General features: G+C 68.0%; 71 protein-coding genes and 1 tRNA gene (2 of these 72 cut by a window edge). 16 read left to right on the forward strand and 56 right to left on the reverse strand.

The window, feature by feature from the left end; genetic code table 11:
* Together J2X46_RS13260 and J2X46_RS13265 are read right to left on the reverse strand one after the other, a co-directional pair.
* Window positions 1-364, reverse strand: partial view of a GNAT family N-acetyltransferase gene (locus tag J2X46_RS13260; RefSeq protein ID WP_310251275.1) — the 5' portion only. The gene continues 197 nt to the left of window position 1, outside the view; only the first 364 of its 561 coding nucleotides appear in the window; the start codon lies at window positions 362-364; the stop codon falls past the left edge of the window.
* Between the two features lie 10 nt (window positions 365-374).
* On the reverse strand, window positions 375-956 hold the full coding sequence (locus tag J2X46_RS13265; protein ID WP_310251277.1) for a DUF3043 domain-containing protein: 582 nt from the start codon (window positions 954-956) through the stop codon (window positions 375-377).
* Window positions 957-1122: 166 nt separating this feature from the next.
* Here J2X46_RS13265 and J2X46_RS13270 point away from each other — a divergent pair, with 166 nt between their 5' ends.
* Genes J2X46_RS13270 through J2X46_RS13290 form a run of 5 tightly spaced genes read left to right on the forward strand, consistent with a single transcriptional unit; the run spans window position 1123 to window position 4865 of the window.
* A complete protein-coding gene (locus tag J2X46_RS13270) occupies window positions 1123-1929 on the forward strand; it encodes a PspA/IM30 family protein (RefSeq protein WP_310251279.1) in 807 nt (268 codons plus the stop codon).
* Window positions 1926-2204: a PspA-associated protein PspAA gene (locus J2X46_RS13275; protein WP_310251281.1), complete on the forward strand. Its 279-nt coding sequence runs from the start codon at window positions 1926-1928 to the stop codon at window positions 2202-2204. Before J2X46_RS13270 ends, J2X46_RS13275 begins: the two co-directional genes overlap by 4 nt.
* A gap of 13 nt (window positions 2205-2217) precedes the next feature.
* Complete coding sequence (gene htpX / locus J2X46_RS13280; RefSeq protein WP_310251283.1) at window positions 2218-3117, forward strand: zinc metalloprotease HtpX; 900 nt, start codon at window positions 2218-2220, stop codon at window positions 3115-3117.
* Between the two features lie 12 nt (window positions 3118-3129).
* Entirely contained in the window at window positions 3130-3702 is a 573-nt protein-coding gene (locus tag J2X46_RS13285) for a PspA-associated protein PspAB (RefSeq protein WP_310251285.1), read from the forward strand.
* Window positions 3699-4865 (forward strand): GAF domain-containing sensor histidine kinase, encoded by a 1167-nt coding sequence (locus tag J2X46_RS13290; protein WP_310251288.1) that lies wholly within the window; start codon window positions 3699-3701, stop codon window positions 4863-4865. Before J2X46_RS13285 ends, J2X46_RS13290 begins: the two co-directional genes overlap by 4 nt.
* Before the next feature lie 16 nt (window positions 4866-4881).
* Here the strand turns inward: J2X46_RS13290 and J2X46_RS13295 are convergent, their stop codons facing one another.
* Window positions 4882-6060 carry a winged helix DNA-binding domain-containing protein gene (locus J2X46_RS13295; RefSeq protein ID WP_310251290.1) on the reverse strand — a complete coding sequence of 393 codons (1179 nt, stop codon included), beginning with the start codon at window positions 6058-6060 and terminating at the stop codon, window positions 4882-4884.
* Between the two features lie 13 nt (window positions 6061-6073).
* Window positions 6074-7258, reverse strand: a complete 1185-nt coding sequence (gene nadA / locus J2X46_RS13300) for a quinolinate synthase NadA (RefSeq protein WP_310251292.1) — start codon at window positions 7256-7258, stop codon at window positions 6074-6076.
* Window positions 7259-7410: 152 nt separating this feature from the next.
* Here nadA and J2X46_RS13305 point away from each other — a divergent pair, with 152 nt between their 5' ends.
* Window positions 7411-8652, forward strand: a complete 1242-nt coding sequence (locus tag J2X46_RS13305; protein WP_310251294.1) for a sugar phosphate nucleotidyltransferase — start codon at window positions 7411-7413, stop codon at window positions 8650-8652.
* A 4-nt stretch (window positions 8653-8656) separates the two neighbouring features.
* Here J2X46_RS13305 and J2X46_RS13310 read toward each other — a convergent pair whose 3' ends face one another.
* Together J2X46_RS13310 and J2X46_RS13315 are read right to left on the reverse strand one after the other, a co-directional pair.
* Entirely contained in the window at window positions 8657-9520 is an 864-nt protein-coding gene (locus J2X46_RS13310) for a GNAT family N-acetyltransferase (RefSeq protein WP_310251296.1), read from the reverse strand.
* A 20-nt stretch (window positions 9521-9540) separates the two neighbouring features.
* The gene (locus J2X46_RS13315) at window positions 9541-9960 is read right to left on the reverse strand and encodes an SRPBCC domain-containing protein (RefSeq protein ID WP_310251298.1); all 420 of its coding nucleotides are present in this window, start codon (window positions 9958-9960) and stop codon (window positions 9541-9543) included.
* 42 nt (window positions 9961-10002) lie between these two features.
* Here J2X46_RS13315 and J2X46_RS13320 point away from each other — a divergent pair, with 42 nt between their 5' ends.
* The 3 genes from J2X46_RS13320 (at window position 10003) to erpA (ending at window position 12756) form a co-directional block, all read left to right on the forward strand.
* A complete protein-coding gene (locus J2X46_RS13320; RefSeq protein WP_310251300.1) occupies window positions 10003-11085 on the forward strand; it encodes a glycerate kinase in 1083 nt (360 codons plus the stop codon).
* 201 nt (window positions 11086-11286) lie between these two features.
* Window positions 11287-12246 carry a hypothetical protein gene (locus tag J2X46_RS13325; protein ID WP_310251302.1) on the forward strand — a complete coding sequence of 320 codons (960 nt, stop codon included), beginning with the start codon at window positions 11287-11289 and terminating at the stop codon, window positions 12244-12246.
* Window positions 12247-12396: 150 nt separating this feature from the next.
* Window positions 12397-12756 carry an iron-sulfur cluster insertion protein ErpA gene (gene erpA, locus J2X46_RS13330; protein WP_129400819.1) on the forward strand — a complete coding sequence of 120 codons (360 nt, stop codon included), beginning with the start codon at window positions 12397-12399 and terminating at the stop codon, window positions 12754-12756.
* Between the two features lie 166 nt (window positions 12757-12922).
* On the opposite strand, the gene J2X46_RS13335 is transcribed toward erpA, so the two are convergent.
* Window positions 12923-13177, reverse strand: coding sequence for a hypothetical protein (locus J2X46_RS13335; protein WP_310251305.1), 255 nt, complete (start codon window positions 13175-13177; stop codon window positions 12923-12925).
* Between the two features lie 188 nt (window positions 13178-13365).
* Between J2X46_RS13335 and J2X46_RS13340 the strand changes: the two genes are divergently transcribed.
* The 3 genes from J2X46_RS13340 to J2X46_RS13345 all read left to right on the forward strand — a co-directional run bounded on the left by J2X46_RS13340 (window position 13366) and on the right by J2X46_RS13345 (window position 14559).
* The gene (locus J2X46_RS13340) at window positions 13366-14166 is read left to right on the forward strand and encodes a site-specific integrase (RefSeq protein WP_310251307.1); all 801 of its coding nucleotides are present in this window, start codon (window positions 13366-13368) and stop codon (window positions 14164-14166) included.
* The gene (locus tag J2X46_RS24105) at window positions 14159-14524 is read left to right on the forward strand and encodes an endonuclease domain-containing protein (RefSeq protein ID WP_397214310.1); all 366 of its coding nucleotides are present in this window, start codon (window positions 14159-14161) and stop codon (window positions 14522-14524) included. Before J2X46_RS13340 ends, J2X46_RS24105 begins: the two co-directional genes overlap by 8 nt.
* Window positions 14491-14559 (forward strand) — tRNA-Ile (locus J2X46_RS13345). The genes J2X46_RS24105 and J2X46_RS13345 overlap by 34 nt, the downstream gene beginning before the upstream one ends.
* A gap of 196 nt (window positions 14560-14755) precedes the next feature.
* Here the strand turns inward: J2X46_RS13345 and J2X46_RS13350 are convergent.
* The 3 genes from J2X46_RS13350 to J2X46_RS13360 form a co-directional block, all read right to left on the reverse strand.
* A complete protein-coding gene (locus J2X46_RS13350; protein WP_310251309.1) occupies window positions 14756-16663 on the reverse strand; it encodes a hypothetical protein in 1908 nt (635 codons plus the stop codon).
* A 297-nt stretch (window positions 16664-16960) separates the two neighbouring features.
* Window positions 16961-17266, reverse strand: a complete 306-nt coding sequence (locus tag J2X46_RS13355; protein WP_310251311.1) for a hypothetical protein — start codon at window positions 17264-17266, stop codon at window positions 16961-16963.
* Entirely contained in the window at window positions 17263-18177 is a 915-nt protein-coding gene (locus tag J2X46_RS13360; protein ID WP_310251313.1) for a hypothetical protein, read from the reverse strand. The genes J2X46_RS13355 and J2X46_RS13360 overlap by 4 nt, the downstream gene beginning before the upstream one ends.
* A 256-nt stretch (window positions 18178-18433) precedes the next feature.
* Between J2X46_RS13360 and J2X46_RS13365 the strand changes: the two genes are divergently transcribed.
* On the forward strand, window positions 18434-18643 hold the full coding sequence (locus J2X46_RS13365; protein ID WP_310251315.1) for a hypothetical protein: 210 nt from the start codon (window positions 18434-18436) through the stop codon (window positions 18641-18643).
* A gap of 354 nt (window positions 18644-18997) precedes the next feature.
* On the opposite strand, the gene J2X46_RS13370 is transcribed toward J2X46_RS13365, so the two are convergent.
* From J2X46_RS13370 to J2X46_RS13380, 3 genes are all read right to left on the reverse strand, one after another.
* The gene (locus J2X46_RS13370; protein WP_310251316.1) at window positions 18998-19387 is read right to left on the reverse strand and encodes a hypothetical protein; all 390 of its coding nucleotides are present in this window, start codon (window positions 19385-19387) and stop codon (window positions 18998-19000) included.
* Between the two features lies 1 nt (window position 19388).
* A complete protein-coding gene (locus tag J2X46_RS13375) occupies window positions 19389-19619 on the reverse strand; it encodes a holin (protein ID WP_310251318.1) in 231 nt (76 codons plus the stop codon).
* A gap of 97 nt (window positions 19620-19716) precedes the next feature.
* A complete protein-coding gene (locus tag J2X46_RS13380) occupies window positions 19717-19845 on the reverse strand; it encodes a hypothetical protein (RefSeq protein WP_310251320.1) in 129 nt (42 codons plus the stop codon).
* 65 nt (window positions 19846-19910) lie between these two features.
* Here J2X46_RS13380 and J2X46_RS13385 point away from each other — a divergent pair, with 65 nt between their 5' ends.
* Window positions 19911-20114 carry a transposase family protein gene (locus J2X46_RS13385; RefSeq protein ID WP_310251322.1) on the forward strand — a complete coding sequence of 68 codons (204 nt, stop codon included), beginning with the start codon at window positions 19911-19913 and terminating at the stop codon, window positions 20112-20114.
* A 97-nt stretch (window positions 20115-20211) separates the two neighbouring features.
* Complete coding sequence (locus J2X46_RS13390) at window positions 20212-20514, forward strand: DUF6221 family protein (protein WP_310251324.1); 303 nt, start codon at window positions 20212-20214, stop codon at window positions 20512-20514.
* 136 nt (window positions 20515-20650) lie between these two features.
* Here the strand turns inward: J2X46_RS13390 and J2X46_RS13395 are convergent, their stop codons facing one another.
* The 5 genes from J2X46_RS13395 to J2X46_RS13415 form a co-directional block, all read right to left on the reverse strand.
* Window positions 20651-21415: a hypothetical protein gene (locus tag J2X46_RS13395; RefSeq protein WP_310251325.1), complete on the reverse strand. Its 765-nt coding sequence runs from the start codon at window positions 21413-21415 to the stop codon at window positions 20651-20653.
* Entirely contained in the window at window positions 21361-21918 is a 558-nt protein-coding gene (locus J2X46_RS13400; RefSeq protein ID WP_310251327.1) for a hypothetical protein, read from the reverse strand. The genes J2X46_RS13395 and J2X46_RS13400 overlap by 55 nt, the downstream gene beginning before the upstream one ends.
* 253 nt (window positions 21919-22171) lie before the next feature.
* The gene (locus J2X46_RS13405; RefSeq protein WP_310251329.1) at window positions 22172-22462 is read right to left on the reverse strand and encodes a hypothetical protein; all 291 of its coding nucleotides are present in this window, start codon (window positions 22460-22462) and stop codon (window positions 22172-22174) included.
* Window positions 22459-22812 carry a hypothetical protein gene (locus J2X46_RS13410; RefSeq protein ID WP_310251331.1) on the reverse strand — a complete coding sequence of 118 codons (354 nt, stop codon included), beginning with the start codon at window positions 22810-22812 and terminating at the stop codon, window positions 22459-22461. Before J2X46_RS13410 ends, J2X46_RS13405 begins: the two co-directional genes overlap by 4 nt.
* Before the next feature lie 104 nt (window positions 22813-22916).
* Complete coding sequence (locus J2X46_RS13415; protein ID WP_310251333.1) at window positions 22917-23114, reverse strand: hypothetical protein; 198 nt, start codon at window positions 23112-23114, stop codon at window positions 22917-22919.
* A 203-nt stretch (window positions 23115-23317) separates the two neighbouring features.
* Here J2X46_RS13415 and J2X46_RS13420 point away from each other — a divergent pair, with 203 nt between their 5' ends.
* A complete protein-coding gene (locus J2X46_RS13420) occupies window positions 23318-23665 on the forward strand; it encodes a hypothetical protein (RefSeq protein ID WP_310251334.1) in 348 nt (115 codons plus the stop codon).
* Here J2X46_RS13420 and J2X46_RS13425 read toward each other — a convergent pair.
* The 38 genes from J2X46_RS13425 to J2X46_RS13610 form a co-directional block, all read right to left on the reverse strand.
* Complete coding sequence (locus tag J2X46_RS13425; protein WP_310251336.1) at window positions 23659-24057, reverse strand: hypothetical protein; 399 nt, start codon at window positions 24055-24057, stop codon at window positions 23659-23661. The two genes, J2X46_RS13420 and J2X46_RS13425, sit on opposite strands and share 7 nt — an antisense overlap.
* 225 nt (window positions 24058-24282) lie before the next feature.
* Complete coding sequence (locus tag J2X46_RS13430; RefSeq protein ID WP_310251337.1) at window positions 24283-25320, reverse strand: hypothetical protein; 1038 nt, start codon at window positions 25318-25320, stop codon at window positions 24283-24285.
* Window positions 25320-27101, reverse strand: coding sequence for a hypothetical protein (locus tag J2X46_RS13435; protein ID WP_310251338.1), 1782 nt, complete (start codon window positions 27099-27101; stop codon window positions 25320-25322). The genes J2X46_RS13430 and J2X46_RS13435 overlap by 1 nt, the downstream gene beginning before the upstream one ends.
* The gene (locus tag J2X46_RS13440) at window positions 27098-30352 is read right to left on the reverse strand and encodes a hypothetical protein (RefSeq protein ID WP_310251339.1); all 3255 of its coding nucleotides are present in this window, start codon (window positions 30350-30352) and stop codon (window positions 27098-27100) included. Before J2X46_RS13440 ends, J2X46_RS13435 begins: the two co-directional genes overlap by 4 nt.
* A gap of 219 nt (window positions 30353-30571) precedes the next feature.
* Window positions 30572-30832 carry a hypothetical protein gene (locus J2X46_RS13445; RefSeq protein WP_310251340.1) on the reverse strand — a complete coding sequence of 87 codons (261 nt, stop codon included), beginning with the start codon at window positions 30830-30832 and terminating at the stop codon, window positions 30572-30574.
* A 179-nt stretch (window positions 30833-31011) separates the two neighbouring features.
* Entirely contained in the window at window positions 31012-31605 is a 594-nt protein-coding gene (locus J2X46_RS13450; protein WP_310251341.1) for a hypothetical protein, read from the reverse strand.
* 88 nt (window positions 31606-31693) lie between these two features.
* Window positions 31694-32227, reverse strand: coding sequence for a hypothetical protein (locus J2X46_RS13455; RefSeq protein ID WP_310251343.1), 534 nt, complete (start codon window positions 32225-32227; stop codon window positions 31694-31696).
* Window positions 32227-32544, reverse strand: coding sequence for a hypothetical protein (locus tag J2X46_RS13460; protein WP_310251344.1), 318 nt, complete (start codon window positions 32542-32544; stop codon window positions 32227-32229). The genes J2X46_RS13455 and J2X46_RS13460 overlap by 1 nt, the downstream gene beginning before the upstream one ends.
* Before the next feature lie 9 nt (window positions 32545-32553).
* Entirely contained in the window at window positions 32554-32931 is a 378-nt protein-coding gene (locus J2X46_RS13465; RefSeq protein WP_310251347.1) for a hypothetical protein, read from the reverse strand.
* Window positions 32928-33338 carry a hypothetical protein gene (locus tag J2X46_RS13470; RefSeq protein ID WP_310251349.1) on the reverse strand — a complete coding sequence of 137 codons (411 nt, stop codon included), beginning with the start codon at window positions 33336-33338 and terminating at the stop codon, window positions 32928-32930. Before J2X46_RS13470 ends, J2X46_RS13465 begins: the two co-directional genes overlap by 4 nt.
* Complete coding sequence (locus J2X46_RS13475) at window positions 33335-33811, reverse strand: DUF6093 family protein (protein ID WP_310251351.1); 477 nt, start codon at window positions 33809-33811, stop codon at window positions 33335-33337. The genes J2X46_RS13470 and J2X46_RS13475 overlap by 4 nt, the downstream gene beginning before the upstream one ends.
* Window positions 33727-34089: a hypothetical protein gene (locus J2X46_RS13480; protein WP_310251353.1), complete on the reverse strand. Its 363-nt coding sequence runs from the start codon at window positions 34087-34089 to the stop codon at window positions 33727-33729. Before J2X46_RS13480 ends, J2X46_RS13475 begins: the two co-directional genes overlap by 85 nt.
* A 27-nt stretch (window positions 34090-34116) precedes the next feature.
* Window positions 34117-34458: a hypothetical protein gene (locus J2X46_RS13485; protein WP_310251355.1), complete on the reverse strand. Its 342-nt coding sequence runs from the start codon at window positions 34456-34458 to the stop codon at window positions 34117-34119.
* A gap of 26 nt (window positions 34459-34484) precedes the next feature.
* Complete coding sequence (locus J2X46_RS13490; RefSeq protein WP_310251357.1) at window positions 34485-34679, reverse strand: hypothetical protein; 195 nt, start codon at window positions 34677-34679, stop codon at window positions 34485-34487.
* A gap of 23 nt (window positions 34680-34702) precedes the next feature.
* Complete coding sequence (locus tag J2X46_RS13495; RefSeq protein ID WP_310251358.1) at window positions 34703-35641, reverse strand: major capsid protein; 939 nt, start codon at window positions 35639-35641, stop codon at window positions 34703-34705.
* A gap of 49 nt (window positions 35642-35690) precedes the next feature.
* Entirely contained in the window at window positions 35691-36368 is a 678-nt protein-coding gene (locus J2X46_RS13500) for a hypothetical protein (protein WP_310251360.1), read from the reverse strand.
* 74 nt (window positions 36369-36442) lie between these two features.
* Window positions 36443-37210 carry a hypothetical protein gene (locus J2X46_RS13505; protein WP_310251361.1) on the reverse strand — a complete coding sequence of 256 codons (768 nt, stop codon included), beginning with the start codon at window positions 37208-37210 and terminating at the stop codon, window positions 36443-36445.
* The gene (locus J2X46_RS13510; protein ID WP_310251362.1) at window positions 37182-38666 is read right to left on the reverse strand and encodes a phage portal protein; all 1485 of its coding nucleotides are present in this window, start codon (window positions 38664-38666) and stop codon (window positions 37182-37184) included. Before J2X46_RS13510 ends, J2X46_RS13505 begins: the two co-directional genes overlap by 29 nt.
* Before the next feature lie 11 nt (window positions 38667-38677).
* Window positions 38678-40402, reverse strand: coding sequence for a terminase TerL endonuclease subunit (locus J2X46_RS13515; RefSeq protein WP_310251364.1), 1725 nt, complete (start codon window positions 40400-40402; stop codon window positions 38678-38680).
* Complete coding sequence (locus tag J2X46_RS13520) at window positions 40380-40847, reverse strand: P27 family phage terminase small subunit (RefSeq protein ID WP_310252067.1); 468 nt, start codon at window positions 40845-40847, stop codon at window positions 40380-40382. The genes J2X46_RS13515 and J2X46_RS13520 overlap by 23 nt, the downstream gene beginning before the upstream one ends.
* A 397-nt stretch (window positions 40848-41244) precedes the next feature.
* Entirely contained in the window at window positions 41245-41394 is a 150-nt protein-coding gene (locus J2X46_RS13525; RefSeq protein ID WP_310251366.1) for a hypothetical protein, read from the reverse strand.
* Complete coding sequence (locus J2X46_RS13530) at window positions 41384-41614, reverse strand: hypothetical protein (protein WP_310251367.1); 231 nt, start codon at window positions 41612-41614, stop codon at window positions 41384-41386. The genes J2X46_RS13525 and J2X46_RS13530 overlap by 11 nt, the downstream gene beginning before the upstream one ends.
* Window positions 41615-41624: 10 nt before the next feature.
* Window positions 41625-41837: a hypothetical protein gene (locus J2X46_RS13535; protein ID WP_310251369.1), complete on the reverse strand. Its 213-nt coding sequence runs from the start codon at window positions 41835-41837 to the stop codon at window positions 41625-41627.
* A gap of 294 nt (window positions 41838-42131) precedes the next feature.
* Window positions 42132-42992, reverse strand: coding sequence for a hypothetical protein (locus J2X46_RS13540; RefSeq protein ID WP_310251371.1), 861 nt, complete (start codon window positions 42990-42992; stop codon window positions 42132-42134).
* The gene (locus J2X46_RS13545) at window positions 42989-43372 is read right to left on the reverse strand and encodes a hypothetical protein (RefSeq protein WP_310251373.1); all 384 of its coding nucleotides are present in this window, start codon (window positions 43370-43372) and stop codon (window positions 42989-42991) included. Before J2X46_RS13545 ends, J2X46_RS13540 begins: the two co-directional genes overlap by 4 nt.
* Window positions 43369-43503, reverse strand: a complete 135-nt coding sequence (locus J2X46_RS13550; RefSeq protein WP_310251375.1) for a hypothetical protein — start codon at window positions 43501-43503, stop codon at window positions 43369-43371. The genes J2X46_RS13545 and J2X46_RS13550 overlap by 4 nt, the downstream gene beginning before the upstream one ends.
* Window positions 43503-44141 carry a hypothetical protein gene (locus tag J2X46_RS13555; RefSeq protein ID WP_310251377.1) on the reverse strand — a complete coding sequence of 213 codons (639 nt, stop codon included), beginning with the start codon at window positions 44139-44141 and terminating at the stop codon, window positions 43503-43505. The genes J2X46_RS13550 and J2X46_RS13555 overlap by 1 nt, the downstream gene beginning before the upstream one ends.
* Before the next feature lies 1 nt (window position 44142).
* Entirely contained in the window at window positions 44143-44439 is a 297-nt protein-coding gene (locus J2X46_RS13560; RefSeq protein WP_310251378.1) for a hypothetical protein, read from the reverse strand.
* 232 nt (window positions 44440-44671) lie between these two features.
* Window positions 44672-44986, reverse strand: a complete 315-nt coding sequence (locus tag J2X46_RS13565; protein ID WP_310251379.1) for a hypothetical protein — start codon at window positions 44984-44986, stop codon at window positions 44672-44674.
* 133 nt (window positions 44987-45119) lie between these two features.
* The gene (locus tag J2X46_RS13570; protein WP_310251381.1) at window positions 45120-45563 is read right to left on the reverse strand and encodes a transposase; all 444 of its coding nucleotides are present in this window, start codon (window positions 45561-45563) and stop codon (window positions 45120-45122) included.
* An 85-nt stretch (window positions 45564-45648) separates the two neighbouring features.
* Window positions 45649-45813, reverse strand: coding sequence for a hypothetical protein (locus tag J2X46_RS13575; RefSeq protein ID WP_310251383.1), 165 nt, complete (start codon window positions 45811-45813; stop codon window positions 45649-45651).
* Window positions 45814-46117: 304 nt separating this feature from the next.
* Window positions 46118-46483, reverse strand: a complete 366-nt coding sequence (locus tag J2X46_RS13580) for an HNH endonuclease signature motif containing protein (protein ID WP_310251385.1) — start codon at window positions 46481-46483, stop codon at window positions 46118-46120.
* 112 nt (window positions 46484-46595) lie between these two features.
* Window positions 46596-47375: a hypothetical protein gene (locus tag J2X46_RS13585; protein ID WP_310251387.1), complete on the reverse strand. Its 780-nt coding sequence runs from the start codon at window positions 47373-47375 to the stop codon at window positions 46596-46598.
* 157 nt (window positions 47376-47532) lie between these two features.
* Entirely contained in the window at window positions 47533-47856 is a 324-nt protein-coding gene (locus J2X46_RS13590) for a hypothetical protein (protein ID WP_310251389.1), read from the reverse strand.
* Window positions 47853-48836, reverse strand: a complete 984-nt coding sequence (locus J2X46_RS13595; RefSeq protein WP_310251391.1) for a site-specific DNA-methyltransferase — start codon at window positions 48834-48836, stop codon at window positions 47853-47855. Before J2X46_RS13595 ends, J2X46_RS13590 begins: the two co-directional genes overlap by 4 nt.
* Complete coding sequence (locus tag J2X46_RS13600; RefSeq protein WP_310251392.1) at window positions 48829-48978, reverse strand: hypothetical protein; 150 nt, start codon at window positions 48976-48978, stop codon at window positions 48829-48831. Before J2X46_RS13600 ends, J2X46_RS13595 begins: the two co-directional genes overlap by 8 nt.
* The gene (locus J2X46_RS13605; protein ID WP_310251394.1) at window positions 48975-49127 is read right to left on the reverse strand and encodes a hypothetical protein; all 153 of its coding nucleotides are present in this window, start codon (window positions 49125-49127) and stop codon (window positions 48975-48977) included. Before J2X46_RS13605 ends, J2X46_RS13600 begins: the two co-directional genes overlap by 4 nt.
* A 143-nt stretch (window positions 49128-49270) precedes the next feature.
* A protein-coding gene (locus J2X46_RS13610; protein WP_310251396.1) for a hypothetical protein crosses the window boundary here: on the reverse strand, window positions 49271-49367 show its 3' portion. It continues 38 nt past the right edge of the window; the window shows 97 of its 135 coding nt (coding positions 39-135); its start codon lies beyond the right edge, outside the window; its stop codon occupies window positions 49271-49273.

Genomic DNA, 49367 nt, shown 5'->3' on the forward strand with positions numbered 1-49367 from the left:
GCAGCCGCGAGCCGTGCCCCTTGGCGCGCTCCTGCGGGTCGAGGGTCACCTCCGCCAGCTCGCCGTCGGAGACCGGGTCGCAGTCGGGGTCGACGGCGGGCGAGGTGAGCGCGAAGCCCACGACCCGGTTGCGCTCGAGCGCGACCAGCACCCGGTTGCGGGCGTCGGCAGGCTTCGCGAGCGCCTGCCGCCACTGGGCGGCGACCGGCTCGGGGTCGGTGGGCAGGACCTCGGTGGGCACCAGCCCGGCGTAGAGCTCGGGCCAGGCCCGCACCTGCACCGCCGCGATCGCGTCGGCGTCGTCGGCCCACGCAACGCGCACGGACACGTCGGCGGTCGGGCCGCCGGAGTGGTCGTGGCTCATCGAGCGGCGCTCATCGGTAGGTCTCGGGGAGCTTCTGGCCGATCTTGACCTGGGCCTTGGGCAGCCGCAGGAACTTCATCTGCAGCGAGCGCATGGCGGCGTACATCGTCACGCCCTTCATCGACTCCCCCGGGAAGCGACGCGCGATCTCGCGCCGGAGCCGCAGGCGCAGCATCACGATGTCGAAGATGATCACCAGGATCGTGGTGAACAGGACGGTGTTGCCGAGATTCATCGCCGTGCGGTTGCCGGAGTAGCCCAGGATCATCGAGACGATCAGCAAGGGCACCATCAGCTCGATGAAGCTGAAGCGGGCGTCGACGTAGTCGCGAATGAACCGGCGGACCGGTCCGCGGTCCCGGGTGGGGAGGTAGCGGTCGTCGCCGGTCTTCATCGCCTGGCGCATCTTCGACGCGGTGTCGCCGCGCGCGGAGCGCTGGGCAGCCATCTGCTCCTTGCGGGTCCGCGGCACCTTGGCCCGGGCCCGCGCGGCCGCCTCCGCCTCCTTGCGGCTCGGGGTGGGACGGCCCTTGCCGCCCACCTTGTCGGTGGACGCAGGGGTCTCGGGCTCGGAGCTGGAACGACCAAACAACGCGTGCTGCCTTCACATGGATCGGATGCTGGGCCCAGCCTATCGCCGACCGCCACGCTCGCCGCGCCCGCGGCGGTGCCCTACCTCCGGTTGGGGTTTGGTCCTAGGGTTGGGGCCAACGATCCAGCAACGCCACGGCCATGACCAAGAGAGGGTCTGCACCCCGATGAGTCTCATGAAGCGCATCAGCCTGATCTTCCGCTCCAAGGCCAACAAGGCCCTGGACCGGGCGGAAGACCCCCGGGAGACCCTCGACTACAGCTACCAGCGGCAGCTCGAGCTCCTCTCGAAGGTACGCCGCGGCGTCGCCGACGTCGCCACCAGCCGCAAGCGCGTCGAGCTGCAGGTCAACCAGCTCGAGCAGCAGGCGGCCAAGCTCCAGACGCAGGCCGAGAAGGCCATCGGCGCGGGCCGCGAGGACCTCGCCCGCGAGGCGCTGACGCGCAAGTCGGGCCTCGCCTCCCAGATCACCAGCCTCAAGGAGCAGCAGTCCACGCTCCAGGGCGAGGAGGAGAAGCTGGTCCTGGCGCAGCAGCGGCTGCAGGCCAAGGTCGAGGCCTTCCGCACCCGCAAGGAGACGATCAAGGCGACCTACACCGCCGCCGAGGCCCAGACCCGCATCGGAGAGGCCATGTCCGGCATCGGCGAGGAGATGGGTGACGTCGGCCTCGCGATCCAGCGCGCGGAGGACAAGACCGCCCAGATGCAGGCCCGCGGCCAGGCCATCGACGAGCTGATCGCCTCCGGCGCCCTCGACGACGCCTCCCAGCTCAACGCCGGCGACGACATCTCCCGCGAGCTCGACGCGCTGTCGTCCAACTCCGACGTCGAGGCCGAGCTGGCCCGCCTCAAGGGCCTCAACGCCCCGCAGTCCGCTCCCGCCATCGAAGCCGGCGACGGCGGCGACATCCTCGAGGCCGAGCCCGAGGAGCAGGCCATCCAGCGCGAGGTCAACGAGGGCGGCCCGGCATGATCGTCCGGATCCTCGGCGAGGGGCAGTACGACCTCGACGACCACGCGCTCGACGCCCTCAACGGGCTCGACAACCAGATCGAGAACGCGATCGAGGCCGGCGACGAGGAGATGTTCCGCACCGCGCTGCAGGGCCTGCTCTCCGCCGTGCGCGCGAGCGGCACGCACCACGACCCGGACTCCCTCGACGAGTCCGACCTGATCCTGCCGCCGCCGGACGCCACGATCGACGAGGTCCGCGAGCTCTTGGGCGACGACGGCCTCATCCCCGGCTGAGGCAGGCCCCACGGTGGCCTCCTCGCGCTTCATCAAGGACACCGGGCTCACCGCCCGGATGACCCTGACCATGTTCCTGCTCGGCGGACTGTTCGTGGCGCTCGTGGTCGCGCTGATGTACGCCTTCCGGGGCTACTCGGTGCTGATCGCGGTCATCGCGATCGGCATGGCCTTCTGGCAGTGGTGGAGCTCCGACAAGGTGGCCATGCGCGCGATGCGCGCCCGTGAGGTGTCGCCGGAGGAGGCGCCTGAGTTGCACGGCATGATCGACCGGCTCTGCGCCCTGGCCGACATGCCCAAGCCGCGGGTGGGTGTCGCCGACATGTCGGTCGCCAACGCCTTCGCGACCGGACGCTCCCCGGACCGGGCGGTGGTCTGCGTGACGACCGGCATCCTCCAGACGCTCGACGCCGAGGAGCTCGAGGCCGTGCTGGCCCACGAGCTGAGCCACGTCGCCCACCGCGACGTGCTCGTGATGACCGTCGCCTCGTCGGCCGGCATCGCCGCCGGCCTGCTGATGCGCTTCGCGCAGTTCGGCGGCATGGGCGGTCGGCGCAACAACAACAGCGCGTTCCCCGCGATCCTCGTGGGCGTGCTGGTCAGCCTGGTGGTGTACGCCGTCAGCTTCCTGCTGCTGCGCCTGCTCTCGCGCTACCGCGAGCTGTGCGCCGACCGGTCCGGCGCCTACCTGACCATGAAGCCGGCCGCGCTGGCCTCTGCGCTGCAGAAGATCAGCGGCGAGGCAGCTGCCACGCCGCAGCGCGACCTGCGCGCCAACGCCGCCAGCGCCCTCTGCATCGTGCCCGCCCTCCGCGGCGGACTGAGCGGCCTGATGGCCACCCACCCACCCCTGCAGCAGCGGCTCGAGCAGCTGGCCCGGATCCAGACCGAGCTCAGCCGACCGGCGGGCTGAGGAGGACCGTCGATGGGTCTCTGGGAGACAGTGCGAGCGCGGACGCAGCCCAAGCGCAACAACCTCGATGCACTCTTCCACGTCCCCAGTGCCGCGATCACCCTCCAGACGGCCCTCGGCTTCGAGCCCACCGGGTCCGGCTCGGTCTGCTACCGCTCCGCTGTCGGGGCGGCCTTCGCCCAGACGCAGGACGACGTGGTGGCGCTGATCCGCGACGACACCGAGGCGCCCGAGGTCAGCGTCAGCCAGGACGACTTCGGCTTCACCTGGCTCGTCGTCGCCGGCGACAAGGACGACATGTCGGGCCTGTGCACCGACCTGCACGCCGTCAACACCACCCTCGAGCTCAACGGCTTCGAGGGCGGCCTGCTGTGCTCGATGGTGCCGTTCCGCAACGCCGCGGGGCAGACCTTCGGGCTGACCTACCTCTACAAGCAGGGCACGTTCTACCCGTTCGCGCCCACGGGCGAGCAGTCGCGTGACACGCTGCTCGAGCTGTCCGTGCGCGACCTCCTCGACAAGGAGCTGCCGATGGAGCCCGACACCCAACGCTGGCTCGCCGTCTGGAAGGCACCGGGGCTGTGAGCACCGGTGCGGAGCGCGACCGCGCCCTGGCGACGTACGACGTCATCGGCGGGCCGCCGCGCCGCGAGCTCACCGCGCTCGTCGACCTCGCCGCGCAGGTCGCCGGCGTGCCGTTCGCGACGGTCAACCTGCTGAGCAGCCGGCACCAGCACCAGGTCGCCACCGCCGGCTTCCAGGGCGGGACCACGCCGTGCGACGACGCGATGTGCCGGCAGGTGGTCGAGTCCGGGCAGCCGATCATGCTCGACGACGCCAGCCTGGACCCCCGCTTCGCCGACAACCCGTGGACGACCGGCGAGATCGCCGACGTGAAGTACTACGGCTCGCACCCGCTGCGCACGCCCGACGGCGTGGTCATCGGCACGCTGTGCGTCTTCGACAGCGAGGCCCACCAGGTCACCGACGAGGCCGCGCGGGGGCTGTCCCTGCTCGCCGACCGGGTGGTCGACGTCCTCGAGCTGGAGCTGGCTTCCCGACGGCTCAGCGAGGTCAACGCGCGCCTCAGCACCTCCAACGAGCGGCTGGCCAACTTCGCCGGCCAGGTCAGCCACGACCTGAAGAACCCACTGACCTCCATCTCGCTCTCCCTCGAGGCGCTCGAGATGGAGGTCACCGACGACTACCAGGTCGACACCGTGGCGCGCGCCCGACGGGGCGTCGAGCGGATGACCGACATGATCGGCAACCTGCTCGACTTCGCCGCCCAGGGCGAGGCTCCCGGCGACGAGCTCGTCGACCTCGCGACGGAGATCGAGCTCGCGCTCGACGACCTCGCGGGCCGCATCGACCGTTCGCTCGTCCGGGTCGAGCCGCTGCCCACGGTGCGGGGCGACGCCTCCCAGCTGCGCTCGGTGCTGATGAACCTCATCGACAACGCCGCGAAGTTCACGCTCGTGGGCGAGCAGCCCGAGGTGGAGGTCGCCAGCGTGAGCGCTGACGGGTTCCACCGCATCGAGGTGCGCGATCGAGGCCGAGGGATACCTGAGGAGAAGACCGAGCGGGTCTTCGCGCCGCTGGCCCGCCTCGACAAGACGGTCGAGGGCTCGGGCATCGGCCTGGCCACCTGCCGCCGAATCATCGAGGCGCACGGCGGAACCATGGGCGTGGACCCGCGCGACGGCGGCGGCTCGGTCTTCTGGTTCCGGCTGCCTGCCGTCTCCTAACTGTCGCGGGCCCTCGCTAGGGCAGCTTCGCCTGCTTCATCTGCCGCGAGGCGTAGACGTTTCCGATGACGGTGCCGTCGAGCCACTCGGTCAACCGGCGGGCCTCGTGGTCGAGGGCGTCTCGGCCGTCGGGCGGCACGTCCTCGAGGAGCGAGAGGCGCACGACGCCCTCGTCGTCCTGCACCCAGCAGCCGACGATGCGGCCGTCCCACCAGGCGGTGGTGCCGGCGTTGCCGTTGGTGTCGAAGAGGTACGGCACGTGGGCGGGGTCGAGGTAGAAGTCGCGCGACTTCCAGCCCATCACCGTCGGGTCGAGCGTCGGCAGCAGCGCCGCCCAGGGGTCGACGGGCCCCTCGTCAGCATCCTCGGGCAGCAGCCACCCGGTGGCCCCGCCGTCGAGGGTGACCTCCACGGCGGCGACGTCGGCCAGCGCGCGGGTGACCGCGGTCTTGGTGGACCCGAGCCACCACTGGATGTCGGCCGCGGTGCCGGGTCCGAAGGTGGCCAGCCAGGAGCGGACGAGGGCGGCGTACCCCTCCGCGTCGCCGAGCGGCTCGGGCACGGTGCCCAGCCAGTCCGCGGCGGTGGTCCAGGTCGGCTTGTTCAGCCTCCAGTGCCCGGCGTTGCGGCCGCGCAGCGTCCGGCCCTCGAGCCCGAGGTGGGTGAGCACCCACGGCGCCACCGAGACCGGCCGGTCCCACGTCTTGTCGGTGTCACCGCCGATCATCCCGGCGAGCTCGGGCACCTCGGCGCGGAGCTCGGACGTGGTGGCCGGGCCTACGGCGAGGCGGGCGAGCACCGCCTCGCGGGCCGCGTCGAGCCAGGCCTCGCCGTCGGGCGCGATGCCGGCGCCGGCGATGGCCTTGGCGATCCGCTTGCGCTCCGAGGTCGCGACCCGCGCCGACGCGCTGCCCCACGCCGCGGGGAGCAGGTCGCGCGGGAAGACGAACAGGGTGCGCCGCATGGCGAGCTGCTTGACGACCTGACGGGCGTCGTAGAGCTCCGCGTCGACGTCCTCGGGGGTGACGCCCTCCGACCGTGCGGCGACCGCGAGGTGGACGGTGGCCGCCTCCGTCGCGTGCAGGACCGTCATCGCGCGGGTGACGGCCGTCGTGCTGTCGAGGCGGTGCGCCGGCGCCAGCGCGTGGCGTACGGCGATGCGGCTGCGCCGCTCCGAGTCGCTGACGTGCCGCACCTGCGCGCCCGGCTCAGTCGCGGTGGGACTTGCCGGGCAGGTCGAGCATCCGCTGGAGGGCCAGGAGCGCGTCGGCCTCGGTCTCGGGGTCGACGGTGATCTGGTTGACGACCTCGCCGGCGACGAGGTTCTCCATCGCCCAGACCAGGTGGGGCAGGTCGATGCGGTTCATCGTCGAGCAGTAGCAGACGTTGCGGTCGAGGAAGACGATCGTCTTGTCGGGGTGGGCGTCGGCCAGGCGCTTGACGAGGTTGAGCTCGGTGCCGATGGCCCACACCGTGCCGGGCTCGGCGGCCTCGATGGTCTTGATGATGAACTCGGTCGAGCCGACCAGGTCGGCCTTGAGCACGACCTCGTGCTTGCACTCGGGGTGGACCAGCACGTTGATGCCGGGGTGCTTGGCGCGCAGCTCGTCGACGACGTCCTCGGAGAAGCGGCCGTGCACCGAGCAGTGGCCCTTCCACAGGATCATCCGGGCCTTCTGGAGCTCGTCGGCGGTGAGGCCGCCGCTGGGCTGGAGCGGGTCCCACACGACGCACTCGTCGAGGGAGATGCCCATCTGGAGCACGGCGGTGTTGCGGCCGAGGTGCTGGTCGGGGAGGAAGAGGATCTTCGCGCCTCCCTCGACGTCGGGCTTCTGGGCGAAGGCCCAGTCGAGCGCGACGTCGGCGTTGGAGGAGGTGCACACGACGCCGCCGTTGCGGCCGCAGAACGCCTTGATGTCGGCGCTGGAGTTCATGTAGGTCACCGGCACGACGCTGTCCTGGATGCCGGCGTCGGCCATCGCGTCCCAGGCGTCCTCGACCTGGCGCAGCCGGGCCATGTCGGCCATCGAGCAGCCGGCGGCGAGGTCGGGCAGCACGACCTGCTGGGCGGGCGAGGTGAGGATGTCGGCCGACTCGGCCATGAAGTGCACGCCGCAGAAGACGATGAACTCCGCGTCGGGCCGGGCGGCCGCGTCGCGGGCGAGCTTGAAGGAGTCGCCGGTGACGTCGGCGAACTGGATGACCTCGTCGCGCTGGTAGTGGTGGCCGAGCACGAACACGCGGTCGCCGAGCGCCGCCTTGGCGGCCTGCGCGCGGGCGACGAGGTCGGGGTCGGACGCTGCCGGGAGGTCACCGGGGCACTCCACGCCACGCTCGGCGTCGAGGTCGCGGCCCTTGCCGAGCGGGAGGAGCGGCAGGTCGACGAGACTCATGCGCCCATCCTAGGAGAGCCCCGCACGATGGATTTCCACGCGTCCGGGCGGAAGTTCATCCGGCGCTGAGCGTGGGCGGCCCGATCCAGCCCTGAAGTTCCACTCGCACGGGTGGAAGTTCATCGGGGCCGGCTCGTGGGAGGGTGGCCCACATGCCACGACGCGGTGAGGTGCTCGCCCTGGTCCAGGCGGGTGGGCAGGGCTCCCGCATGGACGTGCTGACGCGCGAGCGCGCCAAGCCCGCCCTGCCCTACGGCGGTGTGCACAGGCTGATCGACTTCGCGCTCTCCGGGCTCGTGCACGCCGACCTGTCCGACGTGTGGGTGTCGCTGGAGTACCAGGTGACCTCGATCGACGAGTACCTCTCCGGCGGGCGGCCGTGGAGCCTGGACCGCAACCGCGGCGGCTTCCGCCGGATCGTGCCGCAGACCGGCACGGGCCCGGCGACCGAGAGCGGCTTCGCGCACGGCAACGGCGACCTGCTGCTGCGGATGTCGGCCGACCTCGAGTCGTTCGGCGCGAGGACGCTCGTGGTCTGCAGCGCGGACCACGTCTTCAACATGGACCTCGCTCCCGTGATCGAGGAGCACGTGGCTGCCGGGCGGTCGGCGACCGTCCTCACGAGCGAGGTCACCAAGAAGGACGCGTCGGACAACGTGGTGGTCGTCGCCCGGCGCGACGGCACGGTGACTGCGATCGAACACAAGCCGTCCCGGCCGTCGGTCGGCACGGTCGCGACCGAGATCTTCCTCTACGACACGGCCGTGCTCGTGGAGACGCTGCACGACCTGCGCGCGGAGCTCGCGGGGGAGCAGGACGACGAGGACGCCGCCGAGGGCGACAGCGGCATCGGCGACTTCGGCGAGCACCTGCTCCCGCGGCTGGTCGAGGACGGCTTGGTCGTCGCCGTCCCGCTGACCGGCTACTGGCGCGACGTCGGCCAGCCCGGGCTCTACCTCCAGTCCCACCGCGACCTCCTGGCCGGCAAGGTCGACGTGTTCGACCACCCCGACCGGCCCGTGATCTCGCACTGGCCCGACCGCCCCGCCGCCCGCGTGCGGGCCGCGGGGGAGTGCCACGACTCGCTGCTCTCGCCGGGCGTCGACGTGAGCGGGCTCGTCGTCGGCAGCGTCCTCGGCCCCGGCGTCGTGGTCGAGAAGGGTGCCGAGGTCCACGACAGCGTGGTGATGGAGGACTGCGTGATCCGCGCGGGCGCCGTCGTGCGCACGACCGTCCTCGACGAGCGGTGCGAGGTCGACGCGGGGGCCCGGGTGGGCGGTGAGCCCTCCGGGCGGCTCGCCCGCGACGAGGACGTCGTACTGGTCGGGCGGGACTCGCGGGTCGGCGGCGAGGTGGCCTCGGGTGCCCGCCTCGAGCCCGGCTCGGACGCCTGAGCGGCTACAGCAGCGAGCCGTGGTGGATGTAGGGCGCGGGCGGCTTCATCCGGCGAAGGCAGAGGTAGCCGCTCTGGTAGACCGCCATCCGCGCCGCCAGCCCGACGTCGAGCGCCCACGCGTTGGCCGCGGTCACGTGGTGGACGGAGACCTGCTCGCCGGGTGCTGACGACGCCAGCGCCTCCCAGAGCAGCGACGAGGCGGTACGACGGTTGGTGGCCGCGACGAGCGGCGGGGTGCCGTCACTGTCGACGTAGGCGTAGCCCGAGCCCGTCGTGTGGTCGACCACGACGAGGCGGAACTGGTCGAGCAGCAGCTCGTGGTCGGAGAGGTGCGCGGCGCCGCGGGTCTGCCGGTCGATCGAGTTCATCAGGTCGATGTCGGCGGCCGTGCCCTCGCGGACCCGTTCGACGACGGGGATCGCGCTGCGGTCGACCACGCCCGTCAGCATCATCTGGGGGTGCAGGTCGAAGCCGGCGAGCCGGTAGCGGCGTACGGCACCGGGGTCGGCGCTCGAGGCGAACATGCCGCGCAGGCAGCCGCGCCCGTGGTGGAGCGCCGAGGCCATCAGCTGGGTGCCGATGCCCTGCCCCTGGTGCTGGGGGAGCACGGCGAACGACGCGAGGACCCACATCAGCTCGCGGACGCGGGAGACCGCTCCACCGACCACCTCGCCGTCGACCTCGGCCACCCAGCAGCCGCCCGCGTCGGTGCTCAGCGCGGCACGGGTGCGGGCGATCCACGCGCCGTTGCGACCAGGCGGACGTCGTACCGGATCCGGCCAGGCGCGCTGGTAGGTGCGGGCGTCGACCTCGTAGTAGCTGGTGGCCGTGATGTCGCCGAACGCCTCGAGGTCGTCGTCCCGCATCGGGCGGACGAGGGCGGACGTCACGAGACGTGCGCGGCGTACCGGGCGAGCAGGTCGTCCCAGTGGGTGTACTTCGCGCGGACCTGCTCCGAGCCGTCGGCCCAGCCGCCGTGCTCGAGGCGGACGCGCGTGCCGGTGCCCTCGTCGGTGAAGCGCACGTCGAGCTGCGTGGGCTCCTCCTGCGCGTGGCCGAGCCAGAAGTCCATGACGAGGTGGCCCAGCGGGTCCCAGGTCGTGACCTTGCCCCAGGTGTAGCGCTGGTCGTCGTCGTGGACGGTCTCGACGGGGCCGTTCGGGTCGATCGCGATGCTGCTGAAGGTCGGCGGGTCCGGGCTGAGCATCGGGTCCCACCACTCGCCCATCTGGGCGGTGAACCCGACGAACGCCAGTGCGGGCTTCACCGGGACCGTGATGTCCGCGACGATCGGTTCGAGGGTCATGCGAGAAGCATGCCCGATGGGGCCGCTGCAAGGATGGCCGCCATGCGCGTGCTGATCGCCCCGGACAAGTTCGCCGGGACCCTGACGGCCGTGGAGGCCGCCGACGCCATCGCCGAGGGCTGGCGGCGCCACGCCCCGGACGACGAGCTCGACCTCGCGCCGATGGCCGACGGCGGGCCTGGCTTCGTCGACGTCCTCCACGCCGCGATGGGTGGGTCGCTGGAGGCTGTGACGGTCTCCGGCCCGCACGGAGGGCCCGCGCCGGCCGTGGTGCTGCGCGTGGGGGAGACGGCGTACGTCGAGAGCGCGCAGGCGGCGGGGCTGCACCTCGTCTCCGGTGATCCCGAGACGGCGTCGAGCCGCGGGGTCGGCGAGCTCGTGCTCGCCGCGGTCGCCGGCGGCGCTCGCACGGTGGTCGTCGGGCTCGGCGGTTCGGGGACCAACGACGGCGGCGCGGGTGTCCTCGCGGCCCTGGGCGCGACGTCCGACGGTGTGCTCGACGGAGGTGCGGCGCCCCTGGCCGCGGTCTCCTCGGTCGACCTCTCCGCCGCCCGCGCCCGGCTGGCAGGCGTCACGCTGGTCGCGGCGAGCGACGTCGACAACCCGCTGACCGGGCTCTTCGGGGCGACGAAAACCTTCGGGCCCCAGAAGGGCATCGGCGAGGACCGGATCGCCGAGGTCGACGGCTGGCTGGAGGCCTTCGCGGTCGCCACGGATCGTCGTACGTCGCTGGAGAAGGGCGCCGGCGCCGCTGGCGGCATCGGCTACGCCCTGCTCACCCTCGGCGCGACCCGCGAGCCGGGCATCGACCTGGTGACCTCCGCGGTCTCGCTGGCCTCCCGGGCCCGGGCCGCCGACCTCGTGGTGACCGGCGAGGGCGCCTTCGACTTCTCCAGCCGGGCCGGCAAGGTGCCCTACGGCGTCGCCAACGTCGCCGCCGAGGCCCTCCGCCCCTGCATCGCCCTCGCCGGCCAGGTGCTCGTCGGGTCGCGCGAGATGCGCGCCCTCGGCATCGAGTCGGCGTACTCCCTCGTCGAGCTCGTGGGCGAGGACCGCGCCCTCGGCGCCCCCGCCGACGCCCTCGCCGACCTCGCCGCCCGCGTCGCCCGCACCTGGTCCCGCTGATCTGGGCTTGCCGCCACCTTCGGGCCGCCGCTGTTGAGGGTGGCGGCAGATGGCAGATCTTCGTGTCGGCGACACGGGATGTGCCGCCACCTTCGGACGCCGGTGACCACCCAACGTCCACAGGACGCCCGGTCCTGACGTTCTCCCCAGCCTGGCGGGAGAGGTGTCGCGAGTGAAGCCGGACCGGCCCATGCTCGCAGGATGCAAGATCTCCCAGCCGTTCGCGGCCACCGGCGCGGCACCGCCTGGACTCCGGTGACATACGGCGTGCACCGGCCGGTGACGTGCCAGAGCGAGGCCGAGCACCCTCCGTTCTGGGACGACGACGACCTGGCCGGATGGCAGCTCCTGATGACCGACCACGGATGCTTCACCGGACTGACCGCGCTCGAGGTGCTCGGTGTCGCGCTGCCACCGCTGCCCGATCGATGTCCGGTCTTCATGGCGCTGGGCAAGGACGATCCGCGACCGATGCGTGATGGTGTGCACACCAGCCGTCACATCCGCCCGGTCGCGTACACGGTGGAGCGCGGACTGCGCGTGGCAGTGGCGCCGGAGGCCATCGTGGCGGCAGCCCGATGGGTAGGGCTCGCCGACGTCGTCGCCCTGGTCGACTCCGCCTTGCACCTCGGTCTGGTGACCTTCGACGACCTCGAGGAGGTGGCCAGGTCGCGACGCCCCGGAAGTCGCCGCCTCCGGGCAGCCCTCGTGCTCGTCGACGCGCGCGCCGAGTCGCTGTGGGAGTCGCTGCTCCGTCTGCTCCACGTCGTGTGCGACATCGAGGTCGAGCCTCAGTGGCTCCTCGTCGACGAGGACGGGGTCCTGATCGCGAAGGCGGACCTGTGGCTCGTCGGGACGAAGGCACTGCACGAGTACGACGGCGACGAGCACGAGGCGGCCCCTCGACGAGTCCGCGATCGTCGGCGCGACCGCCGTGTGGACCGAGTGGGCTTCGTACGGCGCGGTTACACGGCAGGTGACGTCATCCAGCGGGCGGTATCGATCCTCGAGGACGCCGACCGTTCGCTCGGCCGGCCGCATGACCCGTCACGCATCCGCGCCTGGCACGACCTGCTGAAGGACTCGCTGTTCACGCCGGCGGGCCGGGCTGCCTTCCTCGCGCGAGTCCCAACGGCGCCTCCCCGTCGGCGCACTGCCTGAGGTGGCGGCAGATCGCGGGTCACGAGCGTGGTCGGGTGCAATCTGCCGCCACCCCCGGGCGAGCAGGGGAGTGGACGAGGACGCCGGGGAATAACCCGTGGTGTGCGACCATTGGAACCAGCAGTACCCCGAGACTTCTGGAGTGATGAGATGACCGAGCAGGTCGAGACCACCGAGCGCCGCACCGACCAGATCAACCTGTCCGCCGTGGCCGCCAGCAAGATCAGCAGCCTCCTCGAGCAGGAGGGTCGTGACGACCTGGCCCTGCGCATCTCCGTGCAGCCGGGTGGCTGCTCGGGCCTGCGCTACCAGCTCTTCTTCGACGAGCGCACCCTCGACGGCGACGTGACCACCGACTTCGACGGCGTGACCGTGGTCGTCGACCGGATGAGCGTCCCCTACCTCAACGGTGCCGAGATCGACTTCGTCGACACCATCGAGAAGCAGGGCTTCACGATCGACAACCCGAACGCCACCGGCTCGTGCGCGTGCGGCGACTCGTTCCACTGATCTGAGACACCACGAAGGCCCCCGCCGGTTGGCGGGGGCCTTCGTCGTACGTGGGTGCAGGCTGTTTGTCGGCTGACCGGGTTTCGACACGCTCCGTCGCGACGTCGTTCCTCAGTCGCGGTCGCTGCTCAACCACCATCGATCAGGTCCGCTGGCGCGGCCCTGATCAGTCCAGGTGCAGGTGGAGGGCGTTGGCGAGCCGGGCGGCCGCCTCGGAGATGCGGATCTCCCGCTTGCCGATCTCGGAGGGGTAGTCCTCGAAGCGGATGCTCGGGGGCGTGGCCACGGCGGCCTTCGCAGCGCGCTCGAGGTGGGCCTCGAGGCGGAGGTTGCGACCGGTCTCGTGGCAGTCGGCGGCCATCTCGGCAGGCGTCCCGAGCTCGTCGTGGGCGAGGTTCGCGGGGCGTCGGGAAGTCGTCATGGCGACGACGTTATTGGCTACTGAGGGGTATCCCGAGGAGTACCGGGAGGTATTCCCCGATCGCCGCGTGAATCTGTCACCCTTAGAGGTGATAACTACGGCGGCGTAGTTATCACCGTGTCATGTAACGACCGTCACTCGCCCTCGTTGGACCCTTTTTGGTCAAACGTCAAGAAAACGGGGAACCCATGGAAGACCTGCTCGACCAATACGCCACCTACCTGCGGTCATGGCAGGCACGTCCGACGACCATCAAGGCGCGGCTCACCCTCGCCCGGTCCCGACTTCTGGCGTGGGGCGTGGAGGGATTCACGCGCGGCAACATCGAGCAGTTCCTGGCCACTGACGCGAACGGCAACGAGCGCAAGAAGTGGACGACCTCGACCTACTACAACCACCTGACGGACTTCTGCGCCTTCCTCGTGGCGGCTGGGCGGCTCGAGACCTCGCCCATGGATGGCGTGCGCCGCTCCAAGCCTCCGAGCAAGTCGCCCAAGCCGCTGACGCTCTCCGAGCAGACACGTGTCCTGTCGGTGGTCGAGGGTGAGGTGCGTGACTGGATCCTCATCGCCCTGCTCTCCGGCCTGCGTGCGTTCGAGATCGCCAAGCTCCGCGGGGAGGACTTCACTAGCGAGGGCATCTACGTGGTCGGCAAGGGCGACAAGGAAGCCACGATCGCCTGCCACCCTGACCTCGCGGAGATGGCGAGCCGCTATCCCGCGACGGGTTACTGGTTCCCCGGGGGCGAGGATGGTCACGTGCGCGGACAGCAGATCAGCCTCACGGTCGGCAGGTTGTTCCGGTCGCTGGGCATCTCTGGCTCGATCCACAGGTGCCGTCACACCTACGGCACCAACCTCCTGCGCCAAGGCGTCAACGTGCGTGTCCTCCAGCGGCTCATGCGGCACGCCTCGTTGGACACGACCGCCGGCTACCTCGCCGTTGTCACCGACGAAGAGCGGGACGCGATCCTCAAGCTGAGTGCCTGAGTTGCGACGCCAGCCCACGATCCCCGGACTCCCGGAGTGCCTGCTGTGGGATGTCCCCGGACTCCCGGAGCCCACGAAGGCGGCCATGCGGGCTTGGCAGCGGGGTAGGTGTGCGGCATGTGGGATCGAGGGTCGCGCGTTGGTTGAGGACCACGACCACGCCACGGGATTCACCCGCGGGTGGCTGTGTCGTCCGTGCAATAGTTCCGAGGGCGCGGCGCGGCGAAGTTTGATGTGGTGGTGGTGGCGCAACGGGGCCAACCCGGCATCCATCCTCGGCGTTCAGGCCTACTACGTGAACGTCCGCGGCCTGACCGTAATTAAGGGGCGGAAGGGCTTCGTGCCTGAGGACTCATAATCCTTGGGTCGTGGGTTCGAGCCCCACCCGCCCTACGCTCAGGAAGGTGTTTTACACTAGCAGGTGACACACCAATTGACACACGACAGTGCAACCGACCATGCACTTGGTTCAGAGAAGGTCACCCGTGGCCCTTGAGCATGTGCCCACGGTAGGCGCGGGGTCCGACAATGACGAAAGCCCCCACTCGCCGAGGCGGGTGGGGGGCAGTCGCTATCCCGCGGCAGCAGGTCAGAGGAACCGACGCGCAGCCGCGAAGAACAGCGTTACGTCGGAGGCGAGGGTGATGTTCGACCCGGTGTTGTTGTCGATGGCGTAGGTGATGGTGCCCGTCGAGGTCACCTGCGCTGAGATAGTGAGCCCCCGCGGCGGGAGGCCGGTCGTCGTGGACCACACCACGTAGTCGCCGACCGAGGTTCCTGTGAGGGAAGCGGTTCCGGTCGTCCGCGTGTTGGTGTTGTACGTCGTGCCGGACGCCAAGGTGGTGCCAGCTCCGATGCGTCGCCACGACGGAATGTCGTAGGTGACGCCAGAGGTTGCGTCGGCCGGTCGCTGGTGGGTGAGCGCGCCCGTGCTGGTTGCTCCGAGCCAGGCCGTCTCGGCGCCGCTGTTCCCGAAGTGGAGGCCCTTGTCAGACAGGGCGGCAGTCCAACCCTCGGGGTCTTCGTACGGGTTGGCAGTGGAGGGGTAGGCAGCCCAGAGAGGCCGGTTCGTCCCGCTCGAGTACCTGTTGCGGGCACGGTTGAGCGGCCAGGATCCGGGGATGTAGGCGTCCCGGGTCTCACCCTGTGCGTAGCGGATCATGTTGCCGGCGGTGGCAGCCGCCGTCCCGGACTCCACGACTTCAAGCCAGGTGACGGGGGTCATCGGGTTGCGGATCACGTTGTCGGTGGCGTTCTCGAACCGGACCCTCTGCGGGCGGAGGTACTTGACACTGGTGCCCGATGAGGTGGTGGTAATAGCCGTCCCGCCACGCTTCAAGGAGATCTTGAAGGTGTTCGTCGTCGTGGCCACCACGTAGTACGGGCGGTCGAAGAACGTCCCCGTGGGGGCGGTCGTGCCCGTGAGGAACACCATCTCGCCGACGGCGAGGGGGTGGGCGGTGGCGGTGAACGTGTCACCGGAGACGGTGGTGTCGGCGGCGGCGATGCCCTGCTCGTGTCGACAGCCTAGCCACACGTTCTGGTAGCCGTTCTTGACCTCGATGACGTGCTCGAAGGTGTCGGACTCGAACGAGCAGCCGAGGAACGTGTTTCCGGTGACGGTGTTGGAGCCGGAGCCGTCGAGCAGCAGGGCGCGAGTGCCGCTCGCACGTCGCCCGCCGGCCCACGTCGAAGACCCGGTGCAAGACCCTGCGATGAAGGTGTTCTGATTGCTCCACCCGCCAGCGTCGAGGGGCTTCACTGACACGCAGACCTTGGCATATGAGATGGTGCGCCAGCCGATCTCGTTGTAGGCAACACCCCAGCTCTGCCCGCCAACTCTGAGGCCGGTCTCGAAGTGGATGATCTTGCCGACGCGGACGCGGGAAGTATAAAGGTTTCGGATGGTGACGCCGGTCGAACCAGCGGGCAGGTCGCCCATCGTGGCAGAGGTCACTCCGGTGACCGATGGGGTCTCGACCTCGGCGTTCTGGAGGACGGACCCGGAAGTTTCATGACCGACCGCCATGACCGTGCCGGTGTACCCGGCTGGGGCGAGCACCTCGGCTCCGGAAGCCTGGAGGTGGCACATGACGGGGATGGGCGCTGCGAGCGTGGTGAGCTTGTAGCGGCGCTTCATCACGACCCGTGCCCCGGGGTCGGCGTAGGTGCCATTGACGCGCTTCTCGGCGTTAGCCGCAGCGAAGGCTGCGAGGACAGCCGAGGTGTCGTCGGCTACTCCGTCACCCACGGCTCCGTACTTCTCGGGCGTGTAGACAGGTGCGAAGTTGACCGATAGTGCGGCTGTCGTAGCCGAAGCCGGGTTCGCCACGAACGATGCCGTCGCCGTGTCGTTGGTCGCACCCAACGCAGCAGCCGCCCCCACGTTCGCCGCAACCTCGGGCGTGATGGCGACCACGTCCACGTAGTTGTCGACCACCCACTCGAGGTCACGGTCGGCAGTCAGCGGGAACCACTTGGTGGTGATCCCGCGCATGTTGCCGGCGAGCCTCAGGCTGCGGGAGTCGACGTTGAGCCGGTACAGCGGCGCAACCCCGGCGGCAGTCTCGGGCAGGTCGTCGCGCGTGAACGTCCCGTCGCTGTTGAGCGGGATGCGTACCTTCCCGCCGAGCCTGCCAGTGGAGCCGATGGTGAAGATCGGCTGGGACGCCTCGATCCACAGGGCTGCCGGGTCGTTGGCGTCGGGGTCGGCTCCGGTCAGTGTCGCGACGTCTCCATTGAGCGAGTACTCGGCCAAGGGGTGCTCCTCAGGTCGTGGTCAGGCTGTGCGGGATCAGGAGACGTCGATGGGCGTGGAGTCAGCCACGATCACGTCCGTGCCCGAGGTGACGCGGGTCTGGGTGGCGTGACGGCCAGCGGCGAGCACGGTGGCCCCATCGGCGGTCGCTTCGGGTCCTGCGAAGTAGCCCGTCGACCGTGCGGCCTGCGTCCACTTGCCACCCGACTGCACGGCCGCGTCCTGCCAGCTCGCCGGATGCCAGGTGGAGTCGACCTTGACCTCCACCGTGGAGCCCGTGGGATCGAAGTCGAGCGTCATGGTGGCGATGAGGCGGGTGCGGGTTCCGGCGTCGAACTTCATGTGATGACTCCCGTGGCACGAAGAATGGACAGGCGGGCCGATGCGCGGGCCTCGGTGATCTCGCCCGTTGAGGACGGCGCGGCGATGAACCCGGATGCGGCCGGGATGGAGATGGTGGCGCGGAGGATGCGGCCCTCGAAGTTGGTCGCCGGTCCGTCCTGCGCTGAACCCGACAGGGAGCCGGTGACGAGTGGGAGGCTGGCGAGCAGGGAGCCGGTCGCTGTGGGCGGTGTGGCCGTTCCCGACAGGCTGCCGGTGATCTTCGGGAGCGGCGCGCCGAGAGTGCCGACATACACGGGGCCGGACGCGGTGCCGAGCATCGAGGCGGACAGGCGTGCGACCTGAGCCGAGAGCGTGCCCGTCCACACGGGTGCGGTGAACGTGCCAGACATCGACGCCGTGACGAGCGGGACGGTGCCCGAGAGCGTCGCTGCGCCTGCTGGCGTGGTGACGGTGCCGCTGATGGTGGAGCGGGTGGGCGGAACGGCAGCCGAGAGCGTGCCCGCATATGTGGGCGGGGTCGCGGTGCCGGACGCACTGCCCGTGACCTTGGGCGTAGTGGCCGAGATGGCACCGCTGTAGGTGGGCGGCGTGGCCGTGCCAGCGAGCGCCCCAGTGGTGGCGGGGGTCGCTGCGGAGAGGGTGCCCGTGTAGCCGGGGGCCGCGGTGAACGTCCCTGCGATGCTGCCCGTGACGGTCGGCGTGGTGGCGTTGACCGTGCCCGTGTAGGTGGGGACGGCAGCGGTGCCTGCCAGTGATCCGGTGAAGAGTGGTGTGGCTGCGGCGAGGCTGCCGGTGTACGACGGGGCGGTGACGGTTCCAGCGAGAGAGCCCGTCGCGCGCGGTGCCGATGCCGACAGGGTGCCCGTGTACGACGGCCCAGCGGCGGTGCCCGTGATGCTCGCCGACACCCGTGGCGCGCTGGTCGACAGGGTCCCTGTGTAGGACGGAGCTGCGACAGTCCCAGAGATGCTCGCGGTGACGCGCGGGACGCTGGCCGAGAGTGTGCCAGTGGTCCCACTCGCGGACGTGCCGAGGATCTCGACGCCGACAAGCACCCACCGCAGGTTCGTGGGCGCGGTGAGCCCTTGGGTGATCGATCCGGCAGCCCCCGTGTCGGTCCGATATCCGCCGTAAACGGTGTGCTGTCCGGCCACCGCGACGTAGGTGGACTCCGACTCTGCCGAGCCGTTGATGGTTCGCCAGGTGCGCGCCGAAGTGACCGCGTTCCAGTCGTTGATCTGGCACTGGACTGCGCTGTTGGCCGAGCAGGTCGCGGCAACCGCGGGGGCTGAGGATCCGGTGCCGTTGGTGCCATTGAAGATCGATCCGACGCCGCCGTGGTTGCGCCAGACGGTGGCAGAGAAGCCCCAGTAGTCGTTGGTCGCGGTGGGACGGTTGAGCGTGACCGTAATGCCCGTCGCGGTGGCACCAACTGCCCCGGTCCAGATCCAAGCGCCCGAGTTGTTGGTCCCTGATGTTCCCGCTTGCGCACGCGCCGTCCAAGTAACCGATCCGCCTGACGCGCTTGGGTTGCCGGCGACGTAGGTGTTCGCGTTGGCCATCGACCCCATGACAACGATGAGGTCGCCTGCTTGCACGTCGAAGGCCGCCGTGACCTTGCTGGCGCCTGTGGTGGAGAAGTTGCCCGACGCGGGAATGACGTATGAGACACGAGTAGGAGGGGTCGCCACGGCTTACCTCCTGCTCGGGCCGGCGATCAGGGCAGGATCAGGACGTCGGGATGGTGAACGTGGGGACGCCGAGGTCGACGGTTCCGCCCGCAACGAGCGCGGTGGTGGACAGGTTCATGTCCGCACCCGACGTACCCACGGTGCCGTCGATCTTCGCGGTGCCACCCGAGGTCTTCACGCGGAAGTGACCAGCGGTACCCGACGCGGCCACGGTCACCGACGCGGGGTCGGCAGCAGTGAGCGCGCCACTCGTCGACGTGAACGACCCCGAGATGGTCACCGTGGCGAGCAGGGTGCCCGACGCGGCGGTCTCGGGGGTGGCGGGCTTGGTGCCGGTGCGGATCTCGATGGTGGCAGCCGACCCGATGTCGGTTGCGAGTGCCGCGCCCATGGCCTGAGCAGCAGCGGCAGAGATGGTGAGCGCCATGTCAGTTCCCCTCGACAGTCTCGGTGGTGGCGGACGGGCCGTTGCCGCCGAAGCCCGAGGTGGCGAGCGACGTGAGGATGGACAGGACGAAACCGCCAGCAGCGAACCCGCCAGCGTCAGCCCACGAGGCGTTCATGGCGTTGACCTGGTCGGCGCCGAAGACGAGGAGCGCGGCTTGGGCGGCGGTCTTCACGGCACGCTCGAGGACAGCGAGGGCGTATGCCTTGTTCACGGGATTCTCCTGGTGGGTCGGTGGTGGGTGAGGTCGGCGATCAGGCAAGAGAGGGCGAACCATGCGACCGGCAGCGAGTGGTGCAGGCCGGTCCGGTTCACCCCCACGTGATGTCCCGGGTCTGGGCAGGGCCACTGCGACCCCAGGTGATGTCAGCCGACGCGGGGGCGGCGAGGCTGGCGGTCAGGGCGAGTGCGGCGATGGTGGCGGCGAGCAGGCGGGTCATGGCGGTTCCTCCGGATGTGGCGTGGGGCGCTACGGAACTGTGGCGATATGAGATACAGTCAGACTATGCAGATGACACAGCGGGGGCAGTTGTCCCAAGAAGATGAGCGGCAGTTGTTCGCCGCACTGCGCGAGGCGAAAGTGGCCGAGGGCAGGTTCCAACTGCTCGCCGTCGAGATGGTTGCCAAGTCCTCGTTCCGCGAGGTCGCTCGATTGATGGGTCTCAGCACCAACACGTTGCAGCGGTGGAAGCGGGAGGCGGTGAAGTGAACGACCACGAGCACCACTGGGACTACTCCAACACCCCGGGCGTAGACATCTGCGTGATCTGCCTAGAACTCCGCGACTGGCCGAAGGGGACCGACTGATGAGCGACCTGACCGACTTCCTGCTAGCCCGGGTCGCGGAGGACGCGGACGTGGCGCGAGTGGCGGGAGCCTCTGATCCTTCTAGTCGCTCGTCTATCTGGACGAGCCTGCGATCGGGGCGGGCAGGCGTTTGCGACCACGGCCCGCGCGGATCGGTTGAGATCCAGCCCGATCGCGTGGTGGCTGAATGCGAGGCCAAGCGCCTGATCGTGAAGCGGTGGGGTGGTCACGATCCGATCATTCGACTTCTCGCCCTGCCTTACGCAGACCACCCGGACTACCGCGAGGAGTGGCGACCGTGAGCACAGGAGACGTCGACCGGTGTTCGGCGACCGTGCGCGACGGTGACGGCTACGTATGGCGCTGCCTGCTAGATCGTGGTGAGCACGAGCACGTCTATCCACTGGACCTGACGCCCCGTCGCGAGCAGTGGCGACCCTAGCGAGCGCTCACCCTGAACCGAGCCCAGATCGGGTCGTGGTTGTCGATAGTGCCCTCAAGGGAGCCGTGGTCCTTCAACTCCAGCCGCGCACCCTGCTCGTTCTCCACGAAGCGCATGTGGTCGAGGCCCTGGTGGTGGGCGACCTTCTCGCCCGGCACCATCCTCGGCATCCGGCGAGCGTTGTAGTCGCATGCGTAGATGCCCGACGTACCGCCGTCGTGGCAGAACATCGACCGCAGCGTCTCGCCAGCGATCACGGCCCCCGAGTCGCGAGCCTCGTCGACCTTCGCATTCAAGCCGCTGCGATGCGGGTGCCAGTTGCCGAAGAACAACTCGATGCCCTTGAGCTCGGCGACACACGTGGAGATGTGACGCGCCGGCCCCGTGCCCTTCGCCGCGCCGATCTCCAGACCCGAGCCCATGATCTTCACCCGCTTGCGCTTCGTCACCTTGAAGCCCGGCGACAGGATGATCGGCTCACGGGTCGGCCAGTAGACCTTCCGAGTGCCCGGCTCCAGCGCTGACGCCAGCCGATCGTGCTCGTGCGCGGGGTCGGGCTCCTCGTCGAGTTCCTGCGGGAGGATGACGTAGTGCTGGTGGTCATCGACCTTGGCCATCACGTTGCGGACGTTCCGCATGAAGACGCCCGGCTCGTAGCCGCGGCCCCAGTTCACGCCGACGACGGTGAGGTAGAACTGACGCGCGCTCATCGCTTCGCCAGGAACTTCCGACGCTTGCGGATGGCCTTGATCTGCTTCCACAGCGTCTTGACCTTGCCGAGCTTCTTGGCCTCACGCGCATCCAACTTCCCACGCTCGACGTCAGCATGGAACGCCTGCACCGTGTACCGCGCCGTGTTCGTCCACCCCGGGTCAGAGTCGATGGCGTTGGACACGAGCCCGTCGCGCCGCGCGAGGTACGCCTGCACCTGACGAGCGGCGGCAGGGGCGAGACGGCCGTGACCGATCAGCACCGCGTGGCAGTGGGCCGACCACACGCCGGGGAGCGTCGGGCGATACCACGCAGCGAACCCGACCGCACGCAGCGCCTTGACTGCGTCGTCGTGGCCGCCGGCGATCGTGTCGAACACGCCGCCGAAATCGTGCGTGCCGGCCGAAGCCGCGACACCACCCGCGTTGTAGGAGCCCTGGACGATGGGGATCTTGCGGCCGAGGATCGCCTCAGCGCGCTTGATGGCGCCGAGAGTGAGGGCGTCGAGCACCTTGCCATCGACGACGATGCGCTCGTAAGGATCGCTGGGCATGTCGGGCTCCTAGTCGTACTGGCCGGGTGGGCGATGTGGCGGGCACGGGCACATGGCGCCGTCGAGGTCAGCGAGGCAGCGCGAGAAGACGTGCTCCTCGTGATCGCAGTAGCGGCACGAGGGCTGGCGCGAGAGTGGGCGCTGCATGACGACCTCCGGGCGTGAAGCGGCAGACTTCATCCGAGCGGAATGAAGAATCAGCGACCCGAGAGGTGGTTGATGGCGCGGGCGAGCAGTCGGCGGAGGCGCAGGATCACTCGCTGTAGTCGTGGTCACCCATGCGCCACACGAGAGCCACGACGAGGCCGCAGAGGGCGACCAGCATCAGCGCCACCCGAAGGCCGGGAGCGACGTCAGAAGCAAGAGCCTCGCCCGACCCGTACGCGATGATGACGTAGGTGCCGATCACCCACGGCGTCATCCGCTTGAAGCGCTTCGGCATGTGACCCCAACGAGCCACGGCACCCATCGTAAGCAGCACGACGGCCAGCCCCGACAGGAAGACGTTGGCCCACCTGAGCCAGTCCCACATCTCGGCGGTCACTTCGAATCTCCACAGGCAGTCTCAGGGAGCTCGGGCAGCGGGTTCGCCTTCCGCTCGGCGATCTGGTCGCGGCGCAAGGTCTGGTAGTTCTCGAGCGCCGCCCGGAACTCTTCCCGGTCGGACTTCGACACCGCGTTCAACAGGCGGTCGAGGGCCTCCTGCGAGGAGGCCACGGCGTTGGAACGGGCGGCGTAGACCTGCGCGAAGTCGCCCTGCCACTCCGCGGTGCAGCGGGTGAACTCGGCCGACTCGGCGCGCTGGTAGATCAGGAACCCCGCCGTCGCGCCGTTGGCGACGATGGCGATGGTCAGGAGCCACCTGTTGAGGGTGTGGTTCCGAGTGGGTGACACGGGTCGTTCCTTCCGAGAGGAGCGGTACAGGTCGAGCGCGTCGTCGAACACGATCCCGGCAAGGAAGCCGATCACGAGACCCGCGACAGCGACGAGCAGATACGTCATTCCGAGTCACCGCCCGAGGGGGGTTTGGTCCTGTCCCTCATCGCGACGCCAGCCACGAGGCCGGTCAGCACGGTGGACAGGGCCAGGACGACGCCAGTGGCGTCGAGGATCTTCTGTGCGAGACCGACAACGATGACGATGCCGATGAGACCAGCGATGAGGAACGCGAGCGCCGTCATTGCCTTTGAGGACATGTCACCCCTCCGAGATCGGGGCTGCGATGACTGCCATGTGTTGCCCCCTGGATAGGTAGTTCTCCCGATGCGTTGGAGAGTCGGGCGGCGGTACGGTCAGGCATCCCCGCGGCTAGGTGGCCGCCTTGTCGCGGGGCTAGCCCTCGTCGGTCGATGCGGCCGGCGGGGGCGTCACTCTCAAGCACGAACTAGGATCGAGTGTCATGAGGTTCCTCGCCGCGCTTTTGCTGGCCGTCGTGCTGACCGGTTGTGGTCACGAGCCCGCCACTCGCACCGCGCCTGACTTGGCTGGCGAGCTGGGCTGCACTGGCGGTGACGGCGACGATTACGCGGTGGCGTGTGACTTTGAAGGTTCTCGCCTCAGCATCCGGTCATTCATGGATGCCGGTGAGCGTGATGCCTACGTGAACGCGGCGACCAACTTCACCAACGTCCTCGTGGGCGAAGGGTTCGTGATCGAGGCGCCCGACACTGCGACGCTGGATGAGGCGCGCAAGATCGTCGGTGGCGAGATCATGGGTGCGGCAACCTCGCCTGTCGCGCCTCAGTAGCAGTTGCCGACCAGCTTCACGTCGTCGGCCGTCGTGGCCGTGCCGCCGAACGCTTCGGTGCGGGCGGCGACCTCGGCGGCGGGCATCCGGACCCAGTCCCAACCCTCGGCGACAGGGAGGCGCACGACGTGTGCGACCGGGAAGGACGTCATGTCCTCAGGTGCTTCGAGCGCCACGCAGCCACGGAACCCAGCCTCACGCAGCGCCTTGGTGGTCCACTCGTTGGCGGGCTTGCTGGCGGCGGTGCGCTGGTGCTCCTCGGCCCCGATCGCGCCGTTCGTGACCCAGCCACCTGTTGCCGGAAGGGTCGCGGCGAAGATGGAGAAGGCGACTGCGAGCACCGGCATGAGGGCCAGGTGCAGGAGAGTCGCGGTGCGGTTCGTGCTAGGCATGTGCCTATACTAGGCACATGCCTAAGCCCCTGTCTAGTCAAGTGCCTAGTGTTCCCGAACTAGTTGCATCAAAGGAGATCGCCGACATGCTCGGTGTCAGTCGTCAGCGCGTCACCCAGTTGGCCGCAGGGCCGACGTTCCCGAAGCCAGTCGCCGTGTTGAGTGTTGGCCGCATCTGGATTCGCCAGGATGTCGTCGCGTGGGCAGAGCAGGCAGGTCGCTCCATCAGGCAGTAGCGAGGGCCTCGTTCCACGCGTCCTCGAAACTGCGGGGCGCGTAGCCGAACGGGGTGGCCGTGATCTTCTCCGACTGGTCGGTGTAGGTGACAGTCTCGAGCACGACGTCGGTGTTGCTGCGCAGCAGACGGGGGCGGGACATGTCGACCGTTCCGCACAGGCGCACCATCTGGAGCGACTGGATTTGGTTGAGCGTTGCGGCTCGACCGCCCGGCGTGGTGATCTGGCCGTGCGCGAGCTCGAGGCCCTCACCCCAACCCATGCGTGCGCCCGACTTGAGGAGCATTCCCTGGAGGACCGAAGCGGCACGAGTGTTCGTCGTGTTGCCGATGTCGGTCAGATCCACCAGCTTGGTTCGACGACCAAAGACAGTCGCAGCCTCCGCGGACCCGACGATCTCGGTCTGGTAGTTGCCGCTGCCGTCGAGGTAGCGGCCCGCCAAGTGGGTGTAGAACTCGTCCTCCGCGGGAGTCAGGCCGCGACCGACAACAGCATTGGGGACGACCCACTGCGGAGTCGAAGGCAGGGCCTCCATGTAGAGACCCCGGTCGTGGGCACTGATGTACCAGTTCAGGCCGTTCTCAGCCGCGTAGCCGTCCAGCAGTTCGATCAGAGTCATCTCCGACGGAGTGCCGAAGTCGGCCCACGGAGTACCCGAGATCGAGAAGGGCAGGCCCCACGTCAACTCTTGGCGGGTGTTCACCGAAGCGATGACCGCAGTGTCGATGATCGTGACGATGTTCCCCGCCGCGTCCATCGGGTAGACACGCTCGCCCTGCCGCCACAACCCGCGGGCCGAGAAGTTCCCATCGCCCGCCGGCTCAACCAGGGTTCCGACCCAGATCCGGAAGCCGCCGCACCACACGCTCACTGAGGCGTTGCCCACGACGAGCGGGTGTGAGCGATTGGGCTCCATCTGCCACGACGCCTCTTCGGAGCCGTGGCGACCGTACTTGACGGTGACGGGACTGTGCCCACCCATGCCCAGGTCGCGGATGTCGCGGCTGCCGATGCGGACCGACAGCATCAGAAATCCCCGACGTTGGAGTGTGCACGCGGGTAGTGCTCAAACGACGTGTTGGCGTCGGCCACCGTCGTGACCGTGAGCACCATCGAGCCGCCGTTCGGGTCGAACTGGTGGCTGCGCTGGTCGCAGAGAATCTTGTCAAAGGTTGGGGTGTAGGCGTCCGACCAGTCGGCTTGCGTAGCGACCTCGATCGCGCCCGTGGGAGCCTCGAGCGACGGCGCCGTGATGCGCAGGCGGTTGTGCACAGTTCCGACCGCAGGGGTGCCGGTGCCGCAGTCGACAACGGTGAGCTGGCCCTTGTCCATCGCGTAAAGCCATCCCTGGTCGATCTCGACCGTAAGGCCCGACGAGGTGAAGTCGCGCTGGAGGTCGACGTAGATGAAACCAGAAGGACCGATGCGGCTGGTTGGCAGCGTCAGGCGTGCAATCGGGGCCATGACCCAGGCGTTGAGCGTCGGCAGATTGACGTAGGTGCCGCCAGCCTGTTCGTCGCCGACCGAGACGCCGGCCATGAGGGACCGAGCGGCGTAGTTGATCAGCGCGTTGCCCGTGCCAGAGGTCGTACGCAGCCGCGCCCACAGGTGCACGTCGCCCTCAGGGATGGAGGCGACCGGGACCGCGTAGCGAGTCAGGCCGGTCAACGTCTGCCGTGCGCCGGAGACAGTGGTGGAGTCGGTGGTGGGCGTATCCGAGATGATGGTCCACGGACGCATCGATGGGTTGTAGCCGCTTCCAGCCTGATGCGAGAACACCGAGACAACGCCGAGGCCACCGGTCTCGTGCTGGACCAGCACGTTTCCCTCAGTGGGGACCGAGCCCTTAGGGACGATGACCGAGTTCTTCTCCCGCGTGGTGCCCGATGCGGGAAGCGCGTTGGCCTTGAGAACCTGGTCTACCTCGAACGTCTGGGTGCCGGCAGCCGCGGCGTGCCTGACGTAGAACCGGAAGTCAGTAATCGATGTCACCGCGTCGGGAACCTTGAACCACGACCGCGAGAAGCTGGCGGTCGGCGCGGGCTCGCGACGAACCTCCGTCAGGCCGATCGAGCCGCTGTTGATGGCGACGTTGATCGCAATGCCGGGAGCCGAGGTCTTCCAGTCCAGCCCGAGGTACTTGTCCGTGCTCGTCGAGATCGCCGCCGTGCGCTGGAGCTCGGCACCCGAGAAGAAGCCATAGGGGAGCGCGCCGTTGTACGTCAGCCGCACCGCACCCGAGACGACCGAGAGGGTGGCACCAGCAGGGCCGAGCGCCGCCCAATTGGTGGTCGACGACCCGCTGTCGACGACCGAGGGCGCAACCGCGCTGATGGCCGGCGTGGAGATCAGCGTGTCACCACGGCCCCGCGGGAGAGCCGTCATGGTGACGATGTACGCGCGCTCGACGCGAAGCTCCGACAGATCGTCGAACTCCCAGTCCATCCGCGCGTGCAGGACGTCGAACACCGTCGGCGGCGCGAAGACGTCCGGGGGCTGCCAGACAAGCTCGATCGGCTTGCCCATCTCCGCAGCCAACGCCTTCTCGCCCAACGCCAGGTCGTTCGCCGTCGCGCCCGTGATGCGCACGTGCAGCACCGGCTCGCGGTTGCCGACGTGGGTCTCACGCACGAGGTCACCAGCACTGAGCGCCGAGATGATCTGCGCGACCACCACGTCAGGGTTGCCCCACGTCGTGCCGTCCGCAGAGACCTCCGTGGTGAAGCCCTCCGCGTGCTCGTAGGGCTGGCCGTCCTCGACCAGCACAAGGCCGCCGAGAGTGATGCCGTGGCCGGGGTTGATCGTCATCGAGGCTTAACCGGCTTTCCGTTCGCGTTGGACTTCACGGCGCGGGTTGCAGGGCCAGAGACCGCGCCAGCCACTCGATCTCCCGTGCGGTCGGAGGCTGCGGCGATGGCCTTCTCCACGCGCTCGAGCCGACCGTTGACACCGGCAAGCTGGGCGTTGGTCTGCTGCGCCTCTGCGAGAGTGGCGTCAGCGCGCTGGGAGGCGTAGGCGAACTGCTGACCGAACGCAGCCTGACCACCGGCCGCACCGACCGATGCCTGCAACGCGGACCGCTGGTCGATCGCCGCAGCCGTGGCCTGAGCCTGACCGCTCGCGATCAGCGCAGAAATCTGCTGGTTGTCGCCCTCGGCCAGGATCGTGGCGAGCGCGTTGCCCGTGATGCCCATGGCTGCGAGCTGCTGCTGGATGGCGCCGCGCTGCTGGAGTCCCGCAATGTCACGGTTCACGTTCCCGAGCGCGCCACCCGTTGCGCCGGCAGCCCACGGGTTCGACGACTTCTCGAACAGTCCTGTGTTGAAGCCAGCGACCGTCGCCTGTGCGACGTCGGCCATCTTCTGCGCCCACTCGTCGCGGGACTTGATGTCACGCTCGGCGATCTCGCTCTGACGGTCGAACTTGCCCGTCAGCCGGTCGATCGCCTGCTCCAGTGCGGCCGTGTTGTCGTAGACGAACGCACCGCCGGACGCCTTGGGCTTGCTCCCCTTCTTGCCAGTAGTGCCACCTTCGGCGAACCACTGAACCGAGCCGCCGAACATGGCCGCGGTCTGCTCCAGGATGCTCTTGGCTCGAGGACGGCGCGAGTCGTTGGCGTGAGGGATATAGGACTCGCCCTGAGTCTCAGGCTCGGCCCACACGCGCATCGTCCGGCCCGAAGCGATCTCAGGGTGATGGCGATCCTTGAAGTCGCCAAAGGCTTGCTGGCTAAAAGCTGCAGCGCCCTGCGGTCCGGTGACAGTTCGCACCGTGTTGACGTAGGTCGTCGCAGTCTTGCCATTGAGGGACGAGAGGTACTGATCGACCTCGCGGAACGACTGCATGGCGCGGCTCGCGTCGGCCGTGATTTTTTTCGGAGGGATCTTGTAGTTGTTGTACCGCTCGATCGCCTTCTCGCCCTTGAGGAACGCGGCGTTGGCGCGCTCGATCTCGCCCTGAGTGCCGTTGGCGAGCTGCCGCATCCGCAGCGCGCCCTCCTCGCCGGCCGCCTGCAAAGAACGAATGAGACCGTCCTCGAGGCCAAGCCTGGCTGCCTTCTGCGAGTTGGTGGTGAAGTTGTTCAAAGCGTCGGCGGTGCTTGCCATGTCCTTGATCCACTGAGCAAGCGAGACCTTGCCGTCGTTGAGGCTGTCTCCGAGACCGACGAACGAGCGGGCCGTCTTGTCTGCCTCTTCGCGCATCGTGTTGATCGCGTCAGCCTGAGCCTTGATCTCTTCCTTCGTCTTCCCGGACCACTTAGCTAGGTCAACGTTCGCCCCGGTCTGCTGGAGGAGGGCTAGCGCGGCGCCCTTGGCGCGCACCTCGGAGAGCTTCTGCGCCTGAGTCAGTTCGTACAGCGCACGCTCGCTTGCCTCGATCTTGGCGCGCGCATCATCCATGCTCGGGCCACCGAAGGTGTCGGCGACCGAGAAGCCAATACGGTCGAGGATGTCGCCCGCGTTGAAGTCAAGGTTCTTGATGTCCGTAAGCTCGGCCTTGGCTGCGGCGATCTGCTCGCTCAGGACGCCTACGTCACCTGACTGAACGGCGGCATCGAGGCCTTGAATTGCAGCTGTCGCCCCCATGCCAGCGGAGCGCAGGTCGAGCAACAGTCCCGCCGCCGCGCCAATGACGACGCCACCCGGCACTAGCGTCCCCATGAGTGCAAGGGATGTCGTGTTGGTCAGGCCGATCGCGTCCGCGGCACCCGTGGCTGCCACGGCGAAACCGGCCAAGCCTGCGCCCTTTGCGAGGCGGCTCTTCATCCGCTCGGCGGCCTGTCCCGCCTTCTCGGTGTTCGTGCCGAAAGCGACCATCGTGTCCGACATCGCTGCGATGTCAGACCGGATCGAGTTCGCCTGCCCCTTGATGCCCTTTGAGGCAGTTCCGAGGCCGGAGAAGAGTCCTGACGACAGGGACGCACTGGAAAGCGACTTGGTCACAGCCAGCGTCCGGTTGAGCAGGGACAGCGCGGCGACCGCAGCGAAGATTGGAGTACCGAGGTCGGAATCGGCGATGGCGGCGATGGCATTGGAGAACGCCTCGACGGCGGCGAGCACCGGGCCACCGAGGGGTGCCGTCGCTTGCACGACCTGGATAACGGCGTTGGCCAGTGCGCCGAGCGTGTCGGCGACCTGAGGCCCGGTCGTTCGGATGTAGTCGACGAACTCGGCGAAACCCTCGGTGGCAGACAGGCCAGTTGCCCAAGAGTCGAACCCAGCCGCAACGTCCATCAGCCACGACGAGAACCCGTCGTTGATCGGAGTGAACGCCTGCCACAGCTCGGCCATTCCGTGTGTCAAAGAGCCGACCGTCGTTGCAAGCTCGGCGATTGCCTGAGGCGCCTCGTTCTCGATGAACTCGAAGAAACCGGCCCAACGATCCGAGGCGAGAGACGCTGCGGAGTCGGAAGCAATCTCACCAAGCGCACCCGAAACCGCCGTCATGATCGCCGCTACGCGAGGGCCGACGCGCTCAAGGCTGTCCAGCGACTCAGTGAGGCCGGGCATCAATGCCTCGGCACCCATGTCGCGGATCGCGACGAGAGCGGGCTTGAGGTCGAACGCAGCCTTGGCAAACTCTCGGGCGGCCGGCGACAGGCGCTTGAGTGCGTCCTCAGCCTCTTCGAGGTTCTTCTTCGTAGGGTCGAGCTGGGCGTCGTTCATCTTCCCCAGCGCGTCACCGACACCCTGGAGAGAGCCGATCAGCACACCGCCAGCAACGGCCGCGAAGCCCATCTGAGAGGCGAGACCGGCCATGCCAGCAATCGCAACGCCACCCAAGGGCGCAAGTGCGGGTCCGAGAATTGCCGCGGCGTCCGCGAACAGCCGCAGGCGGCCCGTGAGCTGGTTGATGGACTGGTCAGCGCGCTTCGCCGACGAGTCGACCTTGTCGATGTCGCGGCTGATGTTCGCCGAGGCCCGCGAGGTCTGCACCGAGACACCCGAGAGTCGGTCGAGTTCCTTGCGGAGGATCTCGGTGGCCGCAGCGCCGCGCAGCATCCCAGCGGGGAGGTTGGACTCGAGGTCAAGGACGACGCGTTCCCTGCGTGTGGCCACCAGTCACCGCCTCTCAAGTGCTAGTCGGGATTGCGAGCGACGGCGTAACGTGCGCGCATGACGAAATGGGGGCAGAAGGTCAACCGCAGAGATCTCACGGAGCCGGGATGGCGCGAGGATCCTGAGCGACCGGGTGTTGATCGCTACTGGACCGGGAGTGAGTGGGATGACACGATCCCTGCGCGGTCGACGCCGGCCACTGCCTGGATTCCCGTGGTGCTAGGACTCGTCCTCGCTGCGGTCGTCCTGTACGTCATCTACAGCGCCGCCACCTGAGCACACGGGGCAATCACGCTTGCCGCCGAGGAAGTGGTCATGCGGGCTGAGGTCGACATCGGACACCCAGATGGTCACGCCGTCGTTGGCGGCGTAGGGGAAGTCGGCCGAGCGATCGTCTGACCACTTCTCAAAGGTGCCGTCGTGGTAGGCGCGCTTCTCGTGCAACTGCTGGTAGCGCCACTCGGCCGCCGCGCGCTCCATCGAGGCGTAGCAGATGGTCCGCTGCGGGAACCACTCACGGTGTTCGTCGGCACACAGCTCACGCGGACCGCCGTGGAGTGAGCAGTTGCCTTGCTCGCGATCCCACTCCTCGATCTGCCACTGCTGCTCAGCCTCGGGCAGCGCGTAGAAGCGGTCCGTGGTGAGGCCGAGGCTCTTGGCTACTCGAAGGTCGCGCTGATGCTCGGGGAGTAGCGAAGCTCTTTTGGGTCGGACCCCGGCGCCCGGTTGATCCAGTAGGCGACCTCGAAGATCTTCTCGTAGTCGCCCTCGGTCACGTCGTCGTCGAGGAAGTCCTCAAGCACCTTGGGGGAGCGGGTCACCTCGGACGGGCCGACGATGGTCCGCACGCCTTCCTCGCCCGACTCGGCGAAGGTGAGCAGCGCCGGGGCGAAGGTCTCGACGTTGACGCCGTAGCGCACGTCGTCCTCGTGGGTGACGTCCTCGCCCTTGTCGTTCTTCTCGGTGCGTGCCGGGTGGGCCACGACGAGGTCACGGAAGCGACGCCGGCCGATGGCGCGCACGACAACCTCCACGGCACGCTCGGCAGCCTCATCCACGAAGGTGTCGTAGGCGGCCTGTGCGGCGTTGACGGCGGCCTGTGGGTCGTCGTCACCACCACGGCGCGGCGCGCTGGAGGCGATCTGCGCCTGACGCTCGGCGATGGCAACAGCCATGCGCAGTTCGGCCAGTCGCTCGGTGTCGTCGCCCTGGTAGATCGGGATCGTGGCAGTGCGGGGCTTGAGGGTGCTCACGGGTACTCCTGTCGGGATGTCGGGAGGCGTCGGGATACTGCAAGCCCGCCCACCGGCTCCCGACGAACCGGCGGGCGGGCAGCGCGGATCAGGTGACGATGGCCTTGTTGAGCGACTTCGGGCCGGTCGCCGCGAGGGTCTGCGCGATGGCGACCTCGGCTGCCTCGCCGTCACCCTCGGGAACCTCGTCCTGCGAGCCGGCCTCGAACGGCCGCGAGGTGGCGAACGCGCCGACCGCGAGCGTGCCGCTGTCCGGAAGGCCCATGATCGTCACGTAGTAGCCAGTGGTCAGCTCGGGGAGGAACTCGAAGCACTTCTTCCCGTTGGACAGCGCAGCAGCCTGCGGGTCGAACGAGTAGCGCACCTCGCCGATCTCCTCCTGCGACGTGCCCACGCGCTGGTAGGAAGCGCCGTCACCGACACGACGAGGAGCCGTCACCAGGTTGGTCGTCGAACGCGGAGATGCCGACGACTCGTAGAACATGTTCGTCACGTCGAGCGCCGAAGCACCCGTCAGCTTCGCCAGCGAAGGCGAGTTGGGGTCATAGGTGGCGTCCTTGACGAGGATGATCCTCGTCTGTCGGTACGCCTTGGTCCCATCGGGACGCAGACCAGCAGCCATCAGATATCACTTCCCTTGTTGTCGTCGGCCTCGATGGCCTTGATGAGGTCGGGCTTGTTGCCCTGCGTCGGGATCTGGTCGGCCTCGTCACGGCCCTGGTTGCGGCTCGCGATCTCGGACTTGAGCCACTCGACGGTGCGGTCCTCGAGCGTGGGGGCTGAGGGGATCACGGGGTCGAGGACACGGCCGTTGTAGTCGACGGCGTCCTCGTCCAGCACCTCGTAGGCGTCGGTGTCGATCGCGGCCGGGTCGACGGGCTTGGCGATGCTCTGCTCGGTGCCGCTGTCGCGCCACTTCACACGCATGAACTCGGGCATGGTGTCTCCTCAGTAGGTGAATTCACTGGTTCCTGACCACCAGCCGGAGTCAGGTGCGATGGGATCGTCGGTGGTCGACCGACGCGGGTAGAAGTTCTCGGACGCCACGGTCAACTGAGCGCCGTGGAGTTCTCCCGCGCGCCGACGCATCTCTTGAGCGTTCCCGTAGATCTGAGCCACGGAGCGAATCAGGACGCGCCACTGCTGGACTCCTGAGAGCGAACCGACACGGTCGGAACCCTCGGGGTTGCGCTCCACGACGTGCACCTCGTTATAGGACGAGGGGAGCGTGCCCAGCGCTTTGAGGTCGCCCAGGCTGTACGCGCCACGAGCAGAGCCGCCCATGAGCGCGAGGACTGCGGCCAGGTGCTCCTTCTCGCTGCTCACGTCCAGAACCACTTGTCCGGCAAGCGTCGAGCCTCCTGCGCGAACGACGGGCCGATGCGGTCAGCCGAACGTGCGAGGTTCATCTGCGGGGCGTTCTCTGAGCGGTCACCGTTCTCGAGGATCGGCGCGAGGATGCCCTGACCACGAGCAAGGGGGCCGTACTCCGCGGAGTACGCAGCGCCACCGAAGCCGTGGAAGCCGCGGACGGCGCCGGCCGCAAACGTGCCCGGGTACTTGTACGAGTGCGAACCGGGCGGGTTCTTCTCGCGGGCGTAGTCCTTCGCGATCTCGTTGCCAGCGCGTGCACCCTCGCGGACACACGCCTTCATGTCGCGGTCGGCGCGCTTGGCGACGTCCTTCTGGTCGTCGGCGAAGTCGCGGAGGGTGTGATGGACGCTGACCTTCACGCCGACCACCCCTCAGGCTTCTGGACCTCGGAGACCGGGATCTCCTGCTGCTTCTTCTGGTCCGCGATGGTCGCCTCGACGATGCGGAAGAATCGGCCGTCACAAGCGCCGCCGACGACCGCAACAATGTCCCCATCGCGCAGGCCAGTCGTGTCGTGGGGGACCTTGAGCACGCGCGTGGCGACCTGCACCTCGGTCTGGCCGACAGTGACCGTGCGAGTCGTGTTGCCGCCGTCGACCCAGCAGGGGATGGAAGCGACTTGCTGCCAGCCGGGGACCTCAAGACCGTCGACGATCACGGGCGGGCCACCCTCGCGCTTGATGGTGGCCCTTGCCTTCATCCGCGACTGGGCTGCTCGTTGGCCAGCGGCGAGGACGGTCTCAAGACTCACGACCACACATCCGCGCCGCCGAGGGGGACCACGTATGGTCCGTTGGCAATTGTCGGTGCCGGTGTCAGCAGGTCCCACCACTCGTCAACGATGGTGACGCGCCGCGTCTCAGTGGGGAGCTTGTAACGGTAGTCGTCAACGCCTTCGGACTCGTAGCCCTCGGGGTTGAGGGTCTTGGCGGCCACGGCCATGACTTCGACGTCAAGCACCGCGCCTTGGTCCAAGTCGGCGACAGGTCCGAGACGCTTGACGATCTGCCGCTCTGCGCGATCCAGCCAGGTTTCGACCTGGGCTCGCTCAGAGTCAGAGAGGGTGCGGCCGAGCTCGATCTCTACGTCTGCGTAGGACGCCACCGACATGGCCGCACCTCCCTCCGTCTCCGGGTGTTACTTGAGCTCGTCGGACAGCGGGTGAGTGCCGCCCTTGACGCCCTTCTCGTCGCCGCGGTCGGCAACGAGGGGGTTCTGGTGCACGAGCACGAAGCGAGGCGAGTTGGGGTCGCTGGGGTCGTGGTCCGGGTTCGGCACCGAGTGGTAGTGCTGCTTGTTGCCGACGACGTCCGAGTAGTCACCGCGCTTGGGGCCACTGCCCAGCGCGTCCTCCGGGCCGGTGGGCTCAGAGGGGTCGCCGGCAAGCATCGGAACGCCCGAGTCGAGGGCGTCGTCGCGGGTGGTGGAGCCACCCTCGCTGTGCTCGAGATTGCTGTTGTCGTCCTTCTTGGTGGCCATGACTGGCTCCCTTTCTGGTGAGTCGTTCAGTCCGAGACAGGGCGGTACGAAGCCGCCCCGCACTCGATGCAGCGGTGAACGCGAAGGGGACGCTCGTGGCCCTGGCCGTCGACGCCGTGAGCGACGTAGCTCTCGATGCGCACCTCGTCGTACTCGGGGCGCTTGAGGCAGAACTCCTCGTGAGCAATCTTCGGCTGAGCGGGAGCGGCGGTCTGAGCCATGAGCGTCTTCCTTCGGTTCGTTGTCAGGAGGCCAGCACGCCCGTGAGGCGAGCTGCCGGCTTCGCGCCGAGGAGCGCGAGACCGGTGTAGAACTCGATCCGGCCCATCCACGAGGGCTTGGACTCGAGCTGGCGCGGCGGGTCCACCTGGAGACCGCCGTTGGTCAGACCGACCACGCCCTGCTCACCGAGGCTGTCGGTGAAGTTCACGGCGTAGATGGACGACGCGACGCTGGAGGCGCCCTGCGTCTCGGTCTGGGGGATGATCGGCGTGCCGTCGGCCTTGTTGCCGATGTCGACGATCGGGATGCCGTTGTAGGTGTCCACGGTGCGGCCGATGGAGTCGACCGTGGTCTGACTGAACGTCTCGCGACGAGCAGCCGAGCGGAACTTCGCCAGAACGGCGGCGTTCGTGTAGAACACGTCGATGCCCGGGACGAGACCGATCAGCGTGTCGAGCGCGTCGAAGAAGTTCTGCCGGGTGCTGGAGTCGGTGTTGATGGCGGCACCGTTGGTGCCCATCGAGATCACCTGACCGCCAGTGAGGCGCTTCTTGAGGCCGTTGAAGCTGTTCGCGTCCACGGCGGTGTCGCCGTTGATGAACGTGTCCGAGTACTTCGCGTTCACGCTCTTGGCCTTCATGCGGGCCTGCTCGGCGAGCAGGTCGACGAGGTTGGAGCGCGTCTGCTGGAGGAAGCGGTCGACCACGTACTCGCCACCGAGGATGACCAAGGACTCGGTCGCCTTGGTGGTCGTGCCAGTCGACTCGGTGTAGCCCGCGTTCACGGCGCGGAAGGCAGCAGCGGGAAGCGCGGCCTCCTGGTCGTACTCGAAGGCGTTACCGGTGATCGTCTCGAACGGAAGGCGGTCGAGGACGGTGGTGGAGGTGTTGATCGTCTCCACGACACCGGCGAGGCGCTGGTTGTTGGACAGCGCCGCTGCGTCGGCAAGGGTCATTGCCATGACGATGATTCCTTTCTAGTCATCCCGACAGCGCGGCGCTGCGGGAGGTTCAGGTGCGGCGTCCAGCCGCAATGTCCTGCTCGATGGAGGCGCGGAGACGACCCTGTGGGGTCGTCGGCGTAGGCGCTCCGCCCGTCACGCCGATGCCGGCCTGCCCCGGGGTAGGGACGGCGGGCTTCGTGGCCTTGAGCAGGTACGGGTCAGATTCGGCCAGTGAGTCCAAAAGCCCCTTCACCGCGGCTCCGTCGACCTCGCCCTCGTCCGTCACGGCGACGCTGGATAGGTCCAGCAGCTTGACGGCGGTGGCGGGGTTCTGGAACCGCTCGGATGCCTGCGCTCGGGCCTCTGCGGCGGCGAGGATGCCGGACACGCGAGCGCGTTCGGCCCCCGTTGCCTCGGCAGTTGCTGCCTTGACGGCCTTCTCGAGTTCGCTGGCGCTGGCAGCTTCGATCTCGTCGAGCTTGGCCGCCTTTGCCTTGAGGTCTGCGTAGTCGGCGAACTTCTCGCCAGACTTGCGCTTCTGCTCGGCCAGCATGGCGTTGACCTGTTCCTGCGTGAAGGTCTTCGCATCGCCGGCAGGGGCACCGTCGCCGGGGCCACCTTCACCGCCCTCACCCTCGGCCTCCATGCGCCATCCGCCGAAGCGAGAAGCGTGGTGGGCAAACAGGTTGGGCAGGGTGTCGAGCGTGATCGCCGCGGGGTACGCGAACGGGTTGGGCTTGGACATCGTTCCTCCGAGTGGAGTAGGCCGACGATGCGCCCCGTGATCCCGCGCCGTCGTCGTGCGGCGCGGCGGGTGGTCTATCTGATGTAGCCGTGTTGGCCTAGAAGCGAGACGGCCAGGTCTCGGTCGTCGCCGGCCCTTGCGTAGATGCCGGCTGGCGTAGGTCGCGAACCGCGACGGAGCGCGGTTTCTCCGGCCTGCCACAATCCAGCGCTGCGCAGACGAACGTTTACGACCTGATTGAGGTCGGCGCCGTCAGCAAGGGCCTGCATGTCGGCCTTGGAGAGACCTCGGACCAGTCCGTCGGCGACGAGCTGTTCGGGGTCTTGGCGGTACGGGCTGGACACAGATGTGGGAACCAGGCTGCAATCGCATCCGGGATGACGTTCAAATCCAGCACTGAACCGGTACTCCCGGCCGGCGAGGACCGCACACCGTGAGCAACACGGCGGGCTGACGAAGCGCACATGCCTGATGTTCGGCCTGACCGCCACGGCGACAGACTCGGCCGCTCTAGCAGAGTCCTGCACCAGCGACTCGACGAGCCGATCGAACTGCCAGTCCATGTCGATCTGCTCGAGCTTCTTGCTCATCTCGTCGAGGCTCGTAGTAAACGCAATGGAGTTGAGCAGCGCTTCGGCGGCTACCTCGATGTTCTGCTCGGCGAGCATCTCGCTGACAGCGGCGTCAGAGGTGCGAACGTTGGCGAGCTGGTGAGCAACCACTACGGCCGCGACGGCGCTCGCGCCGCGCTTCTCGACCTTGCGCGCCTCCCGTGCGGCTCGGCGCGCGATGAGCGCCGAGACCGCGTGGTTCTTACGCGCCGAGCTGAGTGTCGGCGGCACGGACGGACTCCGCCACTGCGGCGTTCACAGGGTCGCGCATCATGTCCTCGTCGACCATGTCCATCCAGCGTGTGACCTTGGGAGGCGTGGCGCCGGGGATCATCTCGAAGGCTGCCTCGCGCGGGAAGCCAGTAGAGACGAGCTTGGTGATGGCGTCGATGGTCTGCGCGAACGAACGCGCCTCGGCGTCAGCCCAGATGACCTCGGAGGAAAGGTCTGGGTTCGCCTCGCCGCGGGCTCGATTGGCGAGGCGCATGACGTGCTCAAGCGACTCGCCCATTGACATCTGAAGATCGGCCACCAGTGCCGCAAGGGTCGACTCGGCACCGGCGAGTGCGTCGCCGGACAGATTCGCCATGCGGCTCAAGAGGTACTGGGGCGGGATCTGGCCGACCGCGAAGAGCTGCGTCAGGAACTCCCCGAGAACGTCGATGTAGTTCTTGAGGTTTGACTCCTGGAGGTCGAACACCTTCGTCTCTGAGCCGGGGAACACGAGCGCGCGGTCGACACTTACGCGACCCGGAGAGTTGATGACCGGAACCTTCATGCCGTTGGCGTCCACAACGTCGTTGCCCTCGGCGTCCTTGCGGATGACCGGATTGCCGGCCTCGTCGCGCTGAACCGGGTCGTAGCCGACAAACACGCGCTGACGGAATGCCGAGAACTGCATCGCCAGGAGAGTGTTGAAGCGGATGGTGTTGATTGCGTCCTGCGCCGGGATGAGTGGCTCCAGCGCGGAGTGCGGGCGCCCATCGGCGTCGAGTTGGTTGTCGAACGCTACGAATGGGTTCTCTCCGAGCGGGTTGTCTCCTCCGTCGGCAATCTCCCACGGTCCCAGCGTCTCGGACTGACCGCCGACGCCCCCCGGCTTCTCGAAGCGCACCCACGAGTCCGCGTCGTACACGATTGCGACGTCGGTCGTGGGCGTGACGGCAGCGGACGATGGGACCCACAGGGTCGACGGCGGACGAGCCTCTATCGTGAATGTCTTGACCGTGAACTTCGCCGAGAAAGGGTCCTCGGGGTCGGGCTCGATGTGCACCCGGCGGTCGTTCTCCACGCGGATGAACGGAGACTTGCTCTCGCGCGGGTTCGGCCACACCGACATGACGCCACGACCGTGAACCATCATCTGCTCATAGACGATTCGCTGACGGGCGTCCAACTTGTTCGGCTGCCAGACCTCGGACCAAGCCACTTGGTCGGCGTCGCCGTCGCGGCCGGTGCGGAACCCCTCTGCGCGGCATCGCTGGATCGGTGCCGTCATGGCGAGGTGCACCCAGTTGGCGACCGCCATCTCCCGGAGCTCCATGTACTCCTGATTCACGCCCTCAGGTGCGTACGGGAGGTCATGGTCGCCATCGTTGTAGCGCTGGCGCTTGAGCCAGTTTGGCGCCTTGCGCTGGAGTTCGTAGACACCCTTGGCGAGGTATTCGCGGGCGGTGGGCTCGTCCACGGCACCTCCTCCTAGTTGAAGCCGTACATGGCGTGCGAGATGCCGGACGCCTGCGGCTTCTCAACTGCGCGGACGATGCCGTCAAGGGCTGTAACTGCGGCTTGGATGCCGTCGATGCGAGTGCTGGACCGGCGCCGGTCGGGCTTGACTGGGCGGATGTTGTCCGAGCCGTCGTTCTTGACCTCGACCACGTCTGCCATCCAGCGAAGGACCGGGTTGCCGCCATGACGGAACGCCTGTGCACCCACCAGCCGCTCAAGTTCCTTGCAGGCGGGCGACAAGCCGGAGTAGGACTGCGAGACGGGCCACACGATGTCGGCATCGAGCTCCTGGACCATCTGGCCGGCGAACATGCGGTCGTAGGACACGCGTTGCATGTCGAAGTGCTGGCAGTCGCCGACGACCGCAGACTTGATTGCCGCGTAGTCGATGACGTCGCCCTCGGTGGTCTCAACCCAGCCGTCTGCGATCCACTTCTGCAACGGGATCGGCAGCTTGCGAGCGAGATCCTCGACACGGTCCTCGGGAACCCAGAACCGGGCAAGTAGATCGAGCGAGGCGCCGGGGCGTTTGGATTCGACCCAGACGGCCCATGCCGTGAAGTCGGAGACGGCCGAGAGGTCAAGGCCGCCCCACGCGCGTCGGCCGCGGAGGCTGGCGCGGTCTACCTTGTCGTCGAGCAGGTCCCACTTGGCCAGGTCGAGCCACTTGACCTGCTCGCGCGTGCGCCGGTTGAGCGAGAGGCGCAGGAATGTCGGAAGGTACGTCGGGGTGGTCTGCGCCTTCTGCGACTCACGCCGCATGTAGGCCAGTGTCGGCGACTTTCCGAGTCCGGGGTTTGCCTTCGCCCACGTCTCCTCGGCGAACGGGTCGTCGGTGTCGTCGGCGGCCCAGATCACGCCGTAATGGCCGGGGTCCTCGACGATGCCCGACGCCACGTTGCGCGTGTAGCCGTGCTTCTCGTCGTAGATTGTGCCCTCTTCGGCCTCATCTGCGGTCGTGATGAAGATGATGAGTGGCTGGTCGCGGGCACCAGTGCCGGTCTCGATCGCTTCGACCAGTGCGCGACGAAGACGCAGCGTGTGGACCTCGTCGATGATGCCGCCGGAGACGTTCAAGCCGTGGGCGGTCTCAGCGACACGGGAGAGCACTCGGAGCATCCCGCCAGACGCCGGAACTCGGACGACCTCCTTGAGCGGCTCAACCCGCTTCCGAGCGGCGGGCGAGGTGAGGATCATCCGCTTGGCGTCCTCGAAGACGCGACCAGCCTGGAGTGTGGAGCCCGCGGCGTTGTAGACCTCCGCGCCCGCCTCGCCGTCAGCGAGCAGCAGGACGCCAGAGATGCCAGAGGCGAACGTCGACTTACCGTTCTTGCGCGGGATCTCGATCCACGCCGAACGGATGACACGGACCACGCGGTCGATCTCGGCGTCGTGGTAGACCCAGCCGAAGATCGGGGCGAGTACCCAGACGACTTGCCACGGGTCGAGGCCCTCGCCGAGGCGCATGGAGACGCCGGCCCAGCGGCCCTTCGTGTGCTTGAAAGCACCGATCGCCTTGAGCGCCTTACGCGCGCGCTCGACGTCGAACCATGCGCCGGGATGCTTGTCCGCCTGGAACGCCACCACGAGCGGGCGACGCTTCTCCGCGTCGGTGATCTGCTCTTCGGTCAGCCCGAGCTCGAGCAGTGCGTCGCGGGGGACAGGCAGCAGGTCAGTCGAAGGGGTCGTCTTCATCGCTCGACTCCGGCCGTGCAATCCCAGCCGCGTCGGCGGGAGTCAGCCCGAGCTTCGCCATGAGCGACCGGAGGTTCGAGCGGTACTGGTTCAGGATCGTGGTGCGCGGGTTCTTCACGAGCCCGCCCTGTGCGCCCGAGATCAACATGCCCTCGCTCGTCAGCGCTGCCTCGTTCTCAGCGATGCGCGCCCACGTGATGCAGTAGTCGACGAGCGACTCCTGCTGTGCACCAACCAAGCCGATCGAGACGGCCAGCGTCGGGGCCAGCTTGGCCCACAGTTCGCTCGCTACCTTCGCTTCGACCTCGCCTAGCGCGAGGTCCCAGTCCGGCTCGACCAACTTCGTCGGCGGGAGGACAACCGTGTCCTTGATGGGACGCTTGCCGGGGTTGCCCTCACGGACGACCGCCAGTGCGGGCTTGCGGTTGTGGCCTCCAGACCCCATCGCGAGCACCTCCTAGCGAAACCCGTTTTGCTGCGGGAGTGGCAGTTTGCCTACCCCCAGTCCTCTTGCCGAACGTCTGTTCGAGGGGCACCCCCCACCCCTATCGCCGCGAAGCAGTGCCGCGGTTGCAGGGGATGCACTCGGGGCCGGCGTGCACCTTCCACGACTTGTGCCCAAGGTCCCAGTCGATGCCGCGGCGTGTGCCGAGTGGTGTCTCGCACCTCCAGCATCGGAAGCGCTCGCCTTGTGCCATGCGTCGCTCGTAGTGACGGCCTAGTGCGTCGTGCTCAGCGTTGTACCCTCGAGCCTGACGTGAAGCTGGCCTGTGCTGCTTGCACTGGCCTGCTCGATTAGGGCAACCGGGAGAGGGGCACGGGCCTGCGATGCGCTTGGGCACTCACTCGCCCACCAGGTCTAAGAGCCGGTCAGCCAGGTTGTCGATCGGCGTGCGCTCCAGTCGAGCAGCAGCCACGAGGGCGAGGAAGTCACGCAGCGAGTAGCACCGCTCGTCGAGGTTGTCGGCGATGGTGAGCGCGTCAGTCGTCATGACCACAGCCGAGGTTGTCGGTCTCGATGGCCCTGGCCGCGTGCAGCATCCCGATGCGCTCGAGGTAGCCCATGCCGTCGGACCAGCGGATGCGTAGGCCCACGTCGCCGTCAGCGTCGATGGTCTTGAGCAGCACGATGGCACCTGACACCAGTTCGTCGCTGTCGAGGTCCAGGTCGACGCCGAGGCTGTCGAGAAGGTTGCCGATCGGTTCGCTCATGGCTACCTCCTCAGTCGGCCCACCGACGCTCGAAAACGATGGGGTCCAGCCCGAGAGGCGCGCGCATGGCGTTGACCTCGCGCAAGACGGCCTTGCTTGGGAAGTAGTACTCGCGGCCTTCGGTAGCGTGCCCCTTGAGCCGGTGGTGGATGGCGAGTTCGTCAGACCAATCGCCAGGCTTGAACGCCAGCAACTCAGCAGTGCCGCCCTTGATCTCCCTCATGCGCTGGATGAGGTTGGCACTAGATCCAATCTTCACAAGGTCGTCCCGGGTGCGGATGGCGTAAACCAGGCGCGGGCACGAGGCTTGGATAGCCCGGATTGCCTCGTTCCTGAACCGCTGTTGCGACCCGCCTGTCATGCCAGGGAGGTACCTGCTAGCGTGACTCACGTCGAACTCCTTACCTAGTTCGGCCACGACCCGGGAGGTTGCCGCCTCGCCGGGTCACTCTTTGCCTGAGCCCGGGTACGCCAAAGCGACCGGGCTGTTTCAAGGCTAAGACTACACGGATGTGATTCATGCCGCACCGGATCGCCGCTTGGAGTTGTCGTGTCGCTCCCAGACCTCGGCCATGCGCACGAAGCCGATACGCCGGCCGCGGACGATGCACAGTACCTCGAGCTTGCCCTTGTGCACCCACTGGCGGATGGTCGCGGCTGGTCGCCCCACCCGTCGCGCAGCCAGGTCCGTGGTCACCCACTCCTCGCCGTCGATGGTCTCGCTCTTGGCTGCCTCGGTGCCAGCGGTCACCATCGCGGCGTAGCGCGACTCATCCCACTCGCGGTGACACTTCGGGCAGTGCCAGTTCGAGTGCACCCAGACCTTGCGCCCCTCGGCGTCTCGACCGGGCTGCATCTTGCGCACCAGGCGAGCGCCCTTGCACTCGTCGTACAGGCAGGGCACACCACGCTCGGCGCGGACGCCCTCGGTAAGGATGTTCTCCAGCCTCGTGCGAGCTCGCGCCACGTCGGCCGCGAACTCATCCCACGCCGGCTCGTTCTGCCACGCCCAGTCGAGCGCCCACCGGATGAAGTTGGCCTCGCTGGCGATCGTTGGTCGGGCATCGTACTCGGCCCCGTGCTCACGTCGCCAGCCCTCGGACCAGAACTCGAGGAGCTGGAACGGCGACCATGCCTCGTCCGGGTCCTCGTCCTCGGCGCTGGTGTAGGCGCGGGCGTATCGCTCAGTGGCGCCTTGCAGGTTCTCCCACGCTTCGAGGTTGGCCACGTTGCCGAGTGCCACCATCGCGTGGCCACCAGGCATCAGCGAGTGCGACGCCTGGTGCTCAGCCTGCGATGCGAGGCGGGCGTGCAGGTCGAGGATGGCACTCAGATCGCGTGCCACCTTCGCGGTGGGGTGGATCGACGTCTCGGTCATGGGGTCTCCTGCTCGGTCGGCCACTCGGGTGCTGCGACGACAGCCAGAACCACGGCTTCGATCTCGGCTAGGCGGCTCTCGGCCTCACGCTGGACGTGGTCATGGCGGGCGCGAACGTGGATCGGCTCCACGACGCCGTCCGTGATGAACGCCGTGAAGTCCTCGCTGCGCAGCGTGAGCCCGTGATGGCGTCCCTCGCTCCACATGACGACGTCGATGGGCTTGACGTGCGAAGTGCCCTTCTTGTCGTCAGGTCGCGTCACCCACCACGTACCTGTGATGAGTCCGCCGTCGTTGTTGACGAGTCGCCAGTAGCGGCTCATGTCATGCCCTGTGGTCTCACTCATGGCTGCTCCTCGGCGTGCGTCGTTGTCGGTCATGCGGGCACCTCGGGATCGTCCTCGTCGGCAGGTTGCGCGCCGGCCAGTGCGCGCAGGCGGGCTACCTCTTGGCGGTACTTCTCAGCGCGGGCAGCCAGGCGAGCGGCGGCGTACTCGTCAGGCGTCGGCATCAGATGGCCCTCAGTCCGCGGCGGAAGTGGGCGCGGTTCTGGTAGCTCAGACCGCACTCGGCGCAGTCGTCATCGACTCCTCCGCGATGAGCGTGTGACCCAACCCCCGGCTTCTTCTCTGCCCTCTCGGACTCAGCTACGTCGCTACCTGTGGTTGAGGCTGCTTCATGCGGAGTTGTGTCCTGAGATAAGTCAGATGTAGATCCTTGTTCCTTCCTAGGGGGGAGCATTTTGCTCACCCTTTGTGGAGCATTTTGCTCACCCTTAGGCTGTGCAAATTGCTCACCCTCAGCGTGAGCATTTTGCTCACCCTTTCCGCCATTCCTGATGCCCCCTGGATGCACCAAGTAGGACTGCCTTGTGCCCCTTCCTGCGTCCAACATCGGAGTGATGTGATTGCCCTTCTTGAGCTCTCGAACGGCCCTCGCGACGGCGTTCTGGCCGGGGCTGTTGCGCTCCGCGTGCTCGTACCCGAGAGCGATTGCGAGCGCGTCCCAGCCGCCCCAGTAGAGCCCGGGTGGTCGTCCGTTAGACGGCTTGTCGAGGGCGCTCATGGACATGGCGACGAGCACCTTGTAGCCGTTGCCCGAGAGCGACTTTCCGTAGACCATCGCGGCCTTCACGATCTCGACTCCCACGTCACAACCCACTCCCGTCGAGGACGCTGCGGAGGTTCTCGCGGAGGGCGTCTAGTTCAATGGCGGTCTCCAGGCGCAATGCCCGCTCGTCGTGGAATTGCTCGCAGAACTGCTCCGCCTCCTGTTCGGCGCGATTCGCACGCGACCATTGGACGTCATGCATCCGCATCGCCAGCTCGACCTCGCCTTGGAGCCGGCGAACCTCATAGGCGAGCACGGCAGCCGTGGTCTCCCATCCGTCGCCATTGTCCGCAACCTCCGCCGTCGCCCGGGTCAGAGCGTCTTCTACGGCGTTCATCGACCCCACCGCTTCCACCAGATCTGTGGCTCGGGCTGCAACTGCTCGCCGACGACGCGACCCTCACGCCACGAGCGGTTCTGGGCGATGCTGAACGCGAGCAAGAGCAAGCACTCCTCGCGACAGACGTCCTTGGAGCCACCTAGTTGGTCGGTGACCACGAGAGGCCACAAGCCCGTCTCGTCGGCCACCTTGCGACCGCAGTAGTCGCATCGGGCTGTGCATTCGGTGCTCATCGGCCCACCTGGGCGGCGTACTGCTCGGCCCTTCCTTGGCGGATCGCCTCAAGTTTGATCGTGGCGACATCGAAGTAGAGGCCGCGCAGCGTCTTGCAGTCCAGCAGGTCGTCGCAGTCGCACAGATAGACCGAGTGCAGCCACTCCTTCTCGGCGTCACTCAGGCTGATCTTGTCGAGACACCGGGGGCACATGTCCTCCTTGGCGGCAGCGATGCCGCTCGGAGCCCAGTAGCAGGCGAAGGGCGAGACATAGAACTCGCACTCGTCGCGGCTTTGACCGTCCCCGGCCTCAGGCATAATGATGTTCACCAGTCGACTCCTTTGCAGTCGGCGAGGCCCCTTGGATCAACGGTGTTGACGCACCGCCGAGGGGCCGTTTTGTTGTGCGTCAATTGTCCCACGAAACGGCCCGGAAAGCCGCTAGGAATGGGGCTTTTCTCGCTCATGCGACTGCCTTCTTGAAGCTCTCGTAGCGGGCCCGCTTCTTGCGCCGGTTGTAGACCCGCTCCCCGACGACGGTGCGGGGGTCGCGCCGGCCGTACGCATAGGCCGCGTGCGCTTGCCTGGCCTCGTCCTCGGTGAACATGGCGTCCTCCGACTGCATGCGGCGCTGGCGGTCGGTGAGGTCGCAGTCGACTGGTCGCGGGGTGAATGACTCCCAGCGCATGACTCCGCGCACGTTCACCCAGCGCCCACCTGTCAGCGCGAGCTCGTCGGCACCCCATTGCTTCGGCCCGCGCTTCTTCTGCGGCGTGATCCACGACGACAGCGCCGTCTTGGACACGCCATGCCTGCGCGCGACGGTCGCGAGGGGCTCACCACTGGCGCGGTAGTCGTTGATCGCGGCGGTGCGGATGTGGTCGGGGATGGCTCGGCGGTTGCTCATGGGTTCTCCTCAGCGCAAACGCGCAGGCTTGTGCCCTCCCAGCCACCGCGGGGGTCGGTGACTGAGAGGTGCTGGTGGGTGCCCGTCAGGGCGTGGTGTCGGCGGTCTGAACGGTGAGCCACATTGCGCCGGGCTGACCCTCGATGGGGTCGTGGACGGTGACGCCGGAGTGCAGGACGTGTGACCAGGAATCGTCTGGCAGCACTTCCTCGAGCACGAGGGCGTCGAGGCAGGCGGACAGCGTTGGCATGGCGCCGTCTCCGTCTCTGCGTCGTCGGTCGGGTTGGCGCCAGTGGAGGATGACCACGGCGCGGTCCGTAGCTGGCACCTTGGCGGCGCGGATGGCCCAACGTGCTTCGTCGAGGGCGGTGGCCCACTTGCGGCGCATGGCGTGGTGGTGGCCTTGGCGGCGAGTGTCGTTCTTGGTGAGTGGCGGCGAGGTCCAGACAAGGGCGATGACACTCACGTCCGCCCCCGCTTGCTCAGGTTCAGCCAGGTGACCCAGACGCAGGCCACGACGAGCACGGCCATGACGGCGACGGTGGCGACGGTGTTCACGATGCTGCCTTGGCTCGTGCCGCCTTGCGCTTGCGCTGAGCCTCGCGGTTGCAGGCCCGGCAAAAGCGAGTGTTGTTCCAGATGTAGGTGTTTTCTTCGTTCCACTCGTGACCCTGTCGGCACGCCGTTCGAGCAGCAGCCGCACGCCGGACGTTCTCGGCATGGGTAACCGGCTCTAAGTGCTCTGGGTTAACACAAGCGCGAACCCGACAGAGATGGTCAATCTCGAGGCCCTCGGGGATCGGCCCGACGGCCTCTTCATAGGCGACGCGGTGGGCGGCCTGAGCCTTGCCATCCTTCTGCTGTCGTCCGTATCCGCAGGCGTCGAGCCCCTTGGTCCAGATGATGCAGGGCGTGTTCACGAGAACTCCTCATCCGTCTCGTCGGCGTGCTTCCTGTCGGCTGCCCACGCGGCCTCGTGAACGTTGTGCCCGGGCTTGCCCCACAGCGGCGAGGACCAGTCGATGGGGGCGGTCACTGTCCGGCCTCCCCGCGTGCGATCCACTCAGCGCGGGTTCGGAGGAATCGGGCGGCCGGGTTTGTGCCACCGCGCCCGACCATCTCGTCTGCCGCCTCTCGCAGCGCCTCGGCCTTGACCTGCTGGTCGTGGGCGGCGAGCCAGTCGGAGGCGAGGACGGCTTCGTGGATTTGGTAGCCGAGGCGGTGGCGCTCGGCGTCACAGTTGATGCACTCGCCTACGCCCGGCAGGTCGTCATGGTCGCTCGGGTCGCATACCCAGCCCTGCGCGGCCATGACGCGCTCGACGATCGCGGCGAAGTCGGCTTCCTCCCGCGCCCGCGCCAACCCCTCGACCTCCCCGGTGTCAGGTTCGACGGGCGGGGGCGTGTCGTCGGCGTCCGGGGTGGCGGCGGGAAGGCGGACGTTTCCCACCCCCTGCTCGCGCCCCACGGCTTCAACGATGCGCTCCGAACGGGTGACGCCGTTGTAGAGCGAGTCGGGCTGGACGTCATCGAAACGGGTGACGTGGATGCGGCCCCACAGGTCGCGCAAGATCAACCCGAGTGCCTCCCGCTCGCCTGCCCCGGTGTCGTCGGCGGCACTGTCGGGCGTGGCCGGGTGCTCGGCGAGGATGCGGCGAAGGTCGCTTGCGAGCAGGCGGTCACCCGTGCGCGTGATCTCCCCGAGGAAGTCGATCGGCAGAAATCCTTGCGGGGCGAAGGGCATCGGACGCTCCCTCTCGTCGAGGTATCGCCGCACGCGCTCCACGGCCTCACGCAGCCCGTCCCCGCTCACGACCGGTCACCTTCGACAGCGGCGCGACGCTCGACCGCCACAGCAAGGCGAGCCGTTGCGGCTCCACCCGGTGGCCAACCAACCACTTCGGACAGAGCCTTCCGCTCGCCACGGCTCAGCCCCCCGCCGCTCTCGTCGCCGCCCTGCTCCTCGGCGGTCATCGGATGCCGTCTAGGGCGGCGCGGATGTCTGCGGCGGGCACGGTCGACGGGAATGGTTCGCCAGTAAAGGTGCGAGACAGCGACGTCTTAGCGCGATGCTCGGCCGCGACTGTGAGTGAGTCGACCACATCGAGCACCGCTCGCGCCCTTGCTGTCCGGGCCGAGACGATCCGACCTACCGCCGCCTCAATCTGCTCGCGGTCATAGACGCTCGGGGTGATCTTCACCCCGCGCCACAGCATGTCCCGCTCAGCCTCGGTCAACCCCTCGGCGGTCGGTTCGCTGCTCACGTCCCCGCGCTCGGGGATCGGGGCGGTCATGCCACACCGCCGCTCAGATCGAGTCCGGGTTGCGCGAACCGCGTCCTCAGGCTCAGGTCGAGGTAGTCGGCCGACAGGTCGATGCCCACGTACTTGCGGCCGTGCTTGGTGGCAGCGAAGCCGGTGGTGCCGGATCCGGAGAAGGGGTCCAACACGACGCCTCCCGGCTTGCAGCCGGCGAGAACGCACCTCTCGGCCATCTCGGCTGGCATGACAGCGAAGTGCGCCTCCGCGAACGGCTGCGCGCTGATCGACCAGACGGACCGCGCCGGTCGGCCGCCCTTGCCGGGGCGGGAGTGGATGCCGACGTTGTTGACGTTGCCAGGCTGTCCAGTGGTGGCGGCACGAGCCGTGTGGCCCTCGTACTCACGGGCGTACCGCTGGTTGTGAGCCTCCTGCTCCGGGTCGGAATCCTCCCGGATCGCGTCGGCGTCGTACCAGTAGGTCCGCTTCTTGGAGAAGAGGAAGACTTGTTCGTGCGCCCGGGCGGGGCGGTCTGCGGCGGGGTCCGGGAGGCAGTTGCGCTTGGCCCAGATCACCTCGGCCCGGAGCGTCCATCCGTCGTCCTGCAAGGCGAAGGCGGTGCGCCAGGGGATGCCAAGCAAGTTCTTCGGCTTGGCCCAATCGACACCGCCCTTGTCGACGGACCGGACGCCGAAGCGACGGGCGGGGTTCTTCGCATCGACGCCCGTCGAAGCTCCACGTCCCGAGTAGTAGGAGTCCCCGATGTTCAGCCACAGGGTTCCGTCGTCGGCGAGCACGCGACGCACCTCAGCGAACAGGGCGCGCATGGTCTCGACGTACTCGGCAGGAGACGCCTCGAGCCCGTACTGGCCCTCGGTGCCGTAGTCGCGTAGCCCGAAGTAGGGCGGGCTCGTCACGCAGCAGTCGATCGACTGGTCTGGCAGCGAACGGAGGATCTCGAGCGAGTCGCCGTGGTGCAGCGTCACCGACTCGTCCTCGTAGTAGGGCTCAGCCATTGCGCACCCCCGGCACGGTGTAGTCCCCGCCGCGCATCCACACGATGAGGCAGTGGAGGGCGTTGGCGCGGTCGTGGTTGCCGGCTGCGTCTTCGTGGGTGGCGAGGCGGCGGAGGTCGGCGGGTGTGGGCTGGCGGGTCATCGGGTCACCTCGTCGAGGATCTCGCGCATCCGTCGGTACGTCGCTGGAGCACAGCCGTCCTTCCGGGTGTCCTTCTCGTCATCCAGCAGCCCAACCAGTTCGCCCCAGTGCGGCAGGAGCGCGTCCCACTCAGGAGAGCGACCTGTCATGCGTCGACGGAGGGTCTCGTTGTCAATGCCAGCCGATCGGCAGTAGGCAATGCAGCGGTTGAGGTCTCCGGGGTCATGTGGGTGGTTCTTCTCTCCGGCGTACTTGATAGCTCGCGCGGACAGACCCATCTGGCAGTCGCAACTCACGACTCCTCCCCGAAGATCGCGGCCAGGCAGTCGGGTGCGTTGGCCTCGACGTAGGCGCGGGCTGCTGCGTGCTGCTCGGGCGTGCAGCTGCTG

Source organism: Nocardioides sp. BE266, assembly GCF_031457855.1.
Lineage (GTDB): Bacteria > Actinomycetota > Actinomycetes > Propionibacteriales > Nocardioidaceae > Nocardioides.

Bases quoted from the DNA above. Each gene is read 5' to 3' on its own strand.
- J2X46_RS13325 (WP_310251302.1), top strand. From the start codon at position 11,287: ATGCAAGATCTCCCAGCCGTTCGCGGCCACCGGCGCGGCACCGCCTGG.
- J2X46_RS13490 (WP_310251357.1), bottom strand. From the start codon at position 34,679: ATGGCTCAGACCGCCGCTCCCGCTCAGCCGAAGATTGCTCACGAGGAG.
- J2X46_RS13310 (WP_310251296.1), bottom strand. From the start codon at position 9,520: ATGCGGGACGACGACCTCGAGGCGTTCGGCGACATCACGGCCACCAGC.
- J2X46_RS13320 (WP_310251300.1), top strand. From the start codon at position 10,003: ATGCGCGTGCTGATCGCCCCGGACAAGTTCGCCGGGACCCTGACGGCC.
- J2X46_RS13285 (WP_310251285.1), top strand. From the start codon at position 3,130: ATGGGTCTCTGGGAGACAGTGCGAGCGCGGACGCAGCCCAAGCGCAAC.
- J2X46_RS13315 (WP_310251298.1), bottom strand. From the start codon at position 9,960: ATGACCCTCGAACCGATCGTCGCGGACATCACGGTCCCGGTGAAGCCC.
- J2X46_RS13520 (WP_310252067.1), bottom strand. From the start codon at position 40,847: ATGGGGTCTGGAGGCCACAACCGCAAGCCCGCACTGGCGGTCGTCCGT.
- J2X46_RS13390 (WP_310251324.1), top strand. From the start codon at position 20,212: ATGAGCGACCTGACCGACTTCCTGCTAGCCCGGGTCGCGGAGGACGCG.
- J2X46_RS13605 (WP_310251394.1), bottom strand. From the start codon at position 49,127: ATGACAGGTCGCTCTCCTGAGTGGGACGCGCTCCTGCCGCACTGGGGC.
- J2X46_RS13380 (WP_310251320.1), bottom strand. From the start codon at position 19,845: ATGACCCGCCTGCTCGCCGCCACCATCGCCGCACTCGCCCTGACCGCC.
- J2X46_RS13480 (WP_310251353.1), bottom strand. From the start codon at position 34,089: ATGTCGGTGGCGTCCTACGCAGACGTAGAGATCGAGCTCGGCCGCACC.
- J2X46_RS13355 (WP_310251311.1), bottom strand. From the start codon at position 17,266: ATGAAGTTCGACGCCGGAACCCGCACCCGCCTCATCGCCACCATGACG.
- J2X46_RS13575 (WP_310251383.1), bottom strand. From the start codon at position 45,813: ATGCCAACGCTGTCCGCCTGCCTCGACGCCCTCGTGCTCGAGGAAGTG.
- J2X46_RS13350 (WP_310251309.1), bottom strand. From the start codon at position 16,663: ATGCGCGGGATCACCACCAAGTGGTTCCCGCTGACTGCCGACCGTGAC.
- J2X46_RS13550 (WP_310251375.1), bottom strand. From the start codon at position 43,503: ATGCCGACGCCTGACGAGTACGCCGCCGCTCGCCTGGCTGCCCGCGCT.
- J2X46_RS13570 (WP_310251381.1), bottom strand. From the start codon at position 45,563: ATGAGCAACCGCCGAGCCATCCCCGACCACATCCGCACCGCCGCGATC.
- J2X46_RS13600 (WP_310251392.1), bottom strand. From the start codon at position 48,978: ATGACCCGCCAGCCCACACCCGCCGACCTCCGCCGCCTCGCCACCCAC.
- J2X46_RS13435 (WP_310251338.1), bottom strand. From the start codon at position 27,101: ATGACGATCAACCCCGGCCACGGCATCACTCTCGGCGGCCTTGTGCTG.
- J2X46_RS13400 (WP_310251327.1), bottom strand. From the start codon at position 21,918: ATGCCCAGCGATCCTTACGAGCGCATCGTCGTCGATGGCAAGGTGCTC.
- J2X46_RS13445 (WP_310251340.1), bottom strand. From the start codon at position 30,832: ATGGAGCGCGCGGCGGCCGAGTGGCGCTACCAGCAGTTGCACGAGAAG.
- J2X46_RS13525 (WP_310251366.1), bottom strand. From the start codon at position 41,394: ATGACGACTGACGCGCTCACCATCGCCGACAACCTCGACGAGCGGTGC.
- J2X46_RS13415 (WP_310251333.1), bottom strand. From the start codon at position 23,114: ATGTCCTCAAAGGCAATGACGGCGCTCGCGTTCCTCATCGCTGGTCTC.
- J2X46_RS13545 (WP_310251373.1), bottom strand. From the start codon at position 43,372: ATGACCGACAACGACGCACGCCGAGGAGCAGCCATGAGTGAGACCACA.
- J2X46_RS13340 (WP_310251307.1), top strand. From the start codon at position 13,366: ATGGAAGACCTGCTCGACCAATACGCCACCTACCTGCGGTCATGGCAG.
- J2X46_RS13455 (WP_310251343.1), bottom strand. From the start codon at position 32,227: ATGGCTGCTGGTCTGCGTCCCGATGGGACCAAGGCGTACCGACAGACG.
- J2X46_RS13460 (WP_310251344.1), bottom strand. From the start codon at position 32,544: ATGCCCGAGTTCATGCGTGTGAAGTGGCGCGACAGCGGCACCGAGCAG.
- J2X46_RS13595 (WP_310251391.1), bottom strand. From the start codon at position 48,836: ATGGCTGAGCCCTACTACGAGGACGAGTCGGTGACGCTGCACCACGGC.
- J2X46_RS13495 (WP_310251358.1), bottom strand. From the start codon at position 35,641: ATGGCAATGACCCTTGCCGACGCAGCGGCGCTGTCCAACAACCAGCGC.
- J2X46_RS13500 (WP_310251360.1), bottom strand. From the start codon at position 36,368: ATGTCCAAGCCCAACCCGTTCGCGTACCCCGCGGCGATCACGCTCGAC.
- J2X46_RS13540 (WP_310251371.1), bottom strand. From the start codon at position 42,992: ATGACCGAGACGTCGATCCACCCCACCGCGAAGGTGGCACGCGATCTG.
- J2X46_RS13275 (WP_310251281.1), top strand. From the start codon at position 1,926: ATGATCGTCCGGATCCTCGGCGAGGGGCAGTACGACCTCGACGACCAC.
- J2X46_RS13420 (WP_310251334.1), top strand. From the start codon at position 23,318: ATGAGGTTCCTCGCCGCGCTTTTGCTGGCCGTCGTGCTGACCGGTTGT.
- J2X46_RS13425 (WP_310251336.1), bottom strand. From the start codon at position 24,057: ATGCCTAGCACGAACCGCACCGCGACTCTCCTGCACCTGGCCCTCATG.
- J2X46_RS13560 (WP_310251378.1), bottom strand. From the start codon at position 44,439: ATGAACGCCGTAGAAGACGCTCTGACCCGGGCGACGGCGGAGGTTGCG.
- J2X46_RS13535 (WP_310251369.1), bottom strand. From the start codon at position 41,837: ATGAGGGAGATCAAGGGCGGCACTGCTGAGTTGCTGGCGTTCAAGCCT.
- J2X46_RS13430 (WP_310251337.1), bottom strand. From the start codon at position 25,320: ATGCTGTCGGTCCGCATCGGCAGCCGCGACATCCGCGACCTGGGCATG.
- J2X46_RS13515 (WP_310251364.1), bottom strand. From the start codon at position 40,402: ATGAAGACGACCCCTTCGACTGACCTGCTGCCTGTCCCCCGCGACGCA.
- J2X46_RS13485 (WP_310251355.1), bottom strand. From the start codon at position 34,458: ATGGCCACCAAGAAGGACGACAACAGCAATCTCGAGCACAGCGAGGGT.
- J2X46_RS13530 (WP_310251367.1), bottom strand. From the start codon at position 41,614: ATGAGCGAACCGATCGGCAACCTTCTCGACAGCCTCGGCGTCGACCTG.
- nadA (WP_310251292.1), bottom strand. From the start codon at position 7,258: ATGAGTCTCGTCGACCTGCCGCTCCTCCCGCTCGGCAAGGGCCGCGAC.
- J2X46_RS13590 (WP_310251389.1), bottom strand. From the start codon at position 47,856: ATGACCGCCCCGATCCCCGAGCGCGGGGACGTGAGCAGCGAACCGACC.
- J2X46_RS13385 (WP_310251322.1), top strand. From the start codon at position 19,911: ATGCAGATGACACAGCGGGGGCAGTTGTCCCAAGAAGATGAGCGGCAG.
- J2X46_RS13305 (WP_310251294.1), top strand. From the start codon at position 7,411: ATGCCACGACGCGGTGAGGTGCTCGCCCTGGTCCAGGCGGGTGGGCAG.
- J2X46_RS13370 (WP_310251316.1), bottom strand. From the start codon at position 19,387: ATGGCGCTCACCATCTCTGCCGCTGCTGCTCAGGCCATGGGCGCGGCA.
- J2X46_RS13270 (WP_310251279.1), top strand. From the start codon at position 1,123: ATGAGTCTCATGAAGCGCATCAGCCTGATCTTCCGCTCCAAGGCCAAC.
- erpA (WP_129400819.1), top strand. From the start codon at position 12,397: ATGACCGAGCAGGTCGAGACCACCGAGCGCCGCACCGACCAGATCAAC.
- J2X46_RS13335 (WP_310251305.1), bottom strand. From the start codon at position 13,177: ATGACGACTTCCCGACGCCCCGCGAACCTCGCCCACGACGAGCTCGGG.